At 67.5% G+C, this 55495-nt stretch carries 50 protein-coding genes and 2 tRNA genes (2 of these 52 cut by a window edge); 22 read left to right on the top strand and 30 right to left on the bottom strand.

Going from position 1 to position 55495, the window contains the following annotated elements:
* The 3 genes in view from BLQ61_RS14160 to BLQ61_RS14150 are tightly spaced (at most 5 nt apart) and all read right to left on the bottom strand, a layout consistent with a single transcriptional unit that may run on beyond the window.
* On the bottom strand, nucleotides 1–1098 hold the 5' portion of the coding sequence (locus tag BLQ61_RS14160) for a CBASS cGAMP synthase (RefSeq protein ID WP_091571645.1). It extends 45 nt beyond the left edge of the window; 1098 of the gene's 1143 nt are visible here — the first part of the coding sequence; it begins with the start codon at nucleotides 1096–1098; its stop codon lies off the left edge, out of view.
* Nucleotides 1092–2093, bottom strand: a complete 1002-nt coding sequence (locus BLQ61_RS14155) for a CBASS cGAMP-activated phospholipase (RefSeq protein WP_091571643.1) — start codon at nucleotides 2091–2093, stop codon at nucleotides 1092–1094. The genes BLQ61_RS14160 and BLQ61_RS14155 overlap by 7 nt, the downstream gene beginning before the upstream one ends.
* A gap of 5 nt (nucleotides 2094–2098) precedes the next feature.
* Nucleotides 2099–2323: a DUF2188 domain-containing protein gene (locus BLQ61_RS14150; protein WP_011812342.1), complete on the bottom strand. Its 225-nt coding sequence runs from the start codon at nucleotides 2321–2323 to the stop codon at nucleotides 2099–2101.
* Between the two features lie 276 nt (nucleotides 2324–2599).
* Between BLQ61_RS14150 and BLQ61_RS14145 the strand changes: the two genes are divergently transcribed.
* The 3 genes from BLQ61_RS14145 to BLQ61_RS14135 all read left to right on the top strand — a co-directional run bounded on the left by BLQ61_RS14145 (nucleotide 2600) and on the right by BLQ61_RS14135 (nucleotide 4337).
* Complete coding sequence (locus tag BLQ61_RS14145) at nucleotides 2600–2986, top strand: helix-turn-helix domain-containing protein (RefSeq protein WP_091571640.1); 387 nt, start codon at nucleotides 2600–2602, stop codon at nucleotides 2984–2986.
* A 2-nt stretch (nucleotides 2987–2988) separates the two neighbouring features.
* Nucleotides 2989–3858, top strand: a complete 870-nt coding sequence (locus BLQ61_RS14140) for an ImmA/IrrE family metallo-endopeptidase (protein WP_091571638.1) — start codon at nucleotides 2989–2991, stop codon at nucleotides 3856–3858.
* A 101-nt stretch (nucleotides 3859–3959) separates the two neighbouring features.
* Nucleotides 3960–4337, top strand: coding sequence for a helix-turn-helix transcriptional regulator (locus BLQ61_RS14135; protein WP_091571634.1), 378 nt, complete (start codon nucleotides 3960–3962; stop codon nucleotides 4335–4337).
* Nucleotides 4338–4366: 29 nt separating this feature from the next.
* Here the strand turns inward: BLQ61_RS14135 and BLQ61_RS14130 are convergent, their stop codons facing one another.
* The 6 genes from BLQ61_RS14130 to guaB form a co-directional block, all read right to left on the bottom strand.
* Nucleotides 4367–4609 carry a transcriptional regulator gene (locus BLQ61_RS14130; RefSeq protein ID WP_091571760.1) on the bottom strand — a complete coding sequence of 81 codons (243 nt, stop codon included), beginning with the start codon at nucleotides 4607–4609 and terminating at the stop codon, nucleotides 4367–4369.
* A gap of 17 nt (nucleotides 4610–4626) precedes the next feature.
* A complete protein-coding gene (locus BLQ61_RS14125; RefSeq protein WP_091571631.1) occupies nucleotides 4627–5574 on the bottom strand; it encodes a nucleotidyl transferase AbiEii/AbiGii toxin family protein in 948 nt (315 codons plus the stop codon).
* On the bottom strand, nucleotides 5558–6379 hold the full coding sequence (locus BLQ61_RS14120; protein ID WP_091571629.1) for a type IV toxin-antitoxin system AbiEi family antitoxin domain-containing protein: 822 nt from the start codon (nucleotides 6377–6379) through the stop codon (nucleotides 5558–5560). The genes BLQ61_RS14125 and BLQ61_RS14120 overlap by 17 nt, the downstream gene beginning before the upstream one ends.
* Nucleotides 6380–6534: 155 nt before the next feature.
* Nucleotides 6535–7791, bottom strand: a complete 1257-nt coding sequence (locus BLQ61_RS14115) for a tyrosine-type recombinase/integrase (protein ID WP_091571626.1) — start codon at nucleotides 7789–7791, stop codon at nucleotides 6535–6537.
* Between the two features lie 301 nt (nucleotides 7792–8092).
* A complete protein-coding gene (gene guaA / locus BLQ61_RS14110; RefSeq protein WP_091571624.1) occupies nucleotides 8093–9712 on the bottom strand; it encodes a glutamine-hydrolyzing GMP synthase in 1620 nt (539 codons plus the stop codon).
* A 72-nt stretch (nucleotides 9713–9784) separates the two neighbouring features.
* Complete coding sequence (gene guaB / locus BLQ61_RS14105; RefSeq protein ID WP_091571621.1) at nucleotides 9785–11260, bottom strand: IMP dehydrogenase; 1476 nt, start codon at nucleotides 11258–11260, stop codon at nucleotides 9785–9787.
* Between the two features lie 80 nt (nucleotides 11261–11340).
* On the opposite strand from guaB, the gene BLQ61_RS14100 reads away from it, so the two are divergent.
* Nucleotides 11341–11880, top strand: coding sequence for a DUF4124 domain-containing protein (locus BLQ61_RS14100; RefSeq protein WP_091571619.1), 540 nt, complete (start codon nucleotides 11341–11343; stop codon nucleotides 11878–11880).
* Between the two features lie 7 nt (nucleotides 11881–11887).
* Here the strand turns inward: BLQ61_RS14100 and BLQ61_RS14095 are convergent, their stop codons facing one another.
* Together BLQ61_RS14095 and BLQ61_RS14090 are read right to left on the bottom strand one after the other, a co-directional pair.
* Nucleotides 11888–12235: an RnfH family protein gene (locus BLQ61_RS14095; RefSeq protein ID WP_091571616.1), complete on the bottom strand. Its 348-nt coding sequence runs from the start codon at nucleotides 12233–12235 to the stop codon at nucleotides 11888–11890.
* Complete coding sequence (locus BLQ61_RS14090) at nucleotides 12228–12674, bottom strand: type II toxin-antitoxin system RatA family toxin (RefSeq protein WP_091571613.1); 447 nt, start codon at nucleotides 12672–12674, stop codon at nucleotides 12228–12230. Before BLQ61_RS14090 ends, BLQ61_RS14095 begins: the two co-directional genes overlap by 8 nt.
* A gap of 108 nt (nucleotides 12675–12782) precedes the next feature.
* Here BLQ61_RS14090 and smpB point away from each other — a divergent pair, with 108 nt between their 5' ends.
* Nucleotides 12783–13256, top strand: coding sequence for an SsrA-binding protein SmpB (gene smpB / locus BLQ61_RS14085; protein ID WP_091571611.1), 474 nt, complete (start codon nucleotides 12783–12785; stop codon nucleotides 13254–13256).
* A 97-nt stretch (nucleotides 13257–13353) separates the two neighbouring features.
* On the top strand, nucleotides 13354–13770 hold the full coding sequence (locus BLQ61_RS14080; RefSeq protein WP_091571608.1) for a COG4315 family predicted lipoprotein: 417 nt from the start codon (nucleotides 13354–13356) through the stop codon (nucleotides 13768–13770).
* Nucleotides 13771–13854: 84 nt separating this feature from the next.
* On the opposite strand, the gene BLQ61_RS14075 is transcribed toward BLQ61_RS14080, so the two are convergent.
* The 11 genes from BLQ61_RS14075 to rnr form a co-directional block, all read right to left on the bottom strand.
* Nucleotides 13855–14946: an enoyl-CoA hydratase/isomerase family protein gene (locus BLQ61_RS14075; RefSeq protein WP_091571606.1), complete on the bottom strand. Its 1092-nt coding sequence runs from the start codon at nucleotides 14944–14946 to the stop codon at nucleotides 13855–13857.
* The gene (locus BLQ61_RS14070) at nucleotides 14943–15845 is read right to left on the bottom strand and encodes a DMT family transporter (RefSeq protein WP_281218506.1); all 903 of its coding nucleotides are present in this window, start codon (nucleotides 15843–15845) and stop codon (nucleotides 14943–14945) included. The genes BLQ61_RS14075 and BLQ61_RS14070 overlap by 4 nt, the downstream gene beginning before the upstream one ends.
* A 19-nt stretch (nucleotides 15846–15864) precedes the next feature.
* The gene (typA, locus tag BLQ61_RS14065; RefSeq protein WP_091571603.1) at nucleotides 15865–17694 is read right to left on the bottom strand and encodes a translational GTPase TypA; all 1830 of its coding nucleotides are present in this window, start codon (nucleotides 17692–17694) and stop codon (nucleotides 15865–15867) included.
* Nucleotides 17691–18722: a tRNA pseudouridine(55) synthase TruB gene (gene truB, locus BLQ61_RS14060; protein WP_091571600.1), complete on the bottom strand. Its 1032-nt coding sequence runs from the start codon at nucleotides 18720–18722 to the stop codon at nucleotides 17691–17693. Before truB ends, typA begins: the two co-directional genes overlap by 4 nt.
* Nucleotides 18719–19105: a 30S ribosome-binding factor RbfA gene (gene rbfA / locus BLQ61_RS14055; RefSeq protein WP_091571597.1), complete on the bottom strand. Its 387-nt coding sequence runs from the start codon at nucleotides 19103–19105 to the stop codon at nucleotides 18719–18721. The genes truB and rbfA overlap by 4 nt, the downstream gene beginning before the upstream one ends.
* Nucleotides 19106–19129: 24 nt before the next feature.
* Complete coding sequence (gene infB / locus BLQ61_RS14050) at nucleotides 19130–21943, bottom strand: translation initiation factor IF-2 (RefSeq protein ID WP_091571594.1); 2814 nt, start codon at nucleotides 21941–21943, stop codon at nucleotides 19130–19132.
* Nucleotides 21944–21967: 24 nt separating this feature from the next.
* Nucleotides 21968–23455, bottom strand: a complete 1488-nt coding sequence (gene nusA / locus BLQ61_RS14045) for a transcription termination factor NusA (protein ID WP_091571591.1) — start codon at nucleotides 23453–23455, stop codon at nucleotides 21968–21970.
* A 106-nt stretch (nucleotides 23456–23561) separates the two neighbouring features.
* Nucleotides 23562–24149, bottom strand: a complete 588-nt coding sequence (rimP, locus tag BLQ61_RS14040; RefSeq protein ID WP_091571588.1) for a ribosome maturation factor RimP — start codon at nucleotides 24147–24149, stop codon at nucleotides 23562–23564.
* A 192-nt stretch (nucleotides 24150–24341) separates the two neighbouring features.
* Entirely contained in the window at nucleotides 24342–24710 is a 369-nt protein-coding gene (locus BLQ61_RS14035; RefSeq protein ID WP_175488309.1) for a thioredoxin family protein, read from the bottom strand.
* Nucleotides 24711–24809: 99 nt separating this feature from the next.
* Nucleotides 24810–25574, bottom strand: a complete 765-nt coding sequence (locus tag BLQ61_RS14030; RefSeq protein WP_091571586.1) for an SDR family oxidoreductase — start codon at nucleotides 25572–25574, stop codon at nucleotides 24810–24812.
* A 92-nt stretch (nucleotides 25575–25666) separates the two neighbouring features.
* Entirely contained in the window at nucleotides 25667–27934 is a 2268-nt protein-coding gene (gene rnr, locus BLQ61_RS14025) for a ribonuclease R (RefSeq protein ID WP_091571583.1), read from the bottom strand.
* Nucleotides 27935–27952: 18 nt separating this feature from the next.
* On the opposite strand from rnr, the gene BLQ61_RS14020 reads away from it, so the two are divergent.
* Nucleotides 27953–28037 (top strand) — tRNA-Leu (locus tag BLQ61_RS14020).
* 173 nt (nucleotides 28038–28210) lie between these two features.
* Nucleotides 28211–28295, top strand: a tRNA-Leu gene (locus tag BLQ61_RS14015).
* A 128-nt stretch (nucleotides 28296–28423) separates the two neighbouring features.
* Here BLQ61_RS14015 and BLQ61_RS14010 read toward each other — a convergent pair.
* Complete coding sequence (locus tag BLQ61_RS14010) at nucleotides 28424–31093, bottom strand: DUF349 domain-containing protein (RefSeq protein ID WP_091571581.1); 2670 nt, start codon at nucleotides 31091–31093, stop codon at nucleotides 28424–28426.
* Nucleotides 31094–32038: 945 nt separating this feature from the next.
* Here BLQ61_RS14010 and BLQ61_RS14005 point away from each other — a divergent pair.
* The 3 genes from BLQ61_RS14005 to nrdR all read left to right on the top strand — a co-directional run bounded on the left by BLQ61_RS14005 (nucleotide 32039) and on the right by nrdR (nucleotide 34903).
* On the top strand, nucleotides 32039–32932 hold the full coding sequence (locus BLQ61_RS14005; RefSeq protein WP_091571578.1) for a lytic transglycosylase domain-containing protein: 894 nt from the start codon (nucleotides 32039–32041) through the stop codon (nucleotides 32930–32932).
* 236 nt (nucleotides 32933–33168) lie between these two features.
* Complete coding sequence (glyA, locus tag BLQ61_RS14000; protein WP_091571576.1) at nucleotides 33169–34413, top strand: serine hydroxymethyltransferase; 1245 nt, start codon at nucleotides 33169–33171, stop codon at nucleotides 34411–34413.
* Nucleotides 34414–34453: 40 nt separating this feature from the next.
* Nucleotides 34454–34903: a transcriptional regulator NrdR gene (nrdR, locus tag BLQ61_RS13995; RefSeq protein ID WP_091571573.1), complete on the top strand. Its 450-nt coding sequence runs from the start codon at nucleotides 34454–34456 to the stop codon at nucleotides 34901–34903.
* A 148-nt stretch (nucleotides 34904–35051) separates the two neighbouring features.
* Here nrdR and aroC read toward each other — a convergent pair whose 3' ends face one another.
* Together aroC and BLQ61_RS13985 are read right to left on the bottom strand one after the other, a co-directional pair.
* Nucleotides 35052–36149 carry a chorismate synthase gene (gene aroC, locus BLQ61_RS13990; protein WP_091571571.1) on the bottom strand — a complete coding sequence of 366 codons (1098 nt, stop codon included), beginning with the start codon at nucleotides 36147–36149 and terminating at the stop codon, nucleotides 35052–35054.
* A 95-nt stretch (nucleotides 36150–36244) separates the two neighbouring features.
* Complete coding sequence (locus BLQ61_RS13985) at nucleotides 36245–36715, bottom strand: CBS domain-containing protein (RefSeq protein WP_091571568.1); 471 nt, start codon at nucleotides 36713–36715, stop codon at nucleotides 36245–36247.
* A 97-nt stretch (nucleotides 36716–36812) separates the two neighbouring features.
* Between BLQ61_RS13985 and BLQ61_RS13980 the strand changes: the two genes are divergently transcribed.
* The 5 genes from BLQ61_RS13980 to BLQ61_RS13960 all read left to right on the top strand — a co-directional run bounded on the left by BLQ61_RS13980 (nucleotide 36813) and on the right by BLQ61_RS13960 (nucleotide 41497).
* On the top strand, nucleotides 36813–38123 hold the full coding sequence (locus BLQ61_RS13980) for an O-acetylhomoserine aminocarboxypropyltransferase (RefSeq protein ID WP_091571565.1): 1311 nt from the start codon (nucleotides 36813–36815) through the stop codon (nucleotides 38121–38123).
* Nucleotides 38123–38929, top strand: a complete 807-nt coding sequence (locus BLQ61_RS13975) for an alpha/beta fold hydrolase (protein WP_091571562.1) — start codon at nucleotides 38123–38125, stop codon at nucleotides 38927–38929. Before BLQ61_RS13980 ends, BLQ61_RS13975 begins: the two co-directional genes overlap by 1 nt.
* Nucleotides 38930–39067: 138 nt before the next feature.
* Nucleotides 39068–40093, top strand: coding sequence for a ferrochelatase (gene hemH, locus BLQ61_RS13970; RefSeq protein WP_091571559.1), 1026 nt, complete (start codon nucleotides 39068–39070; stop codon nucleotides 40091–40093).
* A gap of 194 nt (nucleotides 40094–40287) precedes the next feature.
* Complete coding sequence (locus tag BLQ61_RS13965) at nucleotides 40288–40731, top strand: RNA-binding S4 domain-containing protein (RefSeq protein ID WP_091571556.1); 444 nt, start codon at nucleotides 40288–40290, stop codon at nucleotides 40729–40731.
* A gap of 76 nt (nucleotides 40732–40807) precedes the next feature.
* Nucleotides 40808–41497 (top strand): Vat family streptogramin A O-acetyltransferase, encoded by a 690-nt coding sequence (locus BLQ61_RS13960; protein ID WP_217629408.1) that lies wholly within the window; start codon nucleotides 40808–40810, stop codon nucleotides 41495–41497.
* A gap of 113 nt (nucleotides 41498–41610) precedes the next feature.
* Here the strand turns inward: BLQ61_RS13960 and BLQ61_RS13955 are convergent, their stop codons facing one another.
* Complete coding sequence (locus BLQ61_RS13955; protein ID WP_091571551.1) at nucleotides 41611–43056, bottom strand: short-chain fatty acyl-CoA regulator family protein; 1446 nt, start codon at nucleotides 43054–43056, stop codon at nucleotides 41611–41613.
* 102 nt (nucleotides 43057–43158) lie between these two features.
* Here BLQ61_RS13955 and BLQ61_RS13950 point away from each other — a divergent pair, with 102 nt between their 5' ends.
* The 6 genes from BLQ61_RS13950 (at nucleotide 43159) to BLQ61_RS13925 (ending at nucleotide 51184) form a co-directional block, all read left to right on the top strand.
* Nucleotides 43159–43590: an acyl-CoA thioesterase gene (locus BLQ61_RS13950; protein ID WP_091571548.1), complete on the top strand. Its 432-nt coding sequence runs from the start codon at nucleotides 43159–43161 to the stop codon at nucleotides 43588–43590.
* On the top strand, nucleotides 43587–44780 hold the full coding sequence (gene prpC / locus BLQ61_RS13945) for a bifunctional 2-methylcitrate synthase/citrate synthase (protein WP_091571545.1): 1194 nt from the start codon (nucleotides 43587–43589) through the stop codon (nucleotides 44778–44780). Before BLQ61_RS13950 ends, prpC begins: the two co-directional genes overlap by 4 nt.
* A 182-nt stretch (nucleotides 44781–44962) precedes the next feature.
* Nucleotides 44963–47653 carry a Fe/S-dependent 2-methylisocitrate dehydratase AcnD gene (gene acnD / locus BLQ61_RS13940; protein ID WP_091571543.1) on the top strand — a complete coding sequence of 897 codons (2691 nt, stop codon included), beginning with the start codon at nucleotides 44963–44965 and terminating at the stop codon, nucleotides 47651–47653.
* Nucleotides 47654–48850 carry a 2-methylaconitate cis-trans isomerase PrpF gene (gene prpF, locus BLQ61_RS13935; protein ID WP_091571540.1) on the top strand — a complete coding sequence of 399 codons (1197 nt, stop codon included), beginning with the start codon at nucleotides 47654–47656 and terminating at the stop codon, nucleotides 48848–48850.
* Nucleotides 48851–49100: 250 nt separating this feature from the next.
* Nucleotides 49101–49958 (top strand): isocitrate lyase/PEP mutase family protein, encoded by an 858-nt coding sequence (locus BLQ61_RS13930; protein WP_091571536.1) that lies wholly within the window; start codon nucleotides 49101–49103, stop codon nucleotides 49956–49958.
* 137 nt (nucleotides 49959–50095) lie between these two features.
* Nucleotides 50096–51184: an ornithine cyclodeaminase gene (locus BLQ61_RS13925; protein WP_091571533.1), complete on the top strand. Its 1089-nt coding sequence runs from the start codon at nucleotides 50096–50098 to the stop codon at nucleotides 51182–51184.
* A gap of 149 nt (nucleotides 51185–51333) precedes the next feature.
* Here the strand turns inward: BLQ61_RS13925 and BLQ61_RS13920 are convergent, their stop codons facing one another.
* The 4 genes in view from BLQ61_RS13920 to BLQ61_RS13905 are tightly spaced (at most 13 nt apart) and all read right to left on the bottom strand, a layout consistent with a single transcriptional unit that may run on beyond the window.
* A complete protein-coding gene (locus tag BLQ61_RS13920; RefSeq protein WP_175488304.1) occupies nucleotides 51334–51669 on the bottom strand; it encodes a DUF3325 domain-containing protein in 336 nt (111 codons plus the stop codon).
* Nucleotides 51662–53335, bottom strand: coding sequence for a PepSY-associated TM helix domain-containing protein (locus BLQ61_RS13915; protein ID WP_091571531.1), 1674 nt, complete (start codon nucleotides 53333–53335; stop codon nucleotides 51662–51664). Before BLQ61_RS13915 ends, BLQ61_RS13920 begins: the two co-directional genes overlap by 8 nt.
* A gap of 13 nt (nucleotides 53336–53348) precedes the next feature.
* A complete protein-coding gene (locus BLQ61_RS13910) occupies nucleotides 53349–53660 on the bottom strand; it encodes an iron uptake protein (RefSeq protein ID WP_245704069.1) in 312 nt (103 codons plus the stop codon).
* Nucleotides 53661–53673: 13 nt separating this feature from the next.
* Nucleotides 53674–55495, bottom strand: the 3' portion of a protein-coding gene (locus tag BLQ61_RS13905; protein ID WP_091571526.1) for a TonB-dependent siderophore receptor. 380 nt of this gene lie beyond the right edge of the window; only the last 1822 of its 2202 coding nucleotides appear in the window; the start codon falls outside the window, past its right edge; the stop codon is at nucleotides 53674–53676.

Raw genomic sequence — 55495 nt, 5'->3', positions numbered from 1 at the left:
GGCCGGCGCTGCGGCGATGGTGGCTGCAACGGATACCACCTTGACCCGAGCCGGTTCATTCGGGAAGCGCGGGCCGAACTCGCCTTGCATCCAGATGCAGGCCTGTGAAGGACTGCCGGCGTCAGTTGCACCGCGCAGCACCTTCTCCAATGCTTCAAACGCCTTCGCCGCTTCTTCGACGCCCTCTTTGCCGAGTCGCACCGTGAGCGACTCCGACTCATCCACGGGGTTGTTCACCCCTGCACGCAGCTTGGCCGGCAGGGCCGCCACGACGTCCAGCAGCGCCAGGTCGTCGCGCCGATCCCGCTTCTCGAACAGTGGTGCCGCCGCAGCCATCAACAGGATGGAGGCGGGTCCGCCGCTGGACCACCGCCAATCGCGGAACGCTTTCAAGTAGCGAATCACACGGCGGAACTGTTCGCCCTTGGCCTCCACTTCGCCCAAGAACCATTCCTTGACAGGTCTGGGATCGGAGGGCATCCAGTTGCACTCGCGGTGAGCCAGGAGCACCTTGTCTGCGGGCAGTGCCGTCCAGGCATCCCGCTCTGCCATGTTCACCGCCTCCGTCAGCGAGTCGTAACCGTATCGCTCCATCGAGGCCTTCGCGAGCGTGACGAACTCTTCATCGGGGATGGCGTACAGCGGAACGTCGATGTGGGCATAGGCCGCAATGACGATCCGGACGCATGTCGGCTTGTCGGTGACCAGCTTCCAGTGCTTCTCTTGGACCAGCGGCTTCAAGGCTTCTTCGGCGGCGGCAAAGAACACCGTCGTGGCCCTGCTGGGGCGCTTCGTCTGCGAGACGAAGCTCAGTGGGAGATAGCAGCCATCATCGACATCCGCTTGCTGGGGGCGCTGTGCAGGAGCGTTCAAGGTCTTGTACGCCCACGATCCTTGCGTGAAAAAGCGCGGCTGCGGCACGTCGTCCGTATACCCGCGTTCGCGCAAAACGCGCGGGATGCCGGTGCGCAGGCAGTTTCTGACATCGTTGCGAGCGCTGGCGATCCAGGCACGTTGTTCAACTGACAGATTCAGCTCTTCATGCATGCAGGATTCGTCATCGACCGTGGTGAAGAAAAGCGGACTCAGGTTCAGCATGCGGCCTCCGGCACATTCTTGTTGGGGCCGTGATAGAAGGTAGGTGCGCCGGCCTGGTGCGCTCGAAACGGTTGGAACAGAGGGTCGCCCAGTGCGCGCTGTGCAGCGTGGCTGCCGCGGTCCTTCAGCGTGTTCGTGGCACCGATGGACACACGGTCCAGTGCTTTTACGTCCTTGCTTTGATCGGGCGTGGCCTTGTCGTCGATCTGGAAGTAGTTGCCACCCAAGGCCTGTCGCAGCATGTAGTCCACCGACGACTCCTGGGCGGAGATCACCAGGTCGAAGAGCCCCCCGCGCCACTTGCCGAATCCTCGGTCAAGGCTGGCGCCACCGCGGACCGTTGCGCCGATCGTCATCGTGCCGATGGACAGCACCCGAACCAGCGCACTCTGTTTAGGCGCGAGGAACGTATTGACTTCGTGAAGCCCGAACAGTCCGGGCGCGTTGCCGACCAGACCCCCATCCGCAAAGACGCCACGGTCGTTGCGCGCCAGCGGAAAGTAAACGGGGGCAGCGGCGGTCGCCAACGCCACATCCACGATCTTCATGCGGTGGTCCATCTCGAATGAGGGATGGTGAGGCGTCTTGAAGAACTGGCCACGCCCGGTCGAATAGTTGACGGCTGGCACGAGAACACGGTGCTTCAAGTTGCCGATCGTGGCGTCTTGGAAGCGCTCGGTCAGCACCGACCGCAATCCCGCGGAGTCGTGCTTGGCGGTCAACCAGAAGCCCAGAAGGCGCCGAGCGAGACTGCGGCAACCAAAGATGCGGGAGCCCTGCTTCTCGAACAGCGCCTTGAGTTCAATGGCCGGGATTTCTGCTGCCAGCCCCAAGGCCAGCATGCCGCCTGCGGAAGTACCGCAGATCAGATCGAAATGCGAAGCGATGGGGCGGCCCAGCACGGCTTCGAGCTCGGCCAGGACCGTCGCTGTGTACAGGCCGCGATAGCCGCCCCCAGACAGGGCGAGCACATGGTAGGTGGGCACGCCCGTCATTGCACTCAGCCCTTCGGCGGGAAGGAGTCGTTGCCGTGGCTGTCCTTGTCACGGATGCGGCCATCCGGACGGTGGATGACCAGTTCCGACTGCTGGTTGCGCGCGATGTCTCGCCCCGCGTCAATGGCCTGCTGCTGTGTGTCGTGCACGGAGGTTGCCCGCTGATTGCCGGCACCCTTGACGGCCCAACCGTCCTGGTGAGGAACTACATGCTGATTTTTGCCTGTCATGGCGAATTCCCTAAAGTTGAACCATCGAGACCCCGGCCAGCCGGCCGGGTTGCCAATGACCACCTGCTGAAGCAAAATACGTTGCTCTTGCAGACAACGGGTGAGTCAAGCCAAATCAACCTGCTGGATTCGAAGAACCCACGTCTGTTGTCTGGCTGGACAACAATGTATCAGAGTTGGTGCCAGGCTGCAAATGGTGGGCTTGGTGCCGCATAACGCAGTTGCTGCGGGGACAGGCGCATCGCGCCGTCCGCCTCAGTCCAAGGAACGGAACGGATGTCACAAACAGGCCTGGGCGTCGCCCTCAAGACGCTACGCGAGCGCAGGACCCTCTCATTGCGCGAAATCGGGCAACTGTCCTCGGTGGACCATGCCTATGTCCACCGGCTGGAGTCCGGCGAGAAGACAAACCCCTCAGCCGACTTGGTCGAAAAACTGCTGAAGGTACTTAAACCAGGTGAAAGAGATGCTGCACTGGTGCTGTGGCTGGTTGACCATGCGGAGGCCGATCCGCGCCTTGTGGAATTCGTGCTGAACGATCCGTCCATCAGCATTGACATCTTTTCTGCTGCAGCAGGTGTGAGGCATCGTGGCAATGCCAGACCTGATCCCGCGACTTTGATCGCCCGGATACAGCGAGCGTTCGAGGACGAGGACGACTGAACATGGATGAAGCGGATGTCAGACAGAAAGCACGGGCCTTTGTTGCGAAGGTTGATGTGTCCGGCATCCGAGAAGACCTGACACCCTATGTGGTAGCGGCGAATGCCAAGGTCAAGCAGGATGAGCTTGGTGAGGGAGAGTCCGGCTACACGATCACCAAGCCGAATGGCAAGCACGTGATCACGGTGAATTCGCTGGAGACAGAAGAGCGCCAACGCTTCACCATCTGCCACGAAATTGCGCACATCGTCCTTGCGCTGGAGTCGAGCCACGAAGAAGTGCCGTCCTGGTCCTATGCGAAGCGGCATCCGAACGAAATTGCTTGCGACACCTTCGCCGCTGAATTGCTGATGCCTTATCAACAATGGCTGTCGCTTGTGCCCAACGAGGAACCGTCACTGGCGCTCATCCAGCGCATGGCGGACTTGTTCCACACATCATTCCCTGCCGCAGCGTCGCGGTTCGCTTCGCTCAGTGACATCCCGTGCGCCTTCGTGACCATGGAACGCGGCGCAGTACGCTACGCGGCGCGCTCCACCAGCTTGCGACAGGCTGGGGCCTGGATATCTCCCAGGTCCGCCATCCCCGTCGGCTCCGTGGCTCACCGCCTCCGTTCTTCAGGCAGCAGTGCTGCCGACACGGATGAGGTTGCACAAGACATCTGGTTCGACAACTGGGAAAAGGGCCTCGACCTCTGGGAGCTCTCCAGACACTACGCACGCACGGATACCACCACGTCGCTGCTGTGGTTCGACAGCGAAGATCTGCCTGAAGTGGAGGTGAATCGCTTCGGTGTCCGTGTCGAGGACGACGGCGGCCTGGCCGAATTGACGGGTCAGTTGGCCTGGCCGGGACGCAACAGACGCCGCTGAGAAGCGGGGGGCGTTTGGCCGCACAGCGCTTGCCGGGCCACGCTGCAGCAAGTTGTCCCGATAGGTACTGAACCTCACCATATCTCCATAACAGCACGTTCATGGAGTCCAAGGTGGAACAGCTACGTCAAACATCCCATTCAGCCGGCACAAACGCTCACCAGCCGCTTCCCTTGCCAGGCACCGAAGCCTACGAGGCTCTGCCCCAGTTTTCGCAGAGCAGCCCTCTTCCTTTCCGTCGCACCATCCGCCGCCACGAACTGCACCAGATCGTGCCTCTGGCCGAGACGACGATCTACGAAATGGAACAGCGCGGCGAGTTTCCGCGCCGCTTCCGCCTTACCGCCCGATGCGTCGTCTGGGATCTGGCAGAAGTCGAAGCCTGGATCGATGACCGCAAGCAAGCCTCTCGATCCGTGAAGACCAGCGCATCGGTCGGCCCGGACGTGAGACTGCGTCGGCACCGTCCTGTTCGATGAATCCGCCATCAAGCGCTTGCGGCGACTGACTACACCCCATCCGCCCGGACCAGCACCGCCCCCGGCAACGCCTGTGCCGCCTGAGCCATTGCGAGCGTGACCGCAGCATCGCTGTCGTCCGCCTTCCTGCTGAAAGCAAGACCGACATGACCCGGCCGTCCCCAGCCGACCGAGACATCGGCGCAGTCGCTACCCGCCAACTGACGAAGGACATCCTCCTGCGACCCCATGTCCGAGTCCAGTGCGTAGACCAGCGTGAAATCGTGAACCATCGCGTCAGCCTCCTTCGTCATCGGGCACCAGCAATCCGCGCCAGCGTTTCGTCAAGCTGCTGGCGATCTGCCGCACGCTTGGCCGCCGTGCGCTGCCCCAGGTTGTGCAGTTTGCGCCGCACCCCCGGCAACTCGGCCGCATGGGCCAGTCCGATCAAACTGAGATCGGCCTTCTCATCCTCGACGGATTGAAGGAAGGCGCACGACGGCCCGTCCAGCCAATGCGCTACGCGGGCCAACAGGCGCTCGCGGCTCTCCAGCAAGGCGGCCACACCAATAGGCTCGGACGTCATCCCGTTGAAGTGGGCCTCGAAAGTGGCCTCGAAATCCGCTGGCACGCGCGGTGCCAGCATCTCCCAGGCTGGCTTCGGACTGCACGTCAGGTAAACGAGAAAGGTCCGCCAGAGCCCCTCGTCCGCGCGTTCATCCTCCAGCAGCAGGCCCACGTCGAAGAGATCGCGCGGGTGCTGCCGCGACAGCGCAGCCGCCAACTTGCCGGCATAGAGGTCGGCGAATGCCAGCACCTGCACCTCGGCAAAGCCGAAGGCCTCCTCCACCCGTGGCCGCACGACCATGGTTCGCACCGGATGCACCGTTCCACGCATGACGGGTGTCGTCTCGATCTGCACGCGCGCACGGCCGCGACTGGCCACCAAGCGAGTGACTGCCCCACCCTCGCCCGCCGAAGTCTGCACCTGCAATTGCAAAGGCCGGGCGCGCAGTACATCCGCCATTCGCTCCAGCGCTGCGGCAATCAGCCTCGCGTCCTCGGCATAGTCATGCACCGGCAACCAGGCCAGATCGATGTCCACCGACAGACGCGGCAGATCATGCTCGAACAGGTTGATGGCCGTGCCGCCCTTGAGCGCAAAAGCCGGCTCCTGCGCCAGCACCGGCAGGATCTCGACCAGCAGCCGCACACGGTCGGTATAGCGCCGGTCCCATTGGTCAAGCCAGGTGCTCATCAAGATCTCCCGGCAAGGTGATCTGGTAGGTCGGATGCAGGCGTCCGCCGGGCACGAGCGCACGCTTGCCTCTGCCCAGATCAACACCCTCCAGGGACATGTGCGCCAGCCACGCATGCCGATGGCGATCAGCCAGGGCCAGGAACAGCCGCTTCGCCTTGATGCTGCGGCAGTGCCGCAGCAGCAGGCCGACCCGCTGCGGCCGCAACGTGGTCATGGCCTGCATCAGCGCATCGGCCTCGTAGACCTCTGCCGCACCCGATACGCCATCGCACAGTTCGAGCATGGCCCGCTCGGGCGTCGAGCAGACCAGGGCATCGGCGCCAGGCGCAGCGGAGTACCAAGCCAGGCCCGCTTCCGACAACACCGTCCCTGAGACTTCCGCAGTGACGGGCACAGCCGTGAGGTCGACCGGCCCCTTGCCCGGGTACTCGAAGCGCTGCTCCAGTGAAAGCTTGCCCACCCAGCCCGGCGGCTGTCGTGGCCCATACAGCGTGATCGTCCCGGCATCGCCCAGGCGCAGGTAGTGCTCATGGCCCTGCAGGCCGAGGGCGAAGCGTCCCCCGACGTGCAGCGGCATGCCCTCCCCGAGCTGCAGGCTGCGGACCACCCCATCCCATTGCAGCCGCCCGCCCCTGCGCATGTAGACGCCACGCGCCGGCGAGACCAGCCAGCCGCTGCCCATGTAGCGCGCCACAAGGCTGTTGGAGTATCCATGCGCCCGTAGCCAGCGGCTGGATACCAAGCGCGTGTCGCCCAGTTCGGCCAGCAACTGGTTCAGTTTTCCTGCATTTTGAGCATCCATAGTGCTCAAAATAACAGATTTATAAACCAACGCCAAGGCTTGGTGGTTTGAAAAACTCCCGAAAAGATCACCCAAAGTGCGCCTTTTTCCACCTATGTAAACCCCGCGCTGTCCGCCGACAAGAAGCGCCGATGAAAACATCATGGGGCTCTCCCTCACAAAACTGCACTGAGCACCGGGACCGACACGTTGTCCGGCAGCAGCTTCGGCACATGGGTTCGCCCATCAATCCAGGCATCGACCATGTCCGCCCATTCCTGCAGCATGTGGCGCCGCTGCTCTGCGTACTCGGCCTTGTTGTAGACCGAGCGCGAGGAGCGCCCTTCCTCATGCGCCAGGCACTTCTCTATCCAGTCACCGTTGAAGCCCACTTCGTTGAGCAGCGTCGAGCCGGTACGGCGCAGGTCATGGACGGTGAACGGTTCCAGCGGCAGGCCCGCGGTCTTGGCCCGCCCGACGATGAGATGGGTGACGCGGTTCAAGGTCGCATGGGACATGCAACGGATCGGCTCGTAACGCGAGGGCAGCACGAACTTGGAGCCAGCGGCACAGGTATGCAACGCCACGAGGATGTCCAGGGCCTGCCGCGACAGATAGACCACGTGCGGGTTGCGCCCCTTCATGCGCTCCTTCGGAATCGTCCAGGTTGCTTTCTCGAAGTCGATCTCCCTCCACGTGGCCTCGATCAATTCGCTCTTGCGCACCAGGGTCAGCAGGACCATGCGCAGCGCCAAGCGGATCGTCGGATAGGTCGCGATGGACTCCAACTGATGGAACGCCAGCCGGATTTCGGCCGGCGACAGCGCCCGGTCTTTCGGAACGAAGGTCGCGATCGAGGCCGCAGCCACGTCGTTGGCCGGGTTGTCCACCTTCTCACCATGCAGGATGGCGAACGCATAGACCTGCTTCACGATGTCACGGACATGCACGGCAGTGGCAGGCGCTCCGCGCGCCTTCACCTTGTTGCACAGAGCCCGCAGGTCATCGGCGGTGATCTCGTTGAGCAGCCGGTTCTGGAACACCGGCAGGATGTCTCGGTCGACGACATGCTTGCGCATCGCGCGCGTGCTGTCGGCCATACGGGCGTCAGCCAGCCATTTCACGGCGACGTCCCCGAAGTTCTTGGCGGCGGTCAGCCGACGCTTCTCGCGCTGCTTTTCCAACGCCGGGGAACGGCCCGCAGCGACGGTCCTTTTGGCGTCTAGAAGCTTTTCACGGGCAAGGGCCAGCGAGATGCCACCGGGGCCATAGCGGCCGATGGTCAGGGTCTCACGGCGCCCGTTGAGACGGTAATCGTAGCGGAAGGTGACGGTACCGGCGGTCGATACCGTCACGTACATCCCATCCCGGTCAGAAGCCTTATAGGTCAACGACTTAGGCTTCAGATTGCGCAGTGCTGTGTCGGTAAGCATCGAGGTTTTCCTCCTGTTTCGTGACGGCTTTTACCGTCAGGGGTCAGGAGACCCGTCGATGCCCGGAAAGCCGCATGAAACAAGCTTTCCAGAGGAGCGCTTTACCGTCAAAGACCGTTTTGGTCTCAATAGTAAACGGGAGGGTCTTGATCCGCCCCCCGGTTCTTACCGTCAGCTCTACCGTCAACCCATTTCGCTGGTCGGCGATAGCCATCGATAGAAGCCGTGACGTATTTCCTTTTAAATCAACACGTTACGTCAGTTTTTCGATAGCTGGCGATAGTCCCCGAAGGACGTCAATTCACTCCCACTCGATCGTCGCCGGCGGCTTGCTCGACACGTCGTAGGTCACGCGGTTGATGCCGCGCACCTCGTTGATGATGCGGCCCGACACGCGCTTGAGCAGCGCGTACGGCAGCTCGGCCCAGTCGGCGGTCATGAAGTCGGTGGTCTGCACCGCGCGCAGCGCGACCACGTAGTCGTAGGTGCGGCCGTCGCCCATCACGCCCACGCTCTTGACCGGCAGGAACACGGTGAAGGCCTGGCTGGTCAGCTCATACCAGCTCTTGCCGGTGGCCGGGTCCACGGTATTGCGCAGCTCCTCGGTGAAGATGGCGTCGGCGCGGCGCAGCAGGTCGGCGTATTCGCGCTTCGCCTCGCCCAGGATGCGCACGCCCAGGCCGGGGCCGGGGAACGGGTGGCGATACACCATCTCGCGCGGCAGGCCCAGCGCCAGGCCGAGCTCGCGCACTTCGTCCTTGAACAGGTCGCGCAGCGGCTCAAGGAGTTTGAGGCCCAGCTGCTCGGGCAGGCCGCCGACGTTGTGGTGGCTCTTGATGGTCACGGCCTTCTTGCTCTTGGCGCCGCCAGACTCGATCACGTCCGGGTAGATGGTTCCCTGCGCCAGGAAAGTGACGCCGCGGTGCCCGCCGCCGGCGGCCTTGAGCTTCTCGGCCTCGGCCTTGAACACGTCCACGAACAGGCCGCCGATGATCTTGCGCTTGGCCTCCGGGTCCTGCACGCCCGCCAGCTGGCCCAGGAACAGGTCGCTGGCGTCCACGCGGATGACGCGCGCGTGCAGCTTGCCGGCGATCATGTCCATGACCATGTCGCCCTCGTTCAGGCGCAGCAGGCCATGGTCCACGAACACGCAGGTTAGGCGGTCGCCGATGGCGCGGTGGATCAGCGCCGCGGCGACGCTGGAGTCCACGCCGCCGGACAGGCCCAGCAGCACTTCTTCCTCGTCACCCACCTCGGCGCGGATGCGCGCCACGGCCTCGTCCACGTAGTGGCCCATGACCCAGTCGGCGCGCGCGCCGCAGATCTCCAGCACGTAGCGCGCCAGCAGCGCCGCGCCCTGCGGCGTATGCGTGACCTCGGGGTGGAACTGCACGGCGTAGAAGCGTCGCGCCTCGTCGGCCATGCCGGCAATCGCGCACGACGGCGTGGAGGCCATCACCTTGAAGCCCGGCGGCAGCTCGGTGACCTTGTCGCCGTGGCTCATCCACACCTTCAGCATGCCGTGGCCTTCAGGCGTGGCGAAATCCTGGATGTCCTTGAGGAGTTCGGTGTGGCCGTGCGCGCGCACCTCGGCATAGCCGAACTCGCGCGAATGCGAACCTTCGACCTTGCCGCCCAGCTGCATGGCCATGGTCTGCATGCCATAGCAAATGCCCAGCACCGGCACGCCCAGTTCGAACACGGCGTCGGGCGCGCGGTCTTCGACCTCGTACACGCTGGCGTGGCTGCCCGACAGGATCACGCCTTTCAGGTGGCCGTCAGCGGCGAATTCGCGCACCCAGTCGCTGCCCACGTCGCATGGGTGCACCTCGCAGTACACATGCGCCTCGCGCACCCGGCGCGCGATGAGCTGGGTGACCTGGGAGCCGAAGTCGAGGATGAGGATCTTGTCGTGTTGCATGGCGGTTTTGAAACAAATCAGCGCCCGGCCCTTATGCATCAAGGGCCGGGCGCTATCAATACTGAAGTATTGTCAGTCGGCGCGGTAGTTCGGTGCTTCCTTGACGATCTGCACGTCGTGCACGTGCGACTCGCGGATGCCGGCGGCGGTGATCTCGACGAACTCGGCCTTGTCGTTCATCTCGGCGATGGTGGCGCAGCCGCAGTAGCCCATGGCCGCGCGCACGCCACCGGCCATCTGGAAGACGATGCTGACCATCGAGCCCTTGTACGGCACGCGGCCCTCGATGCCCTCGGGCACCAGCTTGTCGGCGTTGGGGTTGCCAGTGGTGGCTTCCTGGAAGTAACGGTCGGCACTGCCCTGCTGCATGGCGCCGATCGAGCCCATGCCGCGGTAGCTCTTGTAGCTGCGGCCCTGGTAGAGGATGACCTCGCCGGGCGCTTCCTCGGTGCCGGCGAACATGCCGCCCATCATCACCGTGCTGGCGCCTGCGGCAATCGCCTTGGCGATGTCGCCCGAGAAACGGATGCCGCCGTCGGCGATCAAAGGCACGCCCGTGCCCTTGAGCGCCGTGGCCACGCTGTCGATGGCCATGATCTGCGGCACGCCCACGCCGGCGACGATGCGCGTGGTGCAGATCGAGCCGGGCCCGATGCCCACTTTCACCGCATCCGCGCCCGCCTCGACCAGCGCCAGCGCGGCGGCGCCGGTGGCAATATTGCCGCCGATGACCTGCACCTGCGCGTAGTTGCTTTTCACCCAGCGCACGCGGTCGATCACGCCCTTGCTGTGGCCGTGCGCCGTGTCCACCACGATGGCGTCGACCCCGGCCTTGACCAGAGCGGCCACGCGCTCCTCGGTGCCCGGGCCCACGCCCACGGCGGCAGCCACGCGCAGGCTGCCGGCGGCGTCGCGCGCGGCGTTCGGGAAGATGGTCTGCTTGTTGATGTCCTTGACGGTGATCAGGCCCTTGAGCTCGAAGGCATCGTTGACTACCAGCAGGCGCTCGAGCTTGTGGCGGTTCAGCAGCTGCTTGGCCTGCGCGGGCGTGGTGCCGTCCTTTTCATTGACGGTGATGAGCTTTTCGCGCGGCGTCATGATCTCGCGCACCTTGACGTCGTAGCGCGTCTCGAAGCGCACGTCGCGGCTGGTGACGATGCCGACCACCTTGCCGCCGTCGCACACCGGAAAGCCCGAGATGCCCAGGTTCTCCGACAGCTCCAGCACCTGCAGCACCGTGTGCTCGGGCGTGATGACCACCGGGTCATGCACCACGCCGGACTCGTGCCGCTTGACCTTGGCGACCTCGGCCGCCTGCTGCTCGGCCGTCATGTTCTTGTGCACCACGCCGATGCCGCCCTCCTGCGCGATGGCAATCGCCAGGCGCGCCTCGGTCACGGTGTCCATCGCAGCCGAAACCAGAGGCAGATTCAGGGAGATGTCGCGCGTGAAGCGCGTGGCCAGGGAGGTGTCCTTGGGCAGGACCTGGGAGTACGCCGGCACCAGCAACACGTCGTCGAAGGTGAGCGCTTTTCCAAGTAGGCGCATGAGTAAAGCTCCAAAAAATCGATTGTACCTGCCGCTTCTCGAACAGTCGGTCGCCCGAGGCCAGCACTACACTGCCCGGCATGCAACGCAAACCGCTTTTCCTGCTCGTGCTGGCATGCGCCTGGTCACTTGGGGCATCGGCTCAGTGGCAGTGGATCGACAAGGACGGCCGCAAGGTGTTCAGCGACCGCCCGCCGCCGCAGGAAGTGCCGGACAAAAACATCCTGAAGCAGCCCTCCCTGCCCGCTGCGCCCGCGCGCGCCGTGGCGCCGCTGGTGACGGACGAGGCGAGCCCCGCCGCGCCCACGCTGGCACCCAAGCCGAGTGGACGCGACGCGCAACTGGAGGAAAAGAAAGCCAGGGCTGAAGCCGCCGAGGCGGCGCGCAAGCAGGCCCAGGACAAGGCCCAGGCCGCGCAGCTGGCGCGCGAGCGCGCCGACAACTGCCAGCGCGCGCGCCAGTCCAGCGCCGCGCTGACCTCGGGCACCCCCTTGGTGCACCACAACGCCCAGGGCGAGCGGGTGTTCATGGACGATGCCGCCCGGGCTGCGGAACTGCGCCGCGCGCAGGACATCGTGGCAAGCGACTGCGGGCCGCTGCCGCCCGCTCCGGCTCGGTGACCGGCGCTCAGTAACCCGGCTTGGCGCCGGGACGGCGCGCGGAGAACAGGCCGGCGGTGCGTGCGCCCTGCCGTGCAAAGCGCTGGCGCCGCGCCACCTTCGGGTCTACCATCAGCGGCCGGCAGCACTCCACCCGGTCGCCATCGGACAGCGGAGTCTGCAGCGGCGACTCGCGCCCCCAGATGCCCACGGATAGACCAGACAATTGCGCCCGATCCAGGCCGGCGGCTTGCAGCGCCTCGGCCAGCGTTGCGCCGGCCGGCAGCACCAGCGGCCATTCACACACCTCACGCGGCGCCAGCGACGCACTGACCGTCACGCGCAGCGCTGCCGGCGCGCGCGCATCGTCAGCCATAGACCTGCTCGGCACGCTTGATGAAGGCGTCCACCAGCGTCGCCGCGATGCGGTCGAACACCGGGCCGACCAGCGCCGCCAGCGTGCGGCTGTCGAAACCGTAGCGCAGCGTCAGTTCGACCTTGCAGGCGCGCTGCGTACCGTCGCCCACGGGATGGAAATGCCAGTCGCCGTCCAGCTGCGAGAACGGTCCCTCGACCAACTGCATCTGCACGCGCCGGCCTGCCTCATGGGTGTTGCGGGTGACGAAGGACTTCTTGATGCCGCCAAACGAGATGCCGACCTCGGCCGTCATGCTGGTGCCGTCCGGCTCCTCGCTCACGACTCGGGCATGGTCGCACCACGGCAGGAACTGCGGGTAACGCGCGACATCGGTGACCAGGGCGAACATCTCCTCGGGGCTGTACCAGATCAGGACGGACTTGTTGACGGTTTTCATGCAGGGCAAGTGTGGATGGACACGCCCCCTAGAATCGACGGCGCGAGACGACAAGCATTGTAGGGAAGGCGTTTGCATCTTCCGGTCCGCGCCCCATCTACGAGCACCATGGCCAAGAAACCCGACCCGAACCCGCGCATCGCCGAGAACAAGAAGGCGCAATACAACTATTTCTTCGAGGAACGCCACGAGGCCGGCATGGTGCTGCATGGCTGGGAAGTGAAGGCGCTGCGCGAGGGCAAGGCGCAGCTGACCGACGGCTATGTGGCCATCAAGGACGGCGAGCTGTTCCTGCTGGGCTGCCAGATCAACCCGCTGCGCACCGCCTCCACCCACGTCAATCCCGACGCCGCGCGCATCAAGAAGCTCTTGATGCACAAGGACGAGATCCGCCGGCTGATCGGCAAGGTCGAGCAAAAAGGCCACACCCTGGTGCCGCTGAAGTTGTACTGGAAGGACGGGCGCGCCAAGTGCGAGATCGCCCTGGCCAAGGGCAAGGCCGAGCACGACAAGCGCGACACCATCAAGGAGCGTGAAGGCAAGCGCGAAGTCGAGCGCGCCATGAAGAGCCGCCACCGCTGAGCGCGCCTGGGCCGTCGTGCGCCAGACGGCCTGTTTGCTGACATGGCTGCTCGACAGGGCGCTCCTACACTGGCTCTTTTCCAACCAGGAGCGACCCATGAAAATCCTTGCAGCTGCCCTGATGTCCGCCGCCCTGCTGGCTGGCTGTGCCGGCCATAACCCGTTTTCGCACCAGAAGTCGGACACCACCGCCGACGCCAAGATGCGCGATATGCCGACCCGTGCCGCCGACGGCCGGCTGATCGGTCCCAACGGCAATACGCTGTATGTGTTCGGCAAGGACAGCAACGGCATGTCGGCCTGTGTGGACCAGTGCGCCACCAACTGGCCGCCGCTGGCCGTGGCGCCCAACGCCAAGCCCATGGGCGACTACACCATCATCACCCGCTCGGACGGCACACGGCAGTGGGCGTACAAGGGCCAGCCGCTGTACTACTTCGTGCGCGACGCCAAGCCCGGCGACATGGCTGGCGAGGGCTTGATGGGCGGCACCTGGAAGACCGTGCGCCCCTGACGCACGGCACGGCAAACCCGCCACAGGGTTTGTACACGTGACCTGTCACCCAGCGCGGCCTGACCGCGCTTTTTTGCGCCCGTTTCAGCGCAGCGCCACCAGCGGGTGCGCCCAGGCCGGCCAGGGGCTGGCGAAAAAGGCCTCGACCAGCTCGCGCGGCACCTCCTCGACACGCGCCGGGTTCCAGCGCGGCGCATAGTCCTTGTCCACCGCCAGCGCGCGGATGCCCTCCAGCGTCTCGCTCTGGCCGGGGCGCAGGTAGAAGCAGTGGCGCACCATGTCGCGCTCCATGCGCAGGTCCTGCGCCAGGTCCATGCCGCGTGCGCGGCGGATCTGCTCCAGCACCACGTGCAGCATCAGTGGCGAGCGCTTGCGCAGCAGCGCTGCCGTGGCGTGCTCCCAGTCGCCGCTGGCGGCTTCCAGCGCCTGCACGATGGCCGTGGCGTCGGGCAGAGCAAAATAGTGGTCGATTTCGGCCCTAGCCCTTGTACTGCAAGGGCCCGCAGCTACGAATTTAGAAGCAACAAAGTCCTGCACCGCCTGCCCGTTGGCAAAGCGCTGGCTGCCCAGCGCGTCCCAGACCGCCGCCTGCTGCTCTGCCGGCAACAGGCCGTCGGCCAGCCGGAAATCGATCGCATCCGCCGCGCCGATGGTCTCGCCGGTCAGCGCCAGCCATTCGCCTACGCGGCCCGGGCAGCGCGACAGGAAGTAGCCGCCGCCCACGTCCGGGAACAGGCCGATGATGGTCTCGGGCATGGCCATCTTGGTGCGCTCGGTGACGATGCGCAGGCTGCCGCCCTGGCTGATGCCCATGCCGCCGCCCATGACAATGCCGTCCATGAAGGCGATGTAGGGCTTGCCGTAGGTGTGGATCAGGTGGTTGAGGGCGTATTCCTCGGTGAAGAAGTCCTCCAGCTGCGGGTTGCCGCTGCTGCCCGCCGCGTGCAGGAAGCGGATGTCGCCGCCGGCGCAGAAGGCCCCGAAAGCCCCGTCGCGCCCATTGCCGCGGACCGCCACGGCCAGCACCCGGTCGTCGTGCTGCCATTGCAACAGCGTTGCCATCAGGTCGCGCACCATGGCCAGCGACAGCGCGTTCAGCGCGCGCGGGCGGTTCAGCGTGATGCAGCCGACCTGGCCGCGCACCTCGGCGACGATGTCGCTGTGTTGTTCCGTCATCGGGTTTGTTCCTTCCATCCAAGCAGTTCGTTGACAACCAGGGCTGCGACCACCAGCGTGCCGCCGAGCAGCACCTGCGGCGCCGGCCGCTCGCCCGCGCCCCACCAGACCAGCAGGATGCCGAAAATGACTTCCAGCAGGCCCAGCAGCGCGATCTCCGGCGCCTGCAGCACGCGCGCGCAGCGCACCACCAGCAGACACGGAATGGCCAATTGAACCAGACCCAGCAGCGCCAGCAACGCCAGATCGCGCGCCGAGGCGACAAACGGCAGCGCCCCGGGGAGCGTAGCCAGCGCCGACAGCGCGGCGCCGAGCAGCACCGCCGGCACCAGGTCCACCGCCACGCCGTGACGCTGGGCATGCTGCACCACGGTCCAGTTGATGGCCGATGCCAGGGGAATGCACAGCGCCACGGCCAGGCCCGGCAGCGACGCGCCGGTGACCTGCGTGCCGTACATCCAGACGATGCCCGCGCCCGCCGCCACGATGGCGCCCCAGGTGCGCGGCGCGATGCGCTGGCCGATGGTGGCGCGCGCGACCAGCGCGGTCAGCAGCGGCGCCGCGGCCATGGTGACCAGCACGTGCGCCACCGGCATCCACATCAGCGCCAGCATGAAAGCCGAGAACATCCCCGCCCAGCAAATGCCGGACAGCCACACGGGCGCGCTGGCGCGGCGCAGCGCGGCGAAGGCCGAGCGCCCGCGCAGCAGCGGCAGCAGCACCAGCAGCGACAGCAGCATGAAGAAGCTGCGCCAGAAGGTGACCTCGAAGCCGCGCGCCTGCTCCAGGTGGCGCGTGACCACGCCGGCGATCGACCACAGCAAGGCCGCCGCCGCCATCAGCGCCACGCCACGGCCGTGCGACAGGCCGGTGGCGGGCGTAACGGCGGCGGCGGTCATGGCCCGGGTGCGGGAGGCGTCAGGCGCCTTCGCGGCTGGCGCGCTTGCGCTCGTGCTCCTTCAGGTGGCGCTTGCGCAGGCGGATGCTCTTGGGCGTGATCTCCACCAGCTCGTCGTCCTCGATGAACTCGACGCCGTACTCCAGCGTCAGGTCGATGGGCGGGGTGATCTTGATGGCGTCTTCCTTGCCGCTGACGCGGAAGTTCGTGAGCTGCTTGGTGCGCGTGGCGTTCACGATCAGGTCGTTGTCACGGCTGTGGATGCCGATGATCATGCCCTCGTATACCGGATCGCCCGCGCGCACGAACATGCGGCCGCGGTCGTCCAGCTTGCCCAGGGCGTAGGTGAAGATCTCGCCGTCGTCCATGCTGATCAGCACGCCGTTCTTGCGCCCGCCGATCTCGCCCTTGTGCGGCTCGTAGCTGTCGAAGATGTTGCTGATCAGGCCCGAGCCGCGCGTCAGGTTCAGGAACTCGTTGGTGAAGCCGATCAGGCCGCGCGCCGGGATGCGGTACTCCAGCCGCACGCGGCCGCGCCCGTCCGGCTCCATGTTCACCAGCTCGCCCTTGCGCTCGCCCAGCGCCTGCATCACGCCGCCCTGGTGGCCTTCCTCGATGTCAGCGGTGACGAGTTCAATGGGTTCGCAGCGCTCGCCGTCGATGTCCTTGAAGACCACGCGCGGCTTGCTGACGGCCAGCTCGTAGCCCTCGCGGCGCATTTCCTCCAGCAGGATGGTCAGGTGCAGTTCGCCCCGGCCCGCGACCTCGAACACGCCGTCCTCGTCAGTTTCTTTGACGCGCAGCGCGACGTTGGAGCGCAGCTCCTTTTGCAGCCGGTCCCAGATCTGGCGGCTGGTGACGAACTTGCCCTCGCGCCCGGCCAGGGGCGAGGTGTTGACGCTGAAGTTCATGGTCAGCGTCGGCTCGTCGATTTTCAGCATCGGCAGCGGGGTGGGACTGGCCGGGTCGGTGATGGTTTCGCCGATGCCGACGTTCTCGATGCCGTTGATCAGCACGATCTCGCCCGGGCCGGCTTCGCTGACCTGCACGCGGTCCAGGCCGCGGAACTGGTGGATCTGGTTGATGCGGCCCTTGTAGGTGTTGCCGTCCATGCCGTGCATGACCAGCACGTCCTGGCCGGCCTTGAGCACGCCGGCGTTGATGCGGCCCACGCCAATGCGGCCGACGAAGGTCGAGTAGTCCAGCGCCGAGATCTGCAGCTGCAGCGGCGCGGTCGCGTCGCCGCCGGCCACCGGCACGTGGCTCAGGATGGTGTCAAACAGCGCCGACATGTCCTGGCCCCACTGCTCGCCCGGCTGGCCCTGCTCCAGCGCGCTCCAACCATTGATGCCCGAGGCATACACCACCGGGAAGTCCAGCTGCTCGTCGTTGGCGCCCAGCTTGTCGAACAGGTCGAAGGCGGCGTTCACCACCTTGTCGGGGTTGGCGCCGGGCTTGTCCACCTTGTTGACGACGACGATGGGCTTAAGGCCCAGCGCCAGGGCCTTCTTGGTCACGAAGCGCGTCTGCGGCATCGGGCCTTCCTGCGCGTCGATCAAAAGCACCACGCCGTCCACCATGGACAGCGCGCGCTCCACCTCGCCGCCGAAGTCGGCGTGGCCGGGTGTGTCCAGGATGTTGATGTGCGTGCCCTTCCACGAGGCGGCGCAGTTCTTGGCCAGGATGGTGATGCCGCGCTCGCGTTCGATGGCGTTGTTGTCCATCACCGTGTCCACGACCTTTTCGTGGGCGGCGAAGGTGCCCGACTGGCGCAGCAGCTGGTCCACCATGGTGGTTTTGCCATGGTCGACGTGGGCGATGATGGCGATGTTGCGGATCTGTTGGCTCATGGCGTTGCGTTGCTTGCGGTGTGTGTGATGGGGGATGGCGCGTGCGGCGCGCCTGGATCGGCGGGCGACAGGCCTTGCAGGATTTGCTGGATCTCCAGCGGGCTGAGCAGGCGGTCGGGAATCAGCTCGCCGCCGCGCACGTGGCCCACGCCCAGCAGCGCGCGCGGGCGTGCGCCGTAGACGGCCACTGCCGGTGCATCGGGCCAGGGGCCACGCCGGCGCAGGCCGGACAAAAAGCGCCCGGCCTCGGCCTCGTCGAGCGGGATCTCGGCGTGGCCGGCCAGCAGCGTCTGTACCGGCAATACCTGTGCCAGGCGGTCTTGTTCAGGCAGCGCCTCCAGCGCCTCCAGGCTGATGCAGCGATCGACGGTCAGCCCGCCGGTCTCGATGCGGCGCAGGAAGGTGAGGTGCGCGCCGCAGCCCAGGGCCGCGCCGATGTCCTCGCCCAAAGTGCGAATGTAGGTGCCCTTGCTGCATTGCACTACGATTTTGATAGCTGGAAGCCCTGATTCCGTATGGGCCAGGGCCAGATTCAGCTGATGAATCTCGACTTCGCGCGCGAGTCGCTCGATCTCGATGCCGGCGCGCGCGTACTCGTACAGCGCGCGGCCGTCCTTCTTCAGCGCGCTGTGCATCGGCGGCACCTGCAGGATGCGGCCGGTGAAGCGCGCCTGCACGGCGGCCAGCGCCTGGGGCGTGAGTTGCGCCGCGTCAACGGTACGCTGCTGCAGCACCTGTCCTTCGGCGTCGCCGGTGCTGGTGGTCGTGCCCAGCAGCGCCACGGCCTCGTAGGTCTTGGGGGCATCCAGCTGCAGCGCGCTGAATTTGGTCGCCGCGCCGAAGCACAGCGGCAGCACGCCACTGGCAAGCGGGTCGAGCGTGCCGGTGTGGCCGGCCTTTTCCGCGCGCAGCAGCCACTTGGCTTTCTGCAGCGCGTCGTTACTTGACAAGCCCAGGGGCTTGTCCAGCAGCAGCACTCCGTGCACCGGGCGCCGCTGCACCCGGATGCGGGGAGCGCGTGCCGTCATTGCCCGTCGTCGTCCTTGGAACGCGAGGCCACGGCGCGCGCGATCAGCGCGTTCATGTCGGCCGCGCGCTCGGGCGTGCGGTCGAACACGAAGTGCAGCGTGGGCACGGTGTGAATGTGCAGCCGCTTGAACAGGCCGTTGCGCAGAAAGCCGGCGGCCTGGTTCAGCGCCTCCAGGCTGGCCTGGGCGTCACCCACCAGCACACTGAAGAACACCTTGGCATGGGCATAGTCGGGGGTGACCTCCACCCCCTGCAGCGTGACCATGCCGATGCGCGGGTCCTTCAGCTCGCGGATCAGCTCCGTCAGGTCGCGCTGGATCTGGTCCGCGACCTGAAAGCCGCGGTGCTGGCCGGAAGCGGCGGACTTCTTGCGTGCAGCCATCGTCGGGTTCTCGCGCCGCGCGCCTTACAGCGTGCGGGCGATCTCCTTGATGTCGAAGAACTCCAGCTGATCACCCTCGCGGATGTCGTTGTAGTTCTTCAGCTTGATACCGCACTCGAAACCTTCCTTGACTTCCTTGACGTCGTCCTTCATGCGGCGCAGCGACTCCACTTCGCCGGTGTAGATGACCACGTTGTCGCGCAGCAGGCGGAAGCGCGCGTTGCGGTGCACCATGCCCGAGGTGATGTACGAGCCCGCCACCGTGCCGATCTTGGAGGCCACGAACACCGTGCGGATCTCGGCCGTGCCGATGACTTCCTCGCGCTGCTCGGGGGCCAGCATGCCGGACATGGCCACTTTCAGCTCGTCCACGGCGTCGTAGATGATGCCGTAGTAGCGCAGGTCCACGCCATGCGTCTCGGCCAGCTTGCGCGCGCCGGCGTCGGCACGCACGTTGAAGCCGATGACGATGGCCTTGGAGGCCAGCGCCAGGTTCACGTCGGACTCGCTGATGCCGCCCACGCCGGCATACACCAGCTGCACCTTGACCTCGTCGGTCGAGAGCTTGAGCAGCGACTGCGCCAGCGCTTCCTGCGAGCCCTGCACGTCGGCCTTGATGATGATGGGCAGGGTCTGCACCTCGCCCGCCTGCATGTCGGCGAACATGTTCTCCAGCTTGGCCGCTTGCTGCTTGGCCAGCTTGGTGTTGCGGAACTTGCCGGCGCGGTAGGTCGCGATCTCGCGGGCCCGGCGCTCGTCGCCCAGCACCATGAAGTCGTCGCCCGCCTGTGGCACCTCGGTCAGGCCCTGAATTTCCACCGGGATGGACGGGCCCGCCTGCTTGGACGACTGACCGTTCTCGTCGTTCATCGCGCGCACACGGCCATAGGTCTGGCCGGCCAGCACGATGTCACCCACCTTGAGCGTGCCGGACTGCACCAGCACCGTGGCCACGGGGCCGCGGCCCTTGTCCAGCTGCGCCTCGATGACCAAGCCCTTGGCCATGGCGTCCACCGGGGCCTTCAGTTCCAGCACTTCAGCCTGCAGCAGCACCTGCTCGAGCAGTTCGTCGATGCCCATGCCGGTCTTGGACGACACCGCCACGAAGGGCGAATCGCCGCCGTACTCCTCGGGCACCACTTCCTCGCCGACCAGCTCCTGCTTGACGCGCTCGGGGTTGGCCTCGTGCTTGTCGGACTTGGTGATGGCTACGACGATCGGGACACCGGCCGCCTTGGCGTGCTTGATGGCCTCGCGCGTCTGCGGCATCACGCCGTCGTCGGCGGCGCACACCAGGATCACGATGTCGGTGGCCTGCGCACCGCGGGCACGCATGGCGGTGAACGCCTCGTGGCCCGGGGTATCCAGGAAGGTGACGATGCCGCGCGGCGTCTCGACGTGATACGCGCCGATGTGCTGCGTGATGCCGCCGGCCTCGCCCACCGCCACCTTGGAGCGGCGGATGTAGTCCAGCAGCGATGTCTTGCCATGGTCCACGTGGCCCATGACGGTGACCACCGGGGCGCGCGGCAGGGCCTCGGCCTGGTGCTCGGACACTTCCTCGTCGGTGAAGGCTTCGCGGTCGTCCAGCGCCGCCACCTTGGCGGTGTGGCCCATCTCCTCGACCACGATCATGGCCGTGTCCTGGTCCAGCGGCTGGTTGATGGTGACCATCTGGCCCATCTTCATCAGCACCTTGATCAGCTCGGAGGCCTTCACGGCCATCTTGTGCGCCAGCTCGGCCACGGTGATGGTCTCGGGCACGTGCACTTCCAGCGCACGGAACTCGGCCGGCGCCTGCTGTTGGCGCTCGTCGCCGCGGTCACCACGGCGACCGCGCGGACCGCCGCGCCAGCTGCCGCGGCCCACGCCGCCGCTGCTGTCGCCACGGGTCTTGATTTCCTTCTTCTTGGCAGCGTCGCCTGCCCAGCTCGACGACAGCTTGGCCGACTTGACCTCCTTGCCCCCGGCAGGTGCCGTACCGGGGCGTGCACCGGCAGCACCCGTCGCCGGCTTGTGCAACGTGCCCTTTTTGGCATCGGCGGCGGTCTTGGCTGCAGCAGCCGGCTTGGCTTCTTCAGGCTTCTTGGCCACCAGCACCTTGCGCGGCGCGGCCATCATGGCGCGGATCGCCTCGGCCTCGGCCTGCGCCTTGCGGCGGCGGTCCTCCAGATCGGCAGCGCGGGCCGCCTCCTCGGCGGCGCGGGCCTGCGACTCGGCCTCGGCCTTGGCGCGGGCCTCGGCCTGGGCGGCGGCGCGGGCTTCGGCTTCGGCCTGGGCCGTGGCACGGGCCTCGGCACGCTCGGCAGATTCCTGGGCCTTCTTGTCGGCCTGCTGGGCGGCGTAGGCGGCAGCACGCTCCTCGGCCTCGCGCTCGCGCTGCTCGCGGCGCTCGCGTTCGGCGCGCTCCTCGGCCAACTCCTGCTCCTGGCGCCGGATCAGCTCGGCCTGGCGGCCTGCCTCCTCGGCGCGACGCGCCAGTTCCTGGTCCTCAGCGGACGGAGCCGGTGCGGTAGCGCGTGCCTCGGCCACGGGGTCGTCGCGGCGGATGAAGGTGCGCTTCTTGCGCACCTCCACCTGGATGGTGCGGGCACGGCCCGACGCATCGGCCTGCTTGATCTCGCTGGTCGACTTCTTGGTCAGCGTGATCTTCTTGCGGTCGGCGCCGGCCGTGCCGTGGCTGGCCTGCAGGTGTGCCAGCAGGGCCTGCTTGTCACCCTCGGTCAGCACATCGGTGGACGCGGTCTTGCTCACGCCGGCGGACTGAAGTTGGGCCAGCAGAATTTCAGGCGTTTTCTTAAGTTCGCTGGCGAACTCGGCAACAGTGTTACTCGACATATCCGTTTCGATCTCCCCTGACCGTTATTCCTGCCCCGCGGCAAACCAGTGCTCGCGTGCCTTCATGATCAGCGCCTTGGCCTCTTCCTCGGTCTGACCCGTCAGCTCGGTCAGCTCATCGATGGCCAGGTCCGCCAGGTCGTCGCGCGTGTTCACGCCACCCGCTGCCAGCTTTTCCAGCAGTTCGGGCGTCAGGCCTTCCAGTTCACGCAAGTCCTGCGAGACGCCGCCGACGCTTTCCTCGCGCGCGATCTCCATGGTCAGCAGCGCATCCTTGGCACGGGTGCGCAACTCATTGACCGTGTCTTCGTCGAAGCTCTCGATCTCCAGCAGCTCGGACAGCGGCACATAGGCCACCTCTTCCAGGTTCTCGAAGCCCTCGGCGATCAGGATGTCGGCGATTTCCTCGTCCACATCCAGTTTCTGCATGAACAGCTGGCGCAGGCTGCTGGTTTCCTCGGCCTGCTTCTGCGCGCTCTCGGCCGCATCCATGATGTTGATCTTCCAGCCCGTGAGGTCGGAAGCCAGGCGCACGTTCTGCCCGCCTCGGCCGATGGCGATGGCCAGGTTCTCCTCGTCCACCACCACGTCCATGGCGTGCTTTTCCTCGTCCACCACGATGGACGACACGTTGGCCGGAGCCAGTGCGCCGATCACGAACTGCGCCGGGTCGTCCGACCACAGCACGATGTCCACGCGTTCGCCGGCCAGCTCATTGGTCACGGCGTTGACGCGCGTGCCGCGCACGCCGACGCAGGTGCCGATCGGATCGACCCGTTTGTCGTGCGACAGCACCGCGATCTTGGCGCGGCTGCCGGCGTCACGCGCGCAGCTCTTGATCTCCAGCAGGCCCTGCTCAATCTCGGGCACCTCGTTGCGGAACAGCTCCATCATGAACTCGGGCGCCGAGCGCGACAGGATGATGGGCGCGCCGCGCAGGGTCAAGTCCACGTCCATGATCATGGCGCGCACCCGGTCGCCGTTGCGCAGGTTCTCCTTGGGGATCATCTCGCTGCGGCGCAGGCGGCCCTCGACGCGGCCGCTCTCGACGATGATGTCGCCCTTGTCCATGCGCTTGACCGTGCCGGTGAAGATCTTCTCGCCGCGGCTCATGAAGTCGTTCAGCAGCATCTCGCGCTCGGCGTCGCGGATCTTCTGCAGGATGACCTGCTTGGCGGCCATGGCGCCGATGCGCCCGATGGGCACGGAATCCACGCCCTCCTCGATGTATTCACCGACCTCGACGCCCGGCACGCGCTCCTGCGCGTCCATCAGCAGCTCTTCGGCTTCCGGATTCTGCAGGCCAGCATCGTCAGGCACCACCAGCCAGCGGCGGAAGGTTTCGTATTCGCCACTGTCGCGGTCGATGGAGACGCGAATGTCCACCTCGCCCTCATAGAGCTTCTTCGTGGCCTGCGCCAGCGCGGATTCCACCGCGCCCAACACCACATCGCGCTCAACGTTCTTCTCGCGCGAAATGGCATCCACCAACATCAACAATTCGCGGTTCATAAAGACGACTCTCCTGTTGCTCTTTCCCTGCGGACACGCTCGCTGCATAGCAATCGAATTCCCGATTTCTGCAGCCGGCGGCCCGAAACAATTCTTGTATGCCGGATCAAGTCGCGGCGGGGTCATCCTTGGGAGCGCGACCCTTGAAGTTCACGATGGGCGCCAGACGCGCCTCCCGCAACTCTTCCAGAGTGAAGGCCATGGCCTGCAGCGGCGCCGGAACCCGTTTCTTGCTCACCCGCTGGCCGGGCTTGGGCGGCGGCTCATCGCTCCAGACGATCTGCCAGCCGCCCTCGGCACGCTCCAGCGTGCCGCGAAATTTCTTGCGATTTGCCGCCACGGCGCCGCCCGCAGCTGCGCCTATGGGCTGCTTGAGCGTGAGGTCCACCACCTCGCCCTCGAAACGGAGGAAATCCTGCTCGTGGCGCAGCAGGCGGTCGATGCCGGGAGAAGACACTTCCAGCCGCTGGTAATCCACACCGTCGACCTCGAGTGCGAACTGCAGCTGTCGCGTGACCTTCTCGCAGTCCTCCACGGTGACGAACTGCTCCGTGGACAGCGGCGCATTTTCGGCGGGGGCCGTCCAGGGCATGTCGATGGTGATGCGCAGCAGCCCCCCTGCGGAGCGCTCGATCTCCACCAGGTCATACCCCAGGCCAGTGACGGTCTGTTCAACGATTTGCTGCAATGCCACGTGTGTGCGCTCGATCCGTTTCGGTTCCAATGCAAAGCCCGTAGCGCACGAAACGCCAGGGCCGCAAAAACAAACGCCAAAAAAAAAGGGCGGTGAAAACCCGCCCGTTTGGTCGTGAAGCCGGCATTGTAGCGTTGAAATGCGTTTTCTGTAAAGACTGGCGGCATGCATCTTGCATAGCGCCAGATCTTTTCAACGCCCTTGCCACAGCCTTTGCAGCAGCTGCTGGATGTCGCTGCCGCAAGGCGCGCCGCCCTCTCCAGCCTGCACGTTATCCACCAGGCGCGTCAGCATTCCCGCCTGCGGCAACACAGGGCCAAAAAAACGTGCCTGACGGCCATCCGCCACCAGTACGGTCGGGAAGGTCTCCACCTCCACCTCGCCGACGATGTCCTCTTCGTCCTCGACATCGATCCACAGCACACGCCAGCCGGGATATTGCAGCGCCAGGGCCTCGAACGCCGGACGGAACTCCCGACAGACATTGCACCACTCGGCACACAGGCATACCAGCCAGCCATCGGGTTCAACCTGGACTGGCTGCAGTGGCTTGCTATTCATGCACGCTTGCATCTTCAGGCTGCCCATCCGCCCATACAACGAAGCATCGCCACGGCGGATGACGGAGCGAGTAAACAGTGGTATCGCATCTCACCCTGATCAGCCGCGCCCGACGAAGGGCATCTTGGTCGCCATGACGGTATGGAACAGCACGTTGGCCGACAGGGGCAGATTGGCCATGTACAGCACCGACTGGCCGACGATGTCCACATCCATCAGCGGCTCCGAGGCAATTTCGCCATTGGCCTGTTGCACGCCCTGCGTCATGCGCTCTGCCAGCTCCGTGCGCGCGTTGCCAATGTCGACCTGTCCGACTGCAATGTCCCACTTGCGCCCGTCCAGCGACGCGGTCTTGGTCAAGCCCATGACCGCATGTTTGGTGGCCGTGTAGGCGATGGATTGCGGACGCGGAGCATGGGCCGAGATCGACCCGTTGTTGATGATGCGCCCACCGCGCGGCGACTGCGACTTCATCAGGCGGAATGCATTCTGCAGGCAATAGAACATGCCGTTCAGGTTGACGTCCACCACCCCGCGCCATTGCTCGACGCCGAGCTCTTCCAACGGCACGGCCGGGGCGCTGGTTCCCGCATTGTTGAACAACAGGTCGAGCCGGCCAAAATGCCCTGCCGTGCGATCAAACGCCTGGCGCACCGCAGCCGGGTCGGTCACGTCGGTCGGCAAAACCAGGGCCCGACCGGCGGCGCCAGCCTCCTGCGCCACGTCGCGCAGCGGCTGTTCGCGGCGCCCGAGGAGGGCTACGCGCCAGCCATCGGCCAGCAACGCCAGGGCCGCGGCGCGGCCGATGCCTGTGCCTGCGCCAGTCACCAGGGCCACGCCTGGCTGAGTGTCCGGTCTGGACATTCAAATTCTCCTTGGGATGCAAGGGCTGCAGCGTATGCGCCCTGATTCATGTACGGGATAAAAGCCAGCAGCTGGCGCTGGCCAGATAAGCGTCAGGAACGGCCGCGGCCACCGGTCTTGCCATGGCGTGACGCCGGGCGCCCGCCACGACCGGCATTGTCGGGCTTTCTGCCCTGGCCCTTACCTTCGCGGCTGCGCCCGGAGTCGGTTTTCTCCGCGCTCGCACGGCGCCGGCCCGCATCGCGCGCAAGGCCTTCGCCCTGCGGTGCCACGAGGCCATCGCGCACCAACCGGAAGTCGATGCGCCGGCCATCCAGATCGACCCGACTGACCTGCACACGCACGCGCGCACCGATGCCATAGCGGATCCCGGTGCGTTCGCCGCGCAATTCCTGGCGCGCTTCGTCGAACTTGAAATACTCGCCACCCAGTTCGGTGATGTGCACCAGTCCTTCGACATACAGCGCATCCAGCGTCACGAACACTCCGAAGCTGGTGACGGCGCTGACCACGCCGCTGTACTCCTCGCCCAGGTGCTCGCGCATGTACTGGCACTTGAGCCAGGCCTCAACGTCGCGGCTGGCCTCGTCGGCACGCCGCTCGTTGGCGCTGCAGTGCAGGCCCGCGGCTTCCCATGCCAGGATTTCGCGCGTGCTGGCGGCACTTTGCGCCTTGCGCGGCTGCTGTGTGGGCTCGGCCGCCTTGGCCGCCAGGCGCTTGGCCAGCTTGAACTGCGCCTCGCCTGGCGTGGGCAGCGCCGGCAGCACGTACCGTGTATTGCCCAGAATGGACTTGATCACCCGGTGTACCAGCAGGTCCGGGTAGCGCCTGATGGGGCTGGTGAAATGGGTGTAGGCTTCGAACGCCAAGCCGAAGTGCCCGCTGTTGATGGGCGTATAGATGGCCTGTTGCATCGAGCGCAACAGCATGGTGTGGATCTGCTGGGCATCGGATCGGTCCTTGGTGGACTCGGCAATTGCCTGGAAGTCCCCGGGACGCGGCTCGTCGCCTATCGTGATGCCCACGCCCATGGCCTTGAGATAGCCGCGCAGGATTTCCAGCTTCTCGGGCGTAGGTCCCTCATGCACGCGGTAGAGGCCGGCGCGCTTGGATTCGGCCATGAAGTCCGCACTGCACACGTTGGCCGCCAACATCGCCTCCTCGATCAGGCGGTGCGCCTCGGTGCGCACGCGCGGCACGATTTTCTCGATGCGTCCGTTGTCGTCACAGACGATCTGCGTTTCCGTGGTCTCGAAATCCACCGCGCCACGCGCATGCCTGGCCGCCAGCAGTGCCCGGTACACGTTATGCAGGTTCAGCAGATCGGGCACGCGCTCCTGGTAGCGCGCCGCCTCCGGCCCCCGGGTATTGGCCAGGATGGCGGACACCTCGGTATAGGTGAAGCGCGCATGGCTGCGCATGACGGCCGGAAAAAATTGGTATGCATGGATCTCGCCCTTGGCGTTGATCAGCATGTCGCAGACCATGCACAGCCGCTCGACATGCGGGTTCAGCGAGCACAGACCGTTGGACAGCTTTTCCGGCAGCATGGGAATCACGCGGCGCGGGAAATACACGCTGGTGGCACGATCGTAGGCATCGACATCGATGGCGCTGCCCGTATCCACGTAGTGGCTGACATCAGCGATGGCGACCAGCAGGCGCCAGCCCTTGCCACGCCCGACCTTGGCAGGTTCGCAGTACACGGCATCGTCGAAGTCGCGCGCATCCTCGCCATCGATGGTGACCAGGGCGATGTCGGTCAGGTCGACGCGCTGGCGCTTGTCCTTGGCGCGCACCTTGTCGGGCAGCGCCTTGGCCTGCGCCAGACAGGCCTCGGAAAATTCGTGCGGCACTCCGTACTTGCGCACCGCAATCTCGACTTCCATGCCGGGGTCGTCCACCTCGCCAAGCACTTCGACCACGCGGCCCACGGGTTGGCCATACAGCGCCGGAGGCTCGGTCAGCTCGACCACCACCACCTGCCCTGCGCTGGCGGTACCGGTAGCCCCCTTGGGAATCAGCACATCCTGGCCATAGCGCTTGTCCTCGGGCGCCACCAGCCAGACGCCGCTTTCCTGAAGCAGCCGGCCGATGATGGGCTGCGGCGGACGCTCGATGATCTCCAGCACCCGGCCTTCCGGTCGGCCGCGCCGATCGTGGCGCACGGCGCGCGCGCGCACCCGGTCCTTGTGAAGCACGGCGCGCATCTCGTTGGGCGGCAGGTACAGATCCACGCCGCCATCGTTGGGAATGACGAACCCGTGGCCGTCCCGATGCCCCTGAACCGTGCCTTCAATTTCCTCGGTGGAAGAATTTTGCGCAGTTAACGCGCCGGGGTGTTTTTTTTGGTTATACAATCTTGTCTTTCCTGAAATGCCCAGGTGGCGGAATTGGTAGACGCACTAGTTTCAGGTACTAGCGCTGAGAGGCGTGGAGGTTCGAGTCCTCTCCTGGGCACCAAGTTTAACGACATCCCAACGGGGTCGTGCGCACGAAAGCCGCTTTCATCTGAAAGCGGCTTTTTTGTGAGAGCCGTGATGAATGGGTGATACGTCGCTGGAATTGCTGAAAGTTTTTTCGAAACTTTCCAAAACGACGAAATTTATCCCCTACAATCGTAGCTTCCCTGAAATGCCCAGGTGGCGGAATTGGTAGACGCACTAGTTTCAGGTACTAGCGCTGAGAGGCGTGGAGGTTCGAGTCCTCTCCTGGGCACCAAGACAAGCAAAAGCCGCTGATGTTCGCATCAGCGGCTTTTTTGCTTTTGCCTGCCGCTCCCTGTCTGGGTTGCTCCGTTGGCACCATGACCACGGGCCGGTCACCACGGCCCGTGGCTTCGCGGGGCATTACCTGCGCATCAACGCCTTCAATGCGTTCTGCAGGCGGCGCGATTGCCCTTCATCCGCAGGAGCGGCAAGCACGCGCGCCGCGTCCTGCTCCCAGGTCTGGGCCGGTGCAGGGTCATTGCGGCGGGTCAGCATTTGCAGCTGTAATGCACGCCGTGCGGCAATCTGCTCGGCCGGCGTGGGCACATCGGCAGCGATCTCCAGGCGCAACAAGGCTTCCGATGCGTCGCCTGCCGCCGGCGACGACAACGCCTGCGTCCAGGCAGCACGGCCGGTACCCGTCACCCGGCCGCCCAACTCCTGCGCGCTGGGCATTTGCGCTGCATCGCGCGCCTTCCAGGCGGCCACGAGCTGGGTGAGTGCCTCGCCATGGGCCTGCGCCGCCAGCTTGCGCAAGGTGACCTGGGCCTGATCCAGCGCGTCGCGCTGCGCACGGAACGCGGTATCGCCCAGGCGCGGCGCCCTTGGACCAGCATCGGCATGGCGGTCGCGGCCAGCGCGCCCCCAGGAATCATCGCTTCGCGGCTTGCGCTGGCCATCACGGTCACGCCGCTCGCCGAAACGTCCACCACGAGGATCGGGCGCCTCCGTGGCCGGCTTGCGCGCACCAGGGCGGTCGTCGCCTCGGACCGCCACCACTGCACGCGGCTGCGCGGCAGGCACACTGGGTTTTGCTGCAGCTTCGGCCGCAGGCTCCTGCGCCACCTCGGACTGATCCTGCTGCGCCGGCGCTGACTCGGTGGCTGCCGGCACTTCGGTGGGCGCGCCAGCTGCCGGCTGCTCGCGCAAAGCTGCCTCCAGTGCCGCCATGGCCGTGCGAATCTGCTGCGCATCGCCTGCGGCATTGGCCGCTTCCAGCGCCTTGGAGGCCTGCAGCACGGCCCGGTCGCGTTCGCCCAGCTGGCCGGCCTCGCGCTCGCGCGCGGCGCTCTTGCGCGCAAAGGCATCGTCGATGGGCTTGCGGAATGCATCCCATAGCTTCTGTTCCTGGCGCCGATCCAGCGGTACTGCCTGCGCCTCGACCTGCCAGCGCTGCTGCAGTGCCTTCACGGCGTCGATACGCAACTGGGGAGCAGCGCCCAGCACGGCCGCCTCTTCGATCATGGCGTGCCGCTGAGCCAGGCTCGCCTTTTGCGCCGCCGCCAGCGGTGCGCCAGCCTCGGACAACGCCTGCTTCCACAGCGGTTGCAGCTCCGCAAACACCTTTTCGCTGACATGCCCGCTGGCGCGCCAGCGCTCGCCGAACTGGTGCAGCACACGGCTGGCGGCCTTCCAGTCTGGCGTACCCAAAGCATCCTGCTGCGCAGCCCAGGCCTTGACCTCGTCGATCAGTGCCTGACGCTGGGAACGGTGCTGGGCGCTTTCGGCGCGCACCTTTTCCAGCCATGCCTCCACCGCCTTGTGCGCCTGATTGCATGCCTCGTCGAAGCGCTTCCACAGGGCATGGTTGGCCGGTGCGCCCTGATCGGCGCGCTTCCACTGTTCACGCAGCTGGCGCAGGGTTTCCTGCAGCTTGCGTCCACCCAGCGCCTGGCCTTCCGGACGCTGGTTCAACGCTTCGGCCTTGGCCACCAGCTCCTCGCGCACCTGGTCGGCGCTCCAGCGCTGCCAGCCCTCCAGCTCGCCCGCTGCCACCAGCGCTGCATGCACCTTCTGTTCCAGATCGCCATCGATCAGCTTGCCATGCACCTTGAGCACCGCGCGCAATGCGGTTGCGGCACCGGTGCTGGCCTTGCCCTGACCTTGCGCCGTGGCCTCCTGCAGCTTGGCCAGCGCCTCGCCAACTGCCTGCTGCGCCGCCTCCAGCTGCGCTGGATCGGCCTTGGTGCGCACGGCGGGGACGGCCGCAGCCGGACCACGAGCCGTAGCTGCCTTCTCTGCCTCGGTGGGCAAGCCACGCGCTTGCCGCAGCTCGTCGGCCCACACGGGCACTGGCGGCAACGCGGCTTGCGGATCGGCGGCAGCCGCCACGGTCTGCTGGACTGCGGACTGGAAAGCCTCCCAGACCACCAGCAGCTGACTGCGCGAAGCGTCCAGCTGCGTCGGGAAGCGCGGCTCGACACTGGGCCACGAAGCATCGCCCGAGAGCTCCTGCGCCTGCGCCTGCCAGCGCTCGACATCGGCGCTCAGCAACGCCAGCGCCGCCTGCGCATCCTTCCATGGCTTGGTGGACAGCACCTCGATGCGCTGCGCCAGCAGCACTGCTGCCTCGCGCTGCACCTGCACGCGATGCTGCAGATCCTCAATGGTCTTGACGCGCTCGGCCAGCTGCGTCTTCAGCTGCGACAACGGCTCGCGCGACAGTGGTGCACCGGCGCGCGCGGCGTCGCGCTGCCAGGCCATGGCGTCGGCAATGTTCAACCGGGGCGCTGCCAGCAGCGCCTCGGCCTTGGCCGCCCAGTCCGCCGCGATGGCCTCCTGTGCCTGCGCACGACGCATTTCGTCCAGGCGTTCGCGCACGGCACGGGCAGCGCCCTTGTCGCGTGCGCTGAGTTCCTTGAAGACCTCCTGCAGCCGCTCGGGCGTCGGCTGGGTGGCCAGCCATTCACGTACCCGCGCCGCGCGCTCGCTCGAGGTAGCGGCAGAAAAAGCCCCCCCGGTCACCGCATCCAGAGGATGGGGCTCGCTGGTCTTGGCCTGAGGTTGAGGGGTTTCGGGAACGTCGGACATTTTGCTGCGGGAAGAAAAAGAAAACATGGTGCTCGCGGTGAAGGGATGCCAAACAGCGACCTGGGCTGCGCAGCACGCGCCAAGGCGCTGATGGCGCCTTGCAGGTCGCTATTTTGGCCCGGTTTGCCATGGATGCCTTCAGACCTCTGCCAAGCCTGAGGGGACTTGCATCAAAAGACCCACCCGCCTGCAGCCGAAAGACCTGCCCTGCCCCACTCATGGTGCGCCAGCGACCTGCTGCATGCGAACCGATAGCCCTGGCATTTCCGACGGCCCATCTGCCCGGCAAGCCTGAAAAAAAGAAACCCGGTGGCGCGAATGCCGCCACCGGGTCCGATGGCGGACCAGACAGTCCATATGCCATCGCTTCTTGCACCAAGGGAGAGTCTGGTCCCCAGGAGCAGGAGACAAGGGATTGCCTCCATGGGTTGCCGCACCAGGCAGGGTCTTGATGACTGCCGCCTTGCGAGGCTTCATGCCCGGCCGATGCCGGACGATTCAAGACTATCAAAGCTTCTGGGCGATAGGCAATAGTGTTGCGCAATGACACATGTGATGCACGCACCTTGCATCTACCGCTGTCATTGCTTTGGGCCCCAGGGAAAACAGCTTCACGAACATCCTTCAGAAGGGTTTTCTGGATCTTCGAACAGCTTGAATATAACTTTTTTGTATCAAAAAAAGAAACATCAGTATTGACCATGAATTTAGGGCTCTCCTAGAATCCGCCGATTCCATTTGTACCCAGTACATACCCCTAGCCCCGCCGATTCCGGCTTCGAGGGTCCGCAAGTTTCCGTTGCGCCGCGCGCACGGCACGGACCCATATGGCAACCCAATCCGGGCGAGCACGCCCGGCTCATATATAGAGTCCCTTGCAAGTGCCGATCTGATGCGGCGCACCGCATTGCGGGGGCTCGTTTTTGTCTGGAGAAAGGACGAGCTATGACAGCGTCTGGATCAGTGGTCGCCAGCGTACGCACCTTTGCGGCCAACATCGTCAACGGCCTGGTCGTCGTCACCCACAGCAGTTTCGCCCTGCTTGGCCTGGCCGTGGCGTTTGTGGCCATCGCCCTGACCGCGCGTCCCGACCTGCGCCACAGCGGCGAGGAGCAGCTACGTGGCTGGCTGCAGTCGCGCCAGCCGGTGAACACGAAAACAGCGCAGGCCGCAGAGGTGGCGACGCAGCCGGTCAGCGCTCCGGCAACACCGCGCCCTGCTGCAGCAACGCCGCGCCCCATCGCCATCAACCCCCAGCAGCTGCCGCGCGAGCAGGCCGCCGTCGCCTACTGGCTGAGCAAGAAGTACCGCGTGGCGCCGGAACCCGTGGCGGCGCTCGTGACCGAGGCCTATGAACTGGGCCGCAGCGCCAAGCTGGACCCGACGCTGATCCTGGCCATCGTCGCCATCGAGTCCAGCTTCAATCCGTTCGCGCAGAGCTCGGTGGGCGCCCAGGGCCTGATGCAGGTCATGACACGCGTACACACCGACAAATATGAAGACGTCGGCGGACACCTGGCCGCCTTCAACCCGCTGACCAACCTGCGTGTCGGCGTGCAGGTGCTACAGGAGTGCATCTCGCGCGCCGGCTCGCTGGAAGGCGGCCTGCGCTACTACGTGGGCGCTGCCAACCTGCCGCACGACGGGGGCTATGCCGCCAAGGTGCTGGCCGAGCACTTCCGCCTGCGCCAAGTGGCGGGCGGCCGTGCCGCCAGCCCGGCGCCCGCTCCGGCCAAGCCGGTACTGTCCACCAAGGCCCCGGCCGATGCGGCTCCGGCTACGCCTTCGGCCGCGCTGCCCCCTACCGCCGACAAGGTGGCGATGCTGGCCGGCGCCTGAACGCGTGCCGGCTGCACTTTCGCTCGGCTACACTCGAACGGTACGCGACTGGCGATAGGCGCGGCGCCCTTTGCAGGGCTGCTGCCGCTGACGTGGAATCCTCGCAGGGCAGCAGGCCCTGCCAACCACTGGGAAGCGTACCGCGCAGGCATGGAAAGTGATGCCCTGCCGCGATCCGTCGTTCGCCTGGGCACCCCTTGGCTCTTCAGGGGACACACGTTCACCGCAACGCCATCATGTACCAACGCAATATCCTTGTCGAACAAACCGATCCCGAGGTGTGGGCCGCCATCCAGGCCGAAGACCGCCGCCAGGAAGAACACATCGAGCTGATCGCCAGCGAGAATTACGCCTCGCCCGCCGTGATGGCCGCGCAGGGCTCGCAGCTGACCAACAAGTACGCCGAGGGCTACCCCGGCCGCCGCTACTACGGTGGCTGCGAGAACGTGGACGTGATCGAGCAGTTGGCCATCGATCGCGTGAAGCAGCTGTTCGGCGCCGAGGCCGCCAATGTCCAGCCCAACTCGGGCTCGCAGGCCAACCAGGCCGTGCTGATGGCCTTCGCCAAGCCCGGCGACACGATTTTGGGCATGAGCCTGGCCGAGGGCGGCCACCTGACGCACGGCATGCCGCTGAACATGAGCGGCAAGTGGTTCAACGTCGTCTCCTACGGCCTGAACGCGCAGGAAGAGATCGACTACGACGCCCTGGAAGCCAAGGCGCGCGAGCACAAGCCGCGCATCATCATCGCCGGTGCCTCGGCCTATGCGCTGCGCATCGACTTCGAGCGCTTCGCAAGAATCGCCAGGGAAGTCGGCGCCATCTTCTGGGTGGACATCGCGCACTACGCCGGCCTGGTCGTGGCCGGCGAGTACCCGAACCCGGTGCCGCACGCCGACGTCGTCACCTCGACCACGCACAAGAGCCTGCGCGGCCCGCGCGGCGGCATCATCCTGATGAAGGCGGAGCACGAGAAGGCATTGAACAGCGCCATCTTCCCCGGCCTGCAGGGCGGCCCGTTGGAGCACGTCATCGCCGGCAAGGCCGTGGCCTTCAAGGAGGCGCTGTCGCCCGAGTTCAAGACCTACCAGCAGCAGGTCGCAAAGAACGCCAAGATGTTTGCGGAGACGCTGACCGAGCGCGGCCTGCGCATCGTCAGCGGCCGCACGGAAAGCCACGTCATGCTGGTGGACCTGCGTGCCAAGGGCATCACCGGCAAGGAGGCCGAGGCCGCCCTGGGCAAAGCCCACATCACCATCAACAAGAACGCCATCCCGAACGACCCGGAAAAGCCCATGGTGACCAGCGGCATCCGCGTCGGCACCCCGGCGATCACCACACGCGGCTTCAAGGAAGAGGAAACGCGCCAGACCGCCCACCTGCTGGCCGACGTGCTGGAGAACCCGCACGACGAGGCGCACCTGGCCGCAGTGCGTGCCAAGGTGCACGCGCTCACCAGCCGCTTCCCGGTCTACCGCTGATGTCTCAGGCGGGCACCTGCCCGCCCACCGCACCGCCCCCATGAAGTGCCCTTTCTGCAGCCATCCCGACACCCAGGTCGCCGAGACCCGGGTGTCCGAGGACGGCACGCTGGTGCGCCGCCGCCGCCGCTGCGCGGCGTGCGACAAGCGCTTCACGACCTACGAGCGCCCGGAAGTCAACTTCCCGGCCATCGCCAAGAAGGACGGCCGGCGCGTCGAATATGACCGCGCCAAGCTGCTCGGTTCGTTCAAGCTGGCGCTGCGCAAGCGTCCGGTGAGCACGGTGCAGATCGACAGCGCTATCGAGCGTATCGAGGAAGAGCTGCTGCAACTGGGCCAGCGCGAGGTGCTGTCCAGCCGGCTGGGCGAACTGGTGATGCGCGAGCTGAAGAAGCTGGACAAGGTGGCCTATGTGCGCTTTGCCAGTGTGTACCGCAGCTTCGAGGACGTGGACGAGTTCCGCGCCCTGGTAGATGAGGTCGGAGAGTAGGAAGCTATATTTTTGATAGCTAAAGGCGCTTGTTCCATATGGGCAGGCGCCTTTTTTTATTGACAACCGAGTGATGCGACAGCGTTGAGAGAGGGATTCCACCCTCACCGCGACCCTCTCCCACAGGGAGAGGGAGCAAGAGCACCCCTCAGGCGTTGCTGGCGGGAATCGGGCGGACGGCCTGGCGCACGTCGCCGCACTGCGCGCGGTGGCGCAACGCATGGTCCATCAGCACCAGCGCCAGCAGCGCCTCGGCGATGGGCGCGGCGCGGATGCCGACGCACGGGTCGTGCCGGCCCTTGGTCACCACGTCCACCGGGCGGCCCTGCACGTCGATGGACGTGCGCGGGCTGATGATGGAGCTGGTCGGCTTGATGGCGATGGTCGCCTCGATGTCCTGGCCCGTGCTCAGGCCGCCCAGGATGCCGCCGGCGTGGTTGCTGGCGAAACCTTCGGGCGTGAGCGAGTCGCCGTGCAGCGTGCCGCGCTGCGCCGCGCTGGCGAAACCGTCGCCGATCTCCACGCCCTTGACCGCGTTCAGGCCCATCAGCGCGTGTGCGATGTCTGCGTCCAGCCGGTCGTACAAAGGCTCGCCCAGCCCCACCGGCACGCCGCTGGCCTGCACACGCAGGCGCGCGCCGCAGGAGTCGCCCGCCTTGCGCAGCGTGTCCATGTACGCCTCGTACTGCTGCACGTCGGCCACCGGCGCGAAGAACGGGTTGTGCGGCACGTGCTCCCAAGATTCGAACGGGAGCGTCAGCTCGCCCAACTGCGTCATGCAGGCCCGGATCTGCGTGCCGAACTTCTCGCCCAGCCACTTGCGCGCCACGGCGCCCGCGGCCACCGTGGGCGCCGTCAGGCGCGCCGACGAGCGCCCGCCGCCGCGCGGGTCGCGCAGGCCGTACTTGTGCCAGTAGGTGTAATCGGCATGGCCGGGGCGGAACTGCTGGGCGATCTCGCCGTAGTCCTTACTGCGCTGGTCTTGGTTGCGGATCAGGAGCGCGATCGGCGTGCCGGTAGTGCGGCCCTGGTACACGCCCGAGAGGATTTCCACCGCGTCGGGCTCCTGGCGCTGGGTGACGTGGCGGCTTGTGCCGGGGCGGCGGCGGTCCAGGTCGTGCTGGATGTCGGCCTCGGACAGCTCCATGCCCGGCGGGCAGCCGTCGATCACGCAGCCGATGGCCGGGCCGTGGGATTCACCGAAGTTGGTGACGCAAAACAGGGTGCCGATGGTGTTGCCGCTCATAGGGGCGGCATTATCGCCCAGCCCCTACACTATCAAAAGCATAGCTGCAGGCCATTTACCCATCACGGCCCGGGCCTGTTTTGACCGAAATTTCCTCAGCCGGGCTGGCCCTGTTGCTGCGGCGCGGCTTCGTCCTGCGGCCAGTCGCGGATGTAGGCCTTGAGCAGCTTGTTCTCGAAGTTCTGGCTGTCCACCACCGCCTTGGCCACGTCGTAGAAGCTGACCACGCCCATCAGCATGCGGTTTTCCATCACCGGCATGTAGCGCGCATGGCAGCCCAGCATCATGCGGCGCACCTCGTCCATGTCGGTCTCCAGCGTGCAGGTGACGGGCGCGTCGTCCATGGCGGTGCGCACCAGCAGCGTGCCGACGCTGCCGCCGTTCTTGGCCAGCACCTGGTTGATCTCGCGGAAGGTGAGCATGCCGACCAGCTCGCCGTATTCCATCACCACCAGCGAGCCGATGTCCTTCTCGGCCATGGTCTGCACGGCCTGCGCTAGGCGCTCGTCCGGCGTCACGGTGTAGAGGGTGTTGCCTTTCAGGCGCAGGATGTCGCTGACTTTCATGGGTGTCTCGCAAGGGGCAGTGAAGGCGGCGGCGCCGCAGGGGCACGGGAAAATATAGCCCACAATCCCGGGCGCCCCGACCACACTGGAGACATGGATGCCCGGCTACTCCGACCCCGGCTTCGACACGCTGGCGCTGCACGCCGGCGCCGCGCCCGATGCGGCCACCGGCGCGCGCGCCACGCCGCTGTACCTCACGACCTCGTTCGTGTTCGAGTCGAGCGACCACGCCGCCTCGCTGTTCAACCTGGAGCAGCCCGGCCACGTCTACAGCCGCCTGAGCAACCCGACCACCGCCGTGCTGGAGCAGCGCATGGCGGCGCTGGAGGGTGGTGTGGGGTCGATCGCCACCGCCAGCGGCCAGGCTGCGCTGCACCTGGCCATCGCCACCCTGATGGGCGCGGGCGGACACATCGTCGCCAGCAGCGCGCTGTACGGCGGCTCGCACAACCTGCTGCACTACACCCTGCGCCGCTTCGGCATCGAGACCACCTTCGTCGCGCCCGGCGACCTGGACGGCTGGCGCGCCGCCATCCGGCCCACCACGCGCCTGCTGCTGGGCGAGACCGTGGGCAACCCTGGCATGGAGGTGCTGGACATCCCGGCCATCGCGCAGATCGCCGAGGACGCCGGCGTGCCGCTGCTGGTGGACTCGACCCTCACCTCGCCCTGGCTGATCCAGCCGTTCGAGCACGGCGCGCACCTGGTCCACCACTCGGCCACCAAGTTCCTGTCCGGCCACGGCACGGTGATCGGCGGCGTGTTGGTCGACGGCGGGCGCTTCGACTGGGAAGGCGGCGCGGCGGCGGGCAAATTCCCCGAGCTGACCGAGCCGTACGACGGCTTTCACGGCATGGTGTTCACCGAGGAATCCAGCGTCGGTGCCTTCCTGCTACGCGCGCGGCGCGAGGGCCTGCGCGACTTCGGCGCGTGCCTGAGCCCGCACAGCGCCTGGCTGATCCTGCAGGGCATTGAGACGCTGCCGCTGCGCATGGAGCGGCACATGCGCAACACCGAGAAAGTCGTGCAGTTCCTGGCCAGCCACCCGTTCGTGGCGCGCGTCGGCCACCCGATGCTCAAGTCGCACCCGAGCCATGCCCTGGCGCAGAAGCTGCTGCCGCGCGGCGCGGGCTCGGTCTTCAGCTTCGACCTGAAGGGCAGCCGCGCGCAGGGCAAGGCGTTCATCGATGCGCTGCAGCTGTTCAGCCACCTGGCCAACGTGGGCGACGCCAAGAGCCTGGTCATCCACCCGGCCAGCACCACACACCACCGCATGGACGACGCAGCGCTGGCGGCCGGCGGCATCGGGCAGGGCACGATCCGCCTGTCCATCGGGCTGGAGGAGGCCGACGACCTGATCGACGACCTGAAGCGTGCGCTGAAAGCGGCAGAAAAGGCAGGTGCGTGATGCAGTACGAAGTCCATGGCGCCCCCGCCTACTGCTACACCGGCGGCAAGCCCTTCGATCCGGCCCAGCCCACCGCCGTGCTCATCCACGGCGTGCTGGGCGACCACAGCGTGTGGGCCTGGCAAAGCCGCTGGCTGGCCCACCACGGCTGGAACGTGCTGGCCGTGGACCTGCCCGGCCACGGCAGGAGCGGCGGCGACGCGCCCGAGAGCGTGGAGCAGGCCGCCGCCTTCGTCGCCGCGCTGCTGGATGCCGCCGGCGTGCAGCGCGCGGCGCTGGTCGGGCACAGCTGGGGCTCGCTGATCGCACTGCAGGCGGCAGCTGATCTGGGCGAGCGCATCAGCCACCTGGTGCTGGTCGGCACGGCCTATCCGATGAAGGTCTCACCGGCGCTGATCGAGGCGTCGCAAAGCGATCCCGAGCAGGCATTGAAACTGGTCAACGTGTTCTCGCGCAGCACGCTGGCGCCGCCCAGTGGTGCCGGCGCGTGGGTCTATGGCGCCGGGATGGCGCTGGGCCGGCGCGTGCTGCAGGGCAACCGCACGGCCAACGTCTTCCAGCGCGGTTTCATCGCCTGCGACCGCTACGCCAATGGCGAGCAGGCCATCGCTGCCCTGCAGTGCCCGGTGCTGTTCGTGCTGGGCGCGCGCGACCAGATGACGCCGCCGAAGGCCGCACGCACGCTGATCGACGCGGCGCGCGGCGCCGGCAAGGCGGTGCGTGTGGTCGAGCTGCCCGTGGGGCACCACCAGATGCAAGAAGCGCCCGAGGCCACGCTGGCGGCGCTGCGCGACTTCCTGCGCTGAGCGGAGAACCAGGCCAGGCGGCTCCAAGCGCATCCGCCGCCTGGCGGCAAGCCCTGCGGCACAAGCCCCCGGAAGTTTTGGGTGCAGTGCAGCAATGAATCGCCGCGCGCCAGTGCGCAGCGGCCACAATCGCCCCCCATGCCTTCCCCTGCCCTGCCTCCTTCCACCGCCGTCCTGCTGTGCAACCTGGGCACGCCTGACGCGCCCACCGCGCCGGCGCTGCGCCGCTACCTGGCGCAATTCCTCGGCGACCCGCGCGTGGTCGAGATCCCGCGTCTGGCCTGGTGGCCGATCCTGCACGGCATCATCCTGCGCACCCGGCCACGGCGCTCGGCCGCCAAGTACGCCACCGTCTGGACGCCCGAGGGCTCGCCCCTGGCCGTGTGGACGCAGCGCCAGGCCACGCTGCTGCGCGGCTGGCTGGGCGAGGCTGGCCAGCATGTCGCCGTGCAGTACGCCATGCGCTACGGCAATCCGTCCATCGCCTCGCAGATCGACGCGCTGCAGGCCGCGGGCGTGCAGCGCGTGCTGGTGCTGCCGCTGTACCCGCAATACTCCAGCACCACCACCGCCAGCATCTTCGACGACGTGGCCGCCTTCGTGCGCCGCGCGCGGGTGTACCCCGAGCTGCGCTTCATCAACAGCTACCACGACCACCCGGCCTACATCGCCGCGCTGGCAGCGAGCGTGCGCGCGCACTGGGCGCGCGAGGGCGGCCCGGCGGACAAGCTGGTCATGAGCTTTCACGGCATCCCCGAGCGCAACGTGCGCCTGGGCGACCCGTACGCCGACGAATGCCGCACCACCGCCCGGCTGCTGGCCGAGGCGCTGGACCTGGACGAGTCGCGCTACGCCATCACCTTCCAGTCGCGCTTCGGCCCCGCCCAGTGGCTGCAGCCCTACACCGAGCCCACGCTGGTCGCCCTGGCGCAGGGCGGGACGAAGCGCGTGGACGTGATGTGCCCGGGCTTTCCCGGCGACTGCCTGGAAACGCTGGAGGAAATCAACGACGAGGCGCGCGAGGCGTTCCTGCACGCCGGCGGCCAGGAGTTCCGCTACATCCCGTGCCTGAACGACAGCCCGGCATGGATCGACGCGCTGCGGGCGATCGCGCAGCAGCACCTGTCGGGCTGGCCGACGGCGCGGCCGGTGCTGTTTGATTGAACGATTCGGCCGCCAGCGCTTGTGCAGCCAGGACGCGCAGCTATTGAATCAGCAGCTGAGCGCCGCTTGAAGCGGTGCCTGCTGGCCGGCCGGCATGGCCAAGGCACGCGAGCGCGGGCGGCCAGCCCCATGCCATCCCGCTTGCCGCCGAGGGCGATTGCATCCTGTCGCCCGGGCGCGCCACAATCGCCCGCATGAACCTTTCTGCCGAGTCCATGCGTCTGGACAAGTGGCTGTGGTGCGCGCGCTTCTACAAGACGCGCAGCCTGGCCGCCGACGAAATCGGCCGTGGCCGCGTCATGGTCAACGGCCAATTGGCCAAGGCCGCGCGCGACCTGCGCGTGGGCGACACCGTGGCGCTGCGCCAAGGCAGCGTGCCGCGCACCGTGGTGGTGCGGGGCTTGAGCAACATGCGCGGACCGGCCCCGATGGCGCAGCAGCTGTATGAGGAAACCCCCGAGAGCCTGGCCGAGCGCGAGCGGCTGGCGCAGGCGCGGCGGCTGGCGCCGGAGCCGGCGGCGGCGCTGCGCGATGGCCGGCCGACGAAGCGGGACCGGCGCAATATCGACCAGCTGCGCGGCGGCTGGGGGGACCGGTGGAGCGCGTCGGTGGATGCCCCCTCCACAGGCAAGCCCTGAGCACGTTGCGCCCGGCAGACCAAAAAGCCCCAAAACCCGGCCCTGACTGGCCCGCGCGCGGCGCGGGGCACAGCAGATGCGTTCTCGACCACTGGAGCAAGACGTGCAAGGACCCGACCCGAAGAACAAGCACCCCATGGAAGGTTTTCCGCAGGTCTGCTTCATCCGTAACACCGTCCGCAACCCGCACATCGTGGTCGGGGACTACACCTACTACGACGATCCGGAGGATTCGGAGGGCTTCGAGCGCAACGTGCTCTACCACTTTCCCTTCATCGGCGACAAGCTGATCATCGGCAGGTTCTGCGCCATCGCGCGCGGCGCCAAGTTCATCATGAACGGCGCCAACCACAAGCTCTCCGGCATCTCCACCTACCCTTTCCAGATCTTCGGCAACGGCTGGGAAAAGGTCATGCCCCAGCCGGGCGACCTTCCCTACAAGGGCGACACGGTCATCGGCCATGACGTGTGGATCGGCTACGACGCGCTCATCATGCCGGGCGTGCGCATCGGCAACGGTGCCATCGTCTCGTCGCGCTCGGTGGTGACGACGGATGTGCCGGCCTACACCATCGTGGGCGGCAACCCGGCCCAGCCCCTGCGGCAGCGTTTCGATTCGGACAGCGTGGCCCGCCTGGAAGCCCTGGCGTGGTGGGACTGGCCCATCGAGCGGATCACGCAGCACCTCGGCCTGATCGTCACTGGCGACATCGACGCGCTGGCCCGTGTTGCCCCCGAGCCCGTCCGCGCGTCCCCGCCGCAGTGAAACCTGAGCGCCAGCCTGCCGCCCCCTGTTGTCGCGAGTCGCATCGCCGCCGAGGGTCAAAACAGCCGCCAGCCCATACAAATAAACCGCGTCCAGCTATCCTTTAAATAGCATCACCCTCTCCCGTACGGTGCCAGGCTGCTCCTGTCCTCGCTCACTCGCCCCACCTGCCCGATCGGCGGAAACGCCCGCTGCGGGCAGCCTACCCGCTCACACACCTTGCACCCCATCCCGATCGGCACGTAGGCCGCCGGGTCGCCCAGGTCCAATCCGCGCCCATAGACCAGCGCCCCCGCGTGCTGCACGTCGCAGCCCAGCGCCACCGAGAACTGCTGGGCCGGCGCGCCCCAGCCGCCGGCGCTGCGCGTCACGGTGCGGGCGATCCACAGGTACGAGCGCCCGTCCGGCATGCGCGCCAACTGGCGCACGATGCGCCCGGGCTGGGCGAAGGCCTCGTACACGTTCCACAGCGGGCAGCTGCCGCCGATCTTGCTGAAGTGAAAGTGCGTGGCCGACTGGCGCTTGCTGATGTTGCCGGCACGGTCCACGCGGATGAAGAAGAACGGCACGCCGCGCGCGCCCGGGCGCTGCAGAGTGGACAGGCGGTGGCACACGGTCTCGAAGCCCACGCCGAAGCGCTGCGCCAGCCGCTCAATGTCGTAGTGCAGGCCTTCCGCCGCGCGCAGGAAGCGCGTGTAGGGCAGCAGCAGGGCGCCGGCGAAGTAGTTGGCCAGGCCGATGCGCGCCAGGGTGTGCGCGGCGCCGTCCGTCAGGGGCGCGCCCTGCAGCACCTGCGCCATCTGCGGCTCCATCTCCAGAAACGCCAGCTGCGTCGCCATCTGGAAGGCGCGCTGCGCGGGCAGCAGGCTGGGCGCGAGGTGCAGCACGCGATCGGCGGCGTCGAAGCGGCGCAGCGCGGCGTCGCCCTCCTGCCCCGGCGGCGGTTCGGGCAGCAGCGCCACGCGCACGCCGTGGGCATCCTGCAGCCGCTGGGCAAGGGCCGTGTCGCTGGCACGCTCGGGCAGGCGCCAGTCCTGCGCCAGGGTTTCGGCCGCGTCGTCCAGCGGCGCGATGTGGTTGTGCTGCGAGAAGAAAAAATCGCGCACCTGCTCGTAGGCCATGGGTGCGGCGCTGCCGGCGCTGTGGCCGCTGCCCGCGCCTTCCAGCTGCTGCGACAGCGCGGCCAAGCGCTCGTCGGCCTCGCGCTGGCCGGCGTGCAGCGCCAGCAGGGTGCGCGCCACCGCCGGCATGTTGGCCGCCAGCTCGCGGATCTCGGCCAGCGACACGGCATCCTGCGGGCGCGCGCCGGCGGCGTCGGCCAGCACGTCGCGCAGGCCAGCCACCAGGCGCGCCTCGTCGTCGTCGGAAAAGCGCTGCACGTCCACGCCGAACACGGCGTTGATTTTCAGCAGCACCGACACGGTGAGCGGGCGCTGGTTCTGCTCGATCTGGTTCAGGTAGCTGGCCGACAAATCCAGCGCGCGCGCCAGCGCCACCTGGGTCATGCCGCGTTCCTCGCGCAGGCGGCGCAGGCGCACGCCCATGAAGGTTTTTTTCATATGCAGTGATTCGCAAACTTTGCAAAAACCCGCAGCAGCACTCGCAATGCTTCGCCATTTCAGGGCTCGTGCGGGAGGGCGATTGTGCGTAGATTGCGAAGCATGACAAGCCCCTGCTGTTCTTCTCCTGCCCTTCCCCGCAGCGCGGTGGAAACGCGCGACGTGGTCTTCCCGGCGCAGGCCAACCACCGCGGCACGCTGTTCGCGGGCCACGCGCTGGCCAGCATGGCGCGCGTGGCCTGGCTGGCGGCGCACGGCGCCGCCGGGCGCGACGTGGTCATGGCCGGCGTGACCGGCGTGCAGTTCCTGGCGCCCGTCGCGGTGGGCCAGGTGCTGACGCTGCGCGCCTGGGTCAGCCGCGTGGGCCGCAGTTCGCTGACGGTGTGCGTGCGCGGCCTGGCCGACGTGCCTGCCGCTGGCCCCGAGGACGTGCTGCAGGGCGTGTTCGAGATGGTGGCCGTGGACGCCCACGGCCGCCCTGCCCCCATCGACCTGGCACCCGCGCCAGCGCAACCGGAGACCACTGCCCCATGAATGCCGTCCTGACCCCCGTCCACCCTGCCGCGTCCGTCGCGCCTGACGCGCCGGCTGCGCCGAAGGCCAAGAAGTCCGTCGCCCTGTCCGGCGTCACCGCTGGCAACACCGCCGTGTGCACCGTGGGGCGCACCGGCAACGACCTGCACTACCGCGGCTACGACATCCTGGACATCGCCGAGGTCTGCGAGTTCGAGGAAATCGCCCACCTGCTGGTGCACGGCACGCTGCCCACGCACGCCGAGCTGGCCGCCTACAAGGCGAAGCTGAAATCGCTGCGCGGCCTGCCCCTGCACGTGCGCGCGGCGCTGGAGGCGCTGCCTGCCAACGCGCACCCGATGGACGTGATGCGCACCGGCGTGTCCGCGCTGGGCTGCGTGCTGCCGGAGCGCGACGAGCGCCCGCTGGCCGGCGCACGCGACATCGCCGACCGGCTGATGGCCTCGCTCGGCTCCATGCTGCTGACCTGGTGGCACCACAGCCACCACGGCCGGCGCATCGCGCTGGAGACGGACGACGACTCGATCGCCGCACACTTCCTGCACCTGCTGCACGGCCGCGCGCCCAGCGCCGCCTGGGTGCGCGCCATGCACACGTCGCTGAACCTGTACGCCGAGCACGAGTTCAACGCCTCCACCTTCACCGCGCGGGTGATCGCCGGCACCGGCAGCGACCTGTATTCGAGCATCGCCGGCGCCATCGGCGCGCTGCGTGGCCCCAAGCATGGCGGCGCCAACGAGGTGGCGCTGGAAGTGCAGCAGCGCTACGCCAGCGCGGACGAAGCCGAAGCCGACATCCGCCGCCGCGTGGCGAACAAGGAGGTGGTGATCGGCTTCGGACACCCGGTCTACACCGTGAGCGACCCGCGCAACACCGTCATCAAGGGTGTGGCGCGGCGGCTGTCCGAGGAGGCCGGCGCCATGCGCCTGTTCGACATCGCCGAGCGGCTGGAGGCGGTGATGTGGGAGGAGAAAAAGATGTTCCCCAACCTGGACTGGTTCAGCGCCGTGAGCTACCACCGGATGCAGATCCCCACCGCCATGTTCACGCCGCTGTTCGTCATCGCCCGCACCAGCGGCTGGGCGGCGCACGTGATCGAGCAGCGTATCGACAACAAGATCATCCGCCCGAGCGCGAACTACACCGGGCCGGAAGACCAGCGCTTCGTGCCCCTCGACGAGCGCGGCTGACGCCGCCTCTCGCTCCCTCTCCCGCCTGCGGGAGAGGGCGGGGGTGAGGGTGCCGGTCGTCGGCGCGGCGCTTGAACGCCCCTCACCCCCGCCCTCTCCCCCTGGCGGGAGAGGGAGCCAGAGCCGCCCGCCCTGAGCCGCCCGACCCACCCCAACCAGAATTCCACGACCCCGCCGCCCCCATGACCCACCCACGCCACCGCAAGCCCTTGCCCGGCACCGCCCTGGACTACATCGACGCCTGCGCCGCCGTCGAGGAATTGAGCCCCGGCGCCTGGGGCACGCTGCCTTACACCGCCCGCGTGCATGCCGAGAACATCGTGCGCCGCGCCGATCCCGCGCAGCAGGCCACGTTTTTGCAGCAGCTCATCGAGCGCCGGCGCGACCGGGACTTCCCCTGGTTCCCGGCGCGCGTGGTCTGCCACGACATCCTGGGCCAGACCGCGCTGGTGGACTTGGCCGGCCTGCGCGACGCCATCGCCGCACAAGGCGGCGACCCGGCGCAGGTCAACCCGGTGGTGCCGGTGCAGCTGGTCGTGGACCACTCGCTGGCGGTGGAGTGCGGCGGCTTCGACCCCGACGCCTTCGCCCGCAACCGCGCCATCGAGGACCGGCGCAACGAGGACCGTTTTCACTTCATCGAGTGGACGAAAAAGGCCTTCGCCAACGTCGATGTGATCCCGGCGGGGAACGGGATCATGCATCAGATCAATCTGGAAAAGATGTCGCCGGTGGTGGGCGTGGAAGGCGGCCTGGCCTGGCCCGACACCTGCGTGGGCACCGACAGCCACACGCCGCACGTCGATGCGCTGGGCGTGATCGCCGTGGGCGTGGGCGGGCTGGAGGCCGAGAGCGTGATGCTGGGCCGCGCGGTGTGGATGCGCCTGCCGGAGATCGTCGGCGTGCAACTGACCGGCCGGCGCCCGGCGGGCATCACCGCCACCGACATCGTGCTGGCGCTGACCGAGTTCCTGCGCCAGCAGAAAGTCGTGGGCGCGTACCTGGAGTTCCACGGCGACGGCGCACAGTCCTTGACCATCGGCGACCGCGCGACCATTGCCAACATGTGCCCGGAATACGGCGCCACCGCCGCGCTGTTCGCCATCGACGAGCAGACGCTGGCCTACCTGCGCCTGACCGGCCGGGACGATGCCCAGGTGCATCTGGTGGAGCAGTACGCACGTGCCGCTGGCTTGTGGGCGGACACATTGGCCGGTGCGCGGTACGAGCGCGTGCTGCGCTTCGATCTGTCCACCGTCGAGCGCAACCTGGCCGGCCCGTCCAACCCGCACCGGCGCCTGCCCACCCGCGCGCTGGTGCAGCGCGGCATCGCCGGGCCGGTCAAATTGCAGATGGCACGTGACGAAGAGGCCAACGGCCTGTTGCCCGACGGCGCCGTGGTCATCGCTGCCATCACCAGCTGCACCAACACCAGCAACCCGCGCAACGTCATCGCCGCCGCGCTGCTGGCGCGCAACGCACGCCGCCTGGGCTTGCAGCGCAAGCCGTGGGTCAAGACCTCGCTGGCGCCGGGCTCGAAGGTGGTCGAGCTGTACCTGCGCGACGCCGGCCTGCTGCCCGACCTGCAGGCGCTGGGCTTTGGCATCGTCGGCTTTGCCTGCACCACGTGCAACGGCATGAGCGGCGCGCTCGAGCCCGCCATCCAGCAGGAGATCGTGCAGCGCGGCCTCTACACCACCGCCGTGCTGTCGGGCAACCGCAACTTCGACGGGCGCATCCACCCGTATGCGAGCCAGGCCTTCCTGGCGTCGCCGCCGCTGGTGGTGGCCTACGCGCTGGCCGGCACCATCCGCTTCGACATCGAGAACGACGTGCTGGCGGTCGCGGGCGGGCGCGAGGTGCGCCTGCGCGACCTGTGGCCGAGCGACGAAGAGATCGACGCGGTGGTCGCAACGGCCGTGCACCCGGCGCAGTACCGCGCGGTGTACGAACCCATGTTCGCGCTGCGCCGGCAGGACGCGCTGGCCGTGCATCCACAGTACGACTGGCGCCCGCAGTCCACCTACATCCGCCGCCCGCCCTACTGGGACACCGAGGGCCTGGGTGCGCTGGCGGCCAGCCCGCGCACGCTGCGGGGCCTGCGCCCGCTGGCCATCCTGCCGGACAACATCACCACCGACCACCTCTCGCCCTCCAACGCCATCCTGGCGGACAGCGCCGCGGGCGAATACCTGGCGCGCATGGGCCTGCCCGAGGAGGATTTCAACTCCTACGCCACGCACCGCGGCGACCACCTGACGGCGCTGCGCGCCACCTTCGCCAACCCGACGCTGGCCAACGAGATGGTGCGCAGCGCCGACGGCACCGTGCGCGTGGGCTCGCTGGCGCGCGTGGAGCCCGAAGGCCAGGTCATGCGCATGTGGGAGGCCATCGAGACCTACCTGCAGCGCCGCCAGCCACTCGTAATCGTTGCCGGCGCCGACTACGGGCAGGGCTCGAGCCGCGACTGGGCTGCCAAGGGTGTGCGGCTGGCGGGGGTCGAGGTGGTCGTGGCCGAGGGCTTCGAGCGCATCCACCGCAGCAACCTGGTGGGCATGGGCGTGCTGCCGCTCGAATTTTTACCCGGCACCACGCGCCACACGCTGGCGCTGGACGGGCGCGAGGTCTACGGCGTGGAGGGCGAGCTGCAGCCCGGCGCCGAGCTGCGGTTGACCGTGCAGCGCCCGGGCGGCGAGGTGCTGCGCGTGCCGGTGCGCTGCCGGCTGGACACGGCCGAGGACCTGGCGGTGTACGAGGCCGGCGGCGTGCTGCAGCGCTTCGCGCAGGACTTCCTGGCGCGCAGCACGCTGCGGCAAATCCAAGCAAAATCGGCCTCCTGCCCATATGAATCACCGGCCTCCAGCTATCAATAAATGAGCAAACCCAGCACTTTGCGCATCCCGGCCACCTACATGCGCGGCGGCACCAGCAAGGGCGTGTTCTTCCGCCTGGAAGACCTGCCCGCCGCCTGCCAGCACCCCGGCCCGGCGCGCGACGCATTCCTGCAGCGCGTCGTCGGCAGCCCCGACCCGTACGGCAAGCAGATCGACGGCATGGGCGGCGCCACGTCCAGCACCAGCAAGTGCGTCATCCTGAGCCGCAGCCGCCGGCCCGGGCACGACGTGGACTACCTGTACGGCCAGGTGGCCATCACGGACGACGTGGTGGACTGGTCGGGCAACTGCGGCAACCTGTCCACCGCCGCCGGGGCGTTCGCCATCCACGCCGGTTTCATCGACGCCGAGCGGCTGCAGGGCAGCGGCACCTGCACGGTGCGCATCTGGCAGGCCAACATCGGCAAGACCATCCTGGCGCATGTGCCGATCGACAACGGCCAGGTGCGCGAGGACGGGGACTTCCTGCTGGACGGCGTGGCCTTCCCGTCGGCCGAGATCGTGCTGGAGTTCCTCGACCCGGCCGATAAGGGAGAGGAAGACGGTGGGGGCGCCCTGCTGCCCACCGGCAATGTGCAGGACGTGCTGGAGGTGCCCGGCGTAGGGCGCTTCGCCGCGACCTTCATCCAGTCCGGCATCCCGACCATCTTCCTGAACGCGCAGGAGCTGGGCTTCACCGGCCGCGAGCTGCAGGGCGCCATCAACGGCGACGCCGCGCAGCTGGCGCGCCTGGAGGCCATCCGTGCGCATGGCGCGCTGCGCATGGGCCTGATCGACCACATCGGGCAGGCGGCCACGCGCCAGCACACGCCGAAGATCGCCTTCGTCGCGCCGGGGCAGGACTATGCGACGTCCAGCGGACGGCAGGTCGCCGCGCACGAAGTCGATCTGCTGGTGCGCGCCCTGTCCATGGGCCAGCTGCACCACGCCATGATGGGCACCGCGGCCGTGGCAATCGCCACCGCGGCGGCGATCCCCGGCACGCTGGTCAGCCAGGCCGCAGGCGGCGCGCGCCAGCGGGTGCGCTTCGGCCACCCGTCGGGCACGCTGGCGGTGGGGGCCGAGGCGGCACAGGAGGCAAACGGCCAGTGGCGCGTGACGCGCGCGGTGATGAGCCGCAGCGCGCGCGTGCTGATGGAGGGTTGGGTACGCGTGCCGGCGGACGTCCTGTCGTGAGGCAGCCAACGCGCGACGTGTCTTTTTTGCCCCTCGCCCCCACGGGGGAGAGGGCCGGGGGTGACGGACCCCGAGCAGGCGCCACGCCCGCATCGCAGTCCCTCACCCCACCCTCACCCGCTAGCGGGAGAGGGAGAGGGAGAGGGAGAGGGAGAGGGAGAGGAAACAATACCAAAGATTGCAAGCCAAAATCGGCCCAATCCCATATGGAACAATGGCCTGCAGCTATGAATAACAGAGCAATCCGACCATGAATACCAAACAGCAACTCCAGGCCCTGGCCGCCGAGCGCCGCGGCGTCATCGTGCCCGGCGCGTTCAACGCCCTGTCCGCGCGCGTCGTGGCCGACGCCGGCTTCGAGGCGATCTACGTCACCGGCGCCGGCGTGACCAACATGTGGTTCGGCCTGCCCGACCAGGGCTTCATGGGCCTGTCGGACATCGCCGGGCACACCGCGCGCATCCGCGATGCGGTGGAGCTGCCGCTGATCGTCGATGCCGACACGGGCTTTGGCAACGCGCTGAACACCTACCATGCCGTGCGCACGCTTGAGCGCGCCGGCGCCGACTGCATCCAACTCGAGGACCAGGTCAGCCCGAAGCGCTGCGGGCACTTTAGCGGCAAGGACGTGATCGACACCGCCGAGATGGTCGGCAAGATCAAGGCCGCCGTGGACGCACGGCGCGACGGCGTGCTGGTCATGGCGCGCACCGACGCGGCCGCCGTGCACGGCTTCGAGGCGGCGGTGGAGCGGGCGCAGCAGTACGCCGAGGCCGGCGCCGACATCCTGTTCGTCGAGGCCGTGACGAGCGCGGACGAAGTGCGCGCCCTGCCCCGGCGCCTGGCCACGCCGCAGCTCATGAACATGGTCATCGGTGGCAAGACGCCGATCGCCGGCGCCGACGAGCTGGGGCGCCTGGGCTACGGCTTCGTGCTGTACGCCAACGCCGCGCTGCAAGGCGCGTTGGCGGGCATGCAGAAGGTGCTGGGCCAACTCAAGGCCACTGGCGAGGTGCGCGAGGACCCGGCGCTGGTCGCGCCCTTCGCCGAGCGCCAGCGGCTGGTGGGCAAGCCGCAGTGGGACGCGCTGGAGCAGCGCTACCGCTGAGAGCGGTCGAACGTCTGGGGCGGCGCGGGCAGACCGGGCGGGCTCAGTCCGCAGTTGGGCCTATGGGCAGTGCGCACGCTTTGCGCGACGATGGAGACCACCCGATTGCCTACCGTGACTGCCCTGGAGTCCGCGCCATGCCGATCCATGCCCTGCCCGATACCGCTACCGCACCGCTGACAGAATTCCTCAGCCACACCGCCGCCGCGCGGCTCGTCGCCCGGCACGGCGTGCTGCCCACACTGCGCGGCATGGCACGCGCCATCGAGGAAGACTTCATGCGCTGGCCCGCGTTCGACAAGTCGGCGCGCGTGGCCAGCCATTCGCGGCACGGCGTGATCGAGCTGATGCCGGTGTCCGACGGCCGCAGCTACGCCTTCAAGTACGTCAACGGCCACCCCGGCAACCCGGCGCACGGGCTGCCGACGGTGATGGCCTTTGGCGCGCTGGCGCGGGTGGACACCGGTCTGCCCGAATTCTTGAGCGAACTGACGCTGACCACCGCGCTGCGCACCGCTGCCACCTCGGCGCTGGTGGCTAGCCGGCTGGTGCGCCCGGACAGCCGCAGCATGGCGCTGATCGGCAACGGCTCGCAGGCCGAGTTCCAGGCGTTGGCCTTCCACGCGCTGCTGGGCATCGACCAGCTGCGCCTGTTCGACCCCGACCCGGCGGCCGTGGCCAAGCTGATCGTCAACCTGGCGCCCTACGACATGGAGCTGCAGCCGTGCGGCAGCACCGCCGAGGCGGTGCGTGGTGCCGACATCGTCACCACCCTGACCGCTGCCAAAGCGCGCGCCGCCGTGCTGCAGGCCAGGCACCTGGCGCCCGGCATGCACCTCAACGCCGTGGGCGGCGATTGCCCCGGCAAGACCGAGCTGGCGCCGCAGGTGCTGCGGCGCGCCCGCGTGTTCGTCGAGTACGAGCCGCAGACGCGCATCGAGGGCGAGGTGCAGCAGATGCCGGCGGACTTTCCGGTGACGGAGTTCTGGCGCGTGCTCACCGGCGACGCGCCGGGGCGCGGCAGCGCGGACGAGATCACGCTGTTCGACTCGGTGGGCTTCGCGCTGGAGGATTTTTCGGCCCTGCGCTACCTGCGCGACCTGGGCCGCGCCGCCGGGCTGCTGGAGCCGATCGACCTGGTCGCGGCGCCGGCCGATCCGAAGAACCTGTATGCGCTGCTGACGCCGTGGCTGGCGCAGCGGGGGCCGTCAACGCTCACGAAATGAAACGTCACCCCCCGATGGGCCGCCAGCATGGATCTCACACCCACTCCCGCCGGGCTCGACCATCGCCGCTGTGCCATTCGGCTGGAGTCAAACGGAGCCACCAACCCGCTGCGCAGCACTGGCTTGGCCCGCGAGCTGCCACCAGCCGGCTAATGGCCGTGTTGCCTTAAGCTGTTTCCCGGCAGCGACAGCACCCGCAACCAGTGCGGCCGAAAACTCAGCGCGAGGCTGACGGCCAACGCCGACGCGCCCAGCGCCATCACCCACACCAGCACGGCCATCGAGGCATGGTCCACCGCCAGGCACGAGCCCAGCGATGCCGCCAGTGCAAGCGCGCCCAGCACGCGCAGCCGTCGCGCCCCCGTCTGGCTGGGGCCCTCGGCGCCACGCACCTGACTCCAGTGGCCGTCCATGGCCAAGGCCAGCCAGCCCATGCCGGCAACGGCCGCCAGCAGGGCGGCAGACAGCAAGAGCGCGTCACGCATGGGCGGTCCCAGAAGCCGAAACCGAAGGCACCGAGCGCGCCCTGCGGCCCAGGCGGCGCGCGGCCAGTGCGGCCAACGCACCGCCCGCCAGCAGAAACAGATCGACGCCCGCCACCGGCCAGTAGCCCGCCACCAGCGTCGTGCCCAGGTGGTCGCCGGTGGTGGCCCAGTTCAGCAGCACCGCCGCGACGGCCAGCACGGCAATGGCGCCGCACTGCTCGCGCCACGCCGGCGACAGGCGGCCCAGGGCCACCGGCGCGCTGCGCCAGAAGGCGTGCGCCATGGCCAGCACCCAGGTGGCCCAGAAGGCGTACTGCTCCACGTCACCACGCGGCGGCCAGCCGGTGGGCAGCGCGGCCGGCAGCAGGCGGTTGGCCACCAGGATGCCCAGCGCGGCCAGGACCATGCCGGTCACCGTGGTCACCGCCAGCGCATCGACCACGCGCGCGCCCTGGCCGCCCGCGCGGGCGTGCTGCTGCTTGCGCTTTTCCACGAAGAACACGAAGCCGGTGGCGATGCACACGCAGCCCATCAGCCCGCCCAGCACGTACAGCCAGCGCAGCAGCCAGTGGCGAAAGTGCTGCAGATGCAGGCCGGTCAAGAACTCGTTCACGCTGTCCACGGCCGTGCGCGGCGGGTCCTCGCGCAGCAGCTCGCCGGTGCTGGCCTTGAAGTGCATGCCGTTGCCCACCAGCGCGATACGGTCGGTGCCGGCCCGGTAGACGCTCACATAGCCGTTGGCGTCGCCCACGTGCTGCAGGGCCAGAAAGCCCACCTCGCCGGCCATGCCCTGCGCGGCCCAGCGCTGCTGCGCCTGCGCCACCATGGCGTCCACCGAGGCCAGCGGCGCGGGCACGCCGGCGCGCTCGTGCGGCAGGCCGGTCTCGCGCGCTTCCACCTGCTCATGCAGGTCGTGCAGCGGGCGCAGCTGCGTGTGCGCGACGGGAAAGTAGATGCCGGCGAAGATCACCAGCCCGGTGAAGGCGAAGAAGAAATGGAACGGCAGCGCCAGCACGCCGGTCATGTTGTGCAGGTCCAGCGTGCTGCGCTGCGTGCTCTTCTTCGGCCGGAAGGTGAAGAACTCGCGGAAGACCTTGCGGTGCATGACCACGCCGCTGACCAGCGCCACCAGCATGACCAGCGCAGCCAGGCCCACGATCCACGTACCCAGCCGCTTCCACTGCAGGTTCAGGCTGTAGTGCAGCGGGTAGAAGAAGCGGCTGCCGACCTTGAGCTGGTCGTCGGGCAGCAGGGCGCCGCTGCGCGGATCGACGGTGCGCGTGCCGAAGACGCCCTCGTCGGGGTTCTTCGCGTTGGGCACGACATAGTTGGCGAAGACGTTGAGCACCGGGTCGCGGTGCGTGGTGTAGGCGCCCCAGCGGCGCACGGTGTCGAAGCGCTCGGGCATGGAGCCGTTCACGCGGCCCTGCATGCGCTGGAGGCTCTCGCGCGTGGGCTGCATGTCCTCGAAGACCGGCCGCAGCATGCGGTCGAACGACGGCATGGGCTGCGGCGCGAAGCGCGACTCGGGGATGGCCCAGCGGTCGATCTCGCGGTCGAACACCGACAGCGCGCCGAAGAAGAACACGACCATCAGCACGAAGCCGAGCGCCAGCCCGAACCACGTGTGCAGCCAGGCCATGCCGAGGCGGAAATTCTGGAACATGGGAAGGCTCTCCTTATCCGAGCAGTGCCATCTGCAGCAGCGACGCCGCACCGGCCATCGCAGCCCCACCGCCCGCCAGCACGCACCAGGCGCGCACCAGGCCGGGCGTGAAAAAAGCCCAGCAGAAAACGCCGACGTACAGCAGCAGGCCGAACATGGCGGCCAGGTGCTCGGCGTCATGGAATGGCATGTCCAGGGCATGCAGGCCGGCCAGCGCCAGCGCGATGAAACCCCAGCAAAAACCGTAGCCCCCCAGCACGGCGGCGGCGGTGCGCAGCACCACCTGCGCGCGGGTCGAGCGGGGGGAAGTGGCAGCAGCAGTCACGGGTGGGCCTGCATCAGAAGGCGGCGCGCACGGTCAGCGTGACGTTGCGCGGGTCGCCGTAGTTGCCGTAGTCCAGGTTGGTCCAGTACTTGCGATTGGTGAGGTTGTTCAGCGCCAGCGTGGCGCTGGCCTTGGGCGTGAACTGCCACGTGGCGCGCAGGCTCACCAGGGTGAGCGGCGACTCGGTCACGGTGACCGCGCCCAGGGTCGGGTGCGGCACGTTGTAGCCCTCGAGCTTGCTTTGCCACTGCAGGTCGCCGCCCACGGTCAGGGGCGAAAGGCTGCCGCCGAAGCGGTAGTCGGCGCCCAGGCGCAGCAGGTATTCCGGCAGGTTGGCCCAGATCAGGTCGTTGGCGTTGCGCGTGACCTTGGCACGCGTCAGGCCGGCCGTGGCGTGCAGCTGCGGCGTGAGCTGGCCGGCGAGGTCGATCTCGAAGCCCTGCGAGCGCGTGCCGTCCACGGCCCTGTAGGGCGTGCCGCCATCGGGCAGGCTGCCCTGCGGGCGGCTGCTGTCAACCACGCCGAAGTTGTCCTGGCGCGTCTGGAAGACGGCGAACGAGGCCTGCAGCCGGCGCTCCAGCAGTTCGGCCTTGACGCCCAGCTCGGCATTGCTGCCCTGCACCGGCGCCAGCGGGTTGTTGTCGCGATCGCGGTAGTTCTGCGGGTTGAAGATGCGCGTGTAGCTGGCGTAGGCCGCCAGCTGCGGGGTGATGTCGTAGACCAGCCCCGCGTAGGGCGTGAGCTTGCGCTTCACGTCCTGCACGGCGGAGGTGCCGGTGAAGGCGCCGGCGGTGTCGTAGCTGTCCACCTCGCGGTGCCAGTTCGTCACGCGCAGGCCGGTCAGCACCGACAGCGGCTCGCTCACGCGCCAGCGCGCGGAGGCGTACAGGCCCGTCTGGCGCGTGTTCTGGTCGCGCCACGCCCCGGTGCGCCGGTAGGCGGGCTCCGGCGCACTGCCGTCCCAGTCGTAGATGTTCGGGATGGTGTGGCTCCACCCGGCCAGCGAGCCGTACAGGTCGGTGGTGGACACCATGCGCGAATGGCTCATGCCCAGCACCAGGTCGTGCCGGCGCCCGCCCAGGGTGAACTTGCCCGACAGGTAGCCGTCCAGCTGGTCCTGCACGTCCTGCCCGCCGGAGATGCCGGCGTACAGCCGCATGCCGGCGCCGGTCACGCGATCGGGGAATGGCGCGCTCGCCGTGGTGGCGCCATAGCCGTACGTGGCCAGGCGGAAGCTGTCGCCCCGGGTGCGGCTCACGCTGGCGCGCAGGCTCCAGTCGTCATTGAGCTGGTGGTCCAGGCTGGCAAAGGCGGTGGTGGAGGTGCGCTCCCAGCGGGTCCACGACGGCGAGAAGCTGGTGCTCACGGGCAGGTCGATGCGGCTGCCGTCGGACGCGAAGCGCGGAATCGTTCCCCAGATGGGCGCGGTGGGCGTGTTGGACTGGCGCTGGATGCCGGCCGTGAGCACCGTGGCGTCGCCCAGGTCGGCCTCCAGCACGGCCAGCGCGGCGAGCTTCTTGTCCTGGTAGCGGTCGCGGAAGCTGTGCTTGTGCTGCGGCGCCAGCACCACGCGGGCGCGCACGTTGCCGCGTTCGGTCAGGGGCGTGTTCACTTCCACTTCGCCGCGCCACAGGTTCCACGAGCCGGCGGTGGCCGAGACCGAGGCGGCAAATTGCCGCTGCGGACGCTTGCGCACCAGGTTCACGGTGGCCGACGGCACGCCGACCCCCGTCAGGATGCCGTTGGCACCGCGCACCACCTCGACGCGCTCGTACAGCGCGGTGTCGTATTCCTGGTTGGTGGCGTTGCTGTACGTGGGAATGCCATCGACCTGG

Source organism: Oryzisolibacter propanilivorax (genome assembly GCF_900103645.1).
In the GTDB taxonomy this organism is placed as follows: Bacteria; Pseudomonadota; Gammaproteobacteria; order Burkholderiales; family Burkholderiaceae_C; genus Melaminivora; species Melaminivora propanilivorax.
The sequence above is the reverse complement of the archived record's forward strand: the minus strand, read 5'-3'. Positions and strand labels throughout refer to the sequence as shown.

Excerpts from the sequence above, each read along its gene's own strand:
- BLQ61_RS14155 (WP_091571643.1), bottom strand. The coding sequence starts at position 2,093 with ATGACGGGCGTGCCCACCTACCATGTGCTCGCCCTGTCTGGGGGCGGC.
- BLQ61_RS14150 (WP_011812342.1), bottom strand. The coding sequence starts at position 2,323 with ATGACAGGCAAAAATCAGCATGTAGTTCCTCACCAGGACGGTTGGGCC.
- BLQ61_RS14145 (WP_091571640.1), top strand. The coding sequence starts at position 2,600 with ATGTCACAAACAGGCCTGGGCGTCGCCCTCAAGACGCTACGCGAGCGC.
- BLQ61_RS14140 (WP_091571638.1), top strand. The coding sequence starts at position 2,989 with ATGGATGAAGCGGATGTCAGACAGAAAGCACGGGCCTTTGTTGCGAAG.
- BLQ61_RS14135 (WP_091571634.1), top strand. The coding sequence starts at position 3,960 with ATGGAGTCCAAGGTGGAACAGCTACGTCAAACATCCCATTCAGCCGGC.
- BLQ61_RS14130 (WP_091571760.1), bottom strand. The coding sequence starts at position 4,609 with ATGGTTCACGATTTCACGCTGGTCTACGCACTGGACTCGGACATGGGG.
- BLQ61_RS14125 (WP_091571631.1), bottom strand. The coding sequence starts at position 5,574 with ATGAGCACCTGGCTTGACCAATGGGACCGGCGCTATACCGACCGTGTG.
- BLQ61_RS14120 (WP_091571629.1), bottom strand. The coding sequence starts at position 6,379 with ATGGATGCTCAAAATGCAGGAAAACTGAACCAGTTGCTGGCCGAACTG.
- BLQ61_RS14115 (WP_091571626.1), bottom strand. The coding sequence starts at position 7,791 with ATGCTTACCGACACAGCACTGCGCAATCTGAAGCCTAAGTCGTTGACC.
- guaA (WP_091571624.1), bottom strand. The coding sequence starts at position 9,712 with ATGCAACACGACAAGATCCTCATCCTCGACTTCGGCTCCCAGGTCACC.
- guaB (WP_091571621.1), bottom strand. The coding sequence starts at position 11,260 with ATGCGCCTACTTGGAAAAGCGCTCACCTTCGACGACGTGTTGCTGGTG.
- BLQ61_RS14100 (WP_091571619.1), top strand. The coding sequence starts at position 11,341 with ATGCAACGCAAACCGCTTTTCCTGCTCGTGCTGGCATGCGCCTGGTCA.
- BLQ61_RS14095 (WP_091571616.1), bottom strand. The coding sequence starts at position 12,235 with ATGGCTGACGATGCGCGCGCGCCGGCAGCGCTGCGCGTGACGGTCAGT.
- BLQ61_RS14090 (WP_091571613.1), bottom strand. The coding sequence starts at position 12,674 with ATGAAAACCGTCAACAAGTCCGTCCTGATCTGGTACAGCCCCGAGGAG.
- smpB (WP_091571611.1), top strand. The coding sequence starts at position 12,783 with ATGGCCAAGAAACCCGACCCGAACCCGCGCATCGCCGAGAACAAGAAG.
- BLQ61_RS14080 (WP_091571608.1), top strand. The coding sequence starts at position 13,354 with ATGAAAATCCTTGCAGCTGCCCTGATGTCCGCCGCCCTGCTGGCTGGC.
- BLQ61_RS14075 (WP_091571606.1), bottom strand. The coding sequence starts at position 14,946 with ATGACGGAACAACACAGCGACATCGTCGCCGAGGTGCGCGGCCAGGTC.
- BLQ61_RS14070 (WP_281218506.1), bottom strand. The coding sequence starts at position 15,845 with ATGACCGCCGCCGCCGTTACGCCCGCCACCGGCCTGTCGCACGGCCGT.
- typA (WP_091571603.1), bottom strand. The coding sequence starts at position 17,694 with ATGAGCCAACAGATCCGCAACATCGCCATCATCGCCCACGTCGACCAT.
- truB (WP_091571600.1), bottom strand. The coding sequence starts at position 18,722 with ATGACGGCACGCGCTCCCCGCATCCGGGTGCAGCGGCGCCCGGTGCAC.
- rbfA (WP_091571597.1), bottom strand. The coding sequence starts at position 19,105 with ATGGCTGCACGCAAGAAGTCCGCCGCTTCCGGCCAGCACCGCGGCTTT.
- infB (WP_091571594.1), bottom strand. The coding sequence starts at position 21,943 with ATGTCGAGTAACACTGTTGCCGAGTTCGCCAGCGAACTTAAGAAAACG.
- nusA (WP_091571591.1), bottom strand. The coding sequence starts at position 23,455 with ATGAACCGCGAATTGTTGATGTTGGTGGATGCCATTTCGCGCGAGAAG.
- BLQ61_RS14035 (WP_175488309.1), bottom strand. The coding sequence starts at position 24,710 with ATGAATAGCAAGCCACTGCAGCCAGTCCAGGTTGAACCCGATGGCTGG.
- BLQ61_RS14030 (WP_091571586.1), bottom strand. The coding sequence starts at position 25,574 with ATGTCCAGACCGGACACTCAGCCAGGCGTGGCCCTGGTGACTGGCGCA.
- BLQ61_RS14010 (WP_091571581.1), bottom strand. The coding sequence starts at position 31,093 with ATGTCCGACGTTCCCGAAACCCCTCAACCTCAGGCCAAGACCAGCGAG.
- BLQ61_RS14005 (WP_091571578.1), top strand. The coding sequence starts at position 32,039 with ATGACAGCGTCTGGATCAGTGGTCGCCAGCGTACGCACCTTTGCGGCC.
- glyA (WP_091571576.1), top strand. The coding sequence starts at position 33,169 with ATGTACCAACGCAATATCCTTGTCGAACAAACCGATCCCGAGGTGTGG.
- nrdR (WP_091571573.1), top strand. The coding sequence starts at position 34,454 with ATGAAGTGCCCTTTCTGCAGCCATCCCGACACCCAGGTCGCCGAGACC.
- aroC (WP_091571571.1), bottom strand. The coding sequence starts at position 36,149 with ATGAGCGGCAACACCATCGGCACCCTGTTTTGCGTCACCAACTTCGGT.
- BLQ61_RS13985 (WP_091571568.1), bottom strand. The coding sequence starts at position 36,715 with ATGAAAGTCAGCGACATCCTGCGCCTGAAAGGCAACACCCTCTACACC.
- BLQ61_RS13980 (WP_091571565.1), top strand. The coding sequence starts at position 36,813 with ATGCCCGGCTACTCCGACCCCGGCTTCGACACGCTGGCGCTGCACGCC.
- BLQ61_RS13975 (WP_091571562.1), top strand. The coding sequence starts at position 38,123 with ATGCAGTACGAAGTCCATGGCGCCCCCGCCTACTGCTACACCGGCGGC.
- hemH (WP_091571559.1), top strand. The coding sequence starts at position 39,068 with ATGCCTTCCCCTGCCCTGCCTCCTTCCACCGCCGTCCTGCTGTGCAAC.
- BLQ61_RS13965 (WP_091571556.1), top strand. The coding sequence starts at position 40,288 with ATGAACCTTTCTGCCGAGTCCATGCGTCTGGACAAGTGGCTGTGGTGC.
- BLQ61_RS13960 (WP_217629408.1), top strand. The coding sequence starts at position 40,808 with ATGCGTTCTCGACCACTGGAGCAAGACGTGCAAGGACCCGACCCGAAG.
- BLQ61_RS13955 (WP_091571551.1), bottom strand. The coding sequence starts at position 43,056 with ATGAAAAAAACCTTCATGGGCGTGCGCCTGCGCCGCCTGCGCGAGGAA.
- BLQ61_RS13950 (WP_091571548.1), top strand. The coding sequence starts at position 43,159 with ATGACAAGCCCCTGCTGTTCTTCTCCTGCCCTTCCCCGCAGCGCGGTG.
- prpC (WP_091571545.1), top strand. The coding sequence starts at position 43,587 with ATGAATGCCGTCCTGACCCCCGTCCACCCTGCCGCGTCCGTCGCGCCT.
- acnD (WP_091571543.1), top strand. The coding sequence starts at position 44,963 with ATGACCCACCCACGCCACCGCAAGCCCTTGCCCGGCACCGCCCTGGAC.
- prpF (WP_091571540.1), top strand. The coding sequence starts at position 47,654 with ATGAGCAAACCCAGCACTTTGCGCATCCCGGCCACCTACATGCGCGGC.
- BLQ61_RS13930 (WP_091571536.1), top strand. The coding sequence starts at position 49,101 with ATGAATACCAAACAGCAACTCCAGGCCCTGGCCGCCGAGCGCCGCGGC.
- BLQ61_RS13925 (WP_091571533.1), top strand. The coding sequence starts at position 50,096 with ATGCCGATCCATGCCCTGCCCGATACCGCTACCGCACCGCTGACAGAA.
- BLQ61_RS13920 (WP_175488304.1), bottom strand. The coding sequence starts at position 51,669 with ATGCGTGACGCGCTCTTGCTGTCTGCCGCCCTGCTGGCGGCCGTTGCC.
- BLQ61_RS13915 (WP_091571531.1), bottom strand. The coding sequence starts at position 53,335 with ATGTTCCAGAATTTCCGCCTCGGCATGGCCTGGCTGCACACGTGGTTC.